Source organism: Brevundimonas sp. (genome assembly GCF_041648615.1).
Taxonomy (GTDB): Bacteria; Pseudomonadota; Alphaproteobacteria; order Caulobacterales; family Caulobacteraceae; genus Brevundimonas.
The window spans coordinates 1-52,313 of the sequence record NZ_JBAZOS010000014.1; the positions used below are offsets into that span (position 1 = coordinate 1).

Annotated in this window: 62 protein-coding genes, 1 tRNA gene and 1 pseudogene (1 of these 64 running past the window's edge); 38 read left to right on the forward strand and 26 right to left on the reverse strand. The window is 69.6% G+C overall.

Annotation, left to right across the window (positions count from 1 at the left end; genetic code table 11):
• Together WC555_RS07280 and WC555_RS07285 are read right to left on the reverse strand one after the other, a co-directional pair.
• Positions 1-276, reverse strand: a pseudogene (locus tag WC555_RS07280) (dihydroorotase); the annotation flags it as partial.
• A 45-nt stretch (positions 277-321) separates the two neighbouring features.
• Positions 322-1,281 (reverse strand): glycosyltransferase family 9 protein, encoded by a 960-nt coding sequence (locus WC555_RS07285; RefSeq protein WP_373252537.1) that lies wholly within the window; start codon positions 1,279-1,281, stop codon positions 322-324.
• 84 nt (positions 1,282-1,365) lie between these two features.
• Between WC555_RS07285 and WC555_RS07290 the strand changes: the two genes are divergently transcribed.
• Positions 1,366-2,154 carry a folate-binding protein YgfZ gene (locus tag WC555_RS07290; RefSeq protein WP_373252539.1) on the forward strand — a complete coding sequence of 263 codons (789 nt, stop codon included), beginning with the start codon at positions 1,366-1,368 and terminating at the stop codon, positions 2,152-2,154.
• A gap of 58 nt (positions 2,155-2,212) precedes the next feature.
• Here WC555_RS07290 and WC555_RS07295 read toward each other — a convergent pair whose 3' ends face one another.
• Positions 2,213-2,476, reverse strand: coding sequence for a hypothetical protein (locus WC555_RS07295; protein ID WP_373252541.1), 264 nt, complete (start codon positions 2,474-2,476; stop codon positions 2,213-2,215).
• A 130-nt stretch (positions 2,477-2,606) separates the two neighbouring features.
• On the opposite strand from WC555_RS07295, the gene WC555_RS07300 reads away from it, so the two are divergent.
• Complete coding sequence (locus tag WC555_RS07300) at positions 2,607-3,257, forward strand: cyclase family protein (protein ID WP_373252543.1); 651 nt, start codon at positions 2,607-2,609, stop codon at positions 3,255-3,257.
• Positions 3,258-3,269: 12 nt separating this feature from the next.
• Here WC555_RS07300 and WC555_RS07305 read toward each other — a convergent pair whose 3' ends face one another.
• A complete protein-coding gene (locus WC555_RS07305; protein ID WP_373252545.1) occupies positions 3,270-4,496 on the reverse strand; it encodes a patatin-like phospholipase family protein in 1,227 nt (408 codons plus the stop codon).
• Between the two features lie 93 nt (positions 4,497-4,589).
• Here WC555_RS07305 and WC555_RS07310 point away from each other — a divergent pair, with 93 nt between their 5' ends.
• Both WC555_RS07310 and WC555_RS07315 read left to right on the forward strand, forming a co-directional pair.
• Positions 4,590-5,177, forward strand: coding sequence for a DNA-3-methyladenine glycosylase I (locus WC555_RS07310; protein WP_373252547.1), 588 nt, complete (start codon positions 4,590-4,592; stop codon positions 5,175-5,177).
• Between the two features lie 23 nt (positions 5,178-5,200).
• Positions 5,201-5,848: a ribonuclease HII gene (locus WC555_RS07315; RefSeq protein ID WP_373252549.1), complete on the forward strand. Its 648-nt coding sequence runs from the start codon at positions 5,201-5,203 to the stop codon at positions 5,846-5,848.
• On the opposite strand, the gene WC555_RS07320 is transcribed toward WC555_RS07315, so the two are convergent.
• From WC555_RS07320 to pyk, 3 genes are all read right to left on the reverse strand, one after another.
• On the reverse strand, positions 5,845-6,093 hold the full coding sequence (locus tag WC555_RS07320) for a hypothetical protein (protein ID WP_373252551.1): 249 nt from the start codon (positions 6,091-6,093) through the stop codon (positions 5,845-5,847). The genes WC555_RS07315 and WC555_RS07320 overlap by 4 nt on opposite strands.
• Before the next feature lie 90 nt (positions 6,094-6,183).
• Complete coding sequence (locus tag WC555_RS07325; protein WP_373252553.1) at positions 6,184-7,224, reverse strand: DNA adenine methylase; 1,041 nt, start codon at positions 7,222-7,224, stop codon at positions 6,184-6,186.
• Positions 7,225-7,239: 15 nt separating this feature from the next.
• The gene (gene pyk / locus WC555_RS07330) at positions 7,240-8,679 is read right to left on the reverse strand and encodes a pyruvate kinase (protein WP_373252554.1); all 1,440 of its coding nucleotides are present in this window, start codon (positions 8,677-8,679) and stop codon (positions 7,240-7,242) included.
• A 168-nt stretch (positions 8,680-8,847) separates the two neighbouring features.
• Between pyk and WC555_RS07335 the strand changes: the two genes are divergently transcribed.
• On the forward strand, positions 8,848-9,030 hold the full coding sequence (locus WC555_RS07335) for a DUF3606 domain-containing protein (RefSeq protein WP_055828753.1): 183 nt from the start codon (positions 8,848-8,850) through the stop codon (positions 9,028-9,030).
• A gap of 3 nt (positions 9,031-9,033) precedes the next feature.
• On the opposite strand, the gene WC555_RS07340 is transcribed toward WC555_RS07335, so the two are convergent.
• The 5 genes from WC555_RS07340 to WC555_RS07360 all read right to left on the reverse strand — a co-directional run bounded on the left by WC555_RS07340 (position 9,034) and on the right by WC555_RS07360 (position 11,804).
• Positions 9,034-9,393, reverse strand: coding sequence for a DUF1428 domain-containing protein (locus WC555_RS07340; RefSeq protein ID WP_373252556.1), 360 nt, complete (start codon positions 9,391-9,393; stop codon positions 9,034-9,036).
• Between the two features lie 64 nt (positions 9,394-9,457).
• Positions 9,458-9,542: transfer RNA gene (locus WC555_RS07345), tRNA-Leu, on the reverse strand.
• Between the two features lie 51 nt (positions 9,543-9,593).
• Positions 9,594-9,908: a hypothetical protein gene (locus WC555_RS07350; protein WP_373252557.1), complete on the reverse strand. Its 315-nt coding sequence runs from the start codon at positions 9,906-9,908 to the stop codon at positions 9,594-9,596.
• A gap of 95 nt (positions 9,909-10,003) precedes the next feature.
• Positions 10,004-11,428, reverse strand: a complete 1,425-nt coding sequence (locus tag WC555_RS07355) for a M20/M25/M40 family metallo-hydrolase (RefSeq protein ID WP_373252559.1) — start codon at positions 11,426-11,428, stop codon at positions 10,004-10,006.
• 133 nt (positions 11,429-11,561) lie between these two features.
• The gene (locus WC555_RS07360; RefSeq protein ID WP_055828666.1) at positions 11,562-11,804 is read right to left on the reverse strand and encodes a DUF3297 family protein; all 243 of its coding nucleotides are present in this window, start codon (positions 11,802-11,804) and stop codon (positions 11,562-11,564) included.
• Positions 11,805-11,929: 125 nt separating this feature from the next.
• Between WC555_RS07360 and WC555_RS07365 the strand changes: the two genes are divergently transcribed.
• From WC555_RS07365 to WC555_RS07375, 3 genes are read left to right on the forward strand one after another with little or no spacing between them, the layout of a single operon-like run.
• Complete coding sequence (locus WC555_RS07365; protein WP_373252561.1) at positions 11,930-12,808, forward strand: serine aminopeptidase domain-containing protein; 879 nt, start codon at positions 11,930-11,932, stop codon at positions 12,806-12,808.
• A gap of 38 nt (positions 12,809-12,846) precedes the next feature.
• A complete protein-coding gene (locus WC555_RS07370) occupies positions 12,847-13,698 on the forward strand; it encodes an aldo/keto reductase (protein ID WP_373252563.1) in 852 nt (283 codons plus the stop codon).
• Positions 13,699-13,735: 37 nt separating this feature from the next.
• Positions 13,736-13,984, forward strand: coding sequence for a helix-turn-helix domain-containing protein (locus tag WC555_RS07375; protein ID WP_373252565.1), 249 nt, complete (start codon positions 13,736-13,738; stop codon positions 13,982-13,984).
• Here the strand turns inward: WC555_RS07375 and WC555_RS07380 are convergent.
• Both WC555_RS07380 and WC555_RS07385 read right to left on the reverse strand, forming a co-directional pair.
• Positions 13,981-14,373: a retropepsin-like aspartic protease gene (locus WC555_RS07380; RefSeq protein WP_373252642.1), complete on the reverse strand. Its 393-nt coding sequence runs from the start codon at positions 14,371-14,373 to the stop codon at positions 13,981-13,983. The genes WC555_RS07375 and WC555_RS07380 overlap by 4 nt on opposite strands.
• A gap of 37 nt (positions 14,374-14,410) precedes the next feature.
• A complete protein-coding gene (locus WC555_RS07385; RefSeq protein ID WP_373252566.1) occupies positions 14,411-14,674 on the reverse strand; it encodes a hypothetical protein in 264 nt (87 codons plus the stop codon).
• Positions 14,675-14,801: 127 nt separating this feature from the next.
• Between WC555_RS07385 and WC555_RS07390 the strand changes: the two genes are divergently transcribed.
• The 10 genes from WC555_RS07390 (at position 14,802) to WC555_RS07435 (ending at position 22,844) form a co-directional block, all read left to right on the forward strand.
• Complete coding sequence (locus WC555_RS07390; RefSeq protein ID WP_373252568.1) at positions 14,802-16,331, forward strand: UbiD family decarboxylase; 1,530 nt, start codon at positions 14,802-14,804, stop codon at positions 16,329-16,331.
• 106 nt (positions 16,332-16,437) lie between these two features.
• On the forward strand, positions 16,438-16,782 hold the full coding sequence (locus tag WC555_RS07395) for a hypothetical protein (RefSeq protein ID WP_373252570.1): 345 nt from the start codon (positions 16,438-16,440) through the stop codon (positions 16,780-16,782).
• 98 nt (positions 16,783-16,880) lie between these two features.
• Positions 16,881-17,516, forward strand: coding sequence for a hypothetical protein (locus tag WC555_RS07400; protein WP_373252571.1), 636 nt, complete (start codon positions 16,881-16,883; stop codon positions 17,514-17,516).
• A 155-nt stretch (positions 17,517-17,671) separates the two neighbouring features.
• A complete protein-coding gene (locus WC555_RS07405) occupies positions 17,672-19,453 on the forward strand; it encodes a M14 family metallopeptidase (protein WP_373252643.1) in 1,782 nt (593 codons plus the stop codon).
• A 3-nt stretch (positions 19,454-19,456) separates the two neighbouring features.
• The gene (locus WC555_RS07410) at positions 19,457-19,861 is read left to right on the forward strand and encodes an MAPEG family protein (protein WP_373252573.1); all 405 of its coding nucleotides are present in this window, start codon (positions 19,457-19,459) and stop codon (positions 19,859-19,861) included.
• Between the two features lie 49 nt (positions 19,862-19,910).
• On the forward strand, positions 19,911-21,263 hold the full coding sequence (locus WC555_RS07415; protein ID WP_373252575.1) for a TldD/PmbA family protein: 1,353 nt from the start codon (positions 19,911-19,913) through the stop codon (positions 21,261-21,263).
• On the forward strand, positions 21,260-22,075 hold the full coding sequence (locus tag WC555_RS07420; protein ID WP_373252577.1) for an inositol monophosphatase: 816 nt from the start codon (positions 21,260-21,262) through the stop codon (positions 22,073-22,075). Before WC555_RS07415 ends, WC555_RS07420 begins: the two co-directional genes overlap by 4 nt.
• A complete protein-coding gene (locus WC555_RS07425) occupies positions 22,075-22,323 on the forward strand; it encodes a DUF4170 domain-containing protein (RefSeq protein WP_373252579.1) in 249 nt (82 codons plus the stop codon). Before WC555_RS07420 ends, WC555_RS07425 begins: the two co-directional genes overlap by 1 nt.
• Before the next feature lie 69 nt (positions 22,324-22,392).
• Complete coding sequence (locus tag WC555_RS07430) at positions 22,393-22,620, forward strand: hypothetical protein (protein WP_373252580.1); 228 nt, start codon at positions 22,393-22,395, stop codon at positions 22,618-22,620.
• Positions 22,617-22,844, forward strand: coding sequence for a hypothetical protein (locus WC555_RS07435; RefSeq protein ID WP_373252582.1), 228 nt, complete (start codon positions 22,617-22,619; stop codon positions 22,842-22,844). The genes WC555_RS07430 and WC555_RS07435 overlap by 4 nt, the downstream gene beginning before the upstream one ends.
• 3 nt (positions 22,845-22,847) lie before the next feature.
• Here WC555_RS07435 and WC555_RS07440 read toward each other — a convergent pair whose 3' ends face one another.
• Positions 22,848-23,513, reverse strand: a complete 666-nt coding sequence (locus tag WC555_RS07440) for a tyrosine-protein phosphatase (protein ID WP_373252583.1) — start codon at positions 23,511-23,513, stop codon at positions 22,848-22,850.
• Between the two features lie 157 nt (positions 23,514-23,670).
• Between WC555_RS07440 and WC555_RS07445 the strand changes: the two genes are divergently transcribed.
• Genes WC555_RS07445 through lpxK form a run of 4 tightly spaced genes read left to right on the forward strand, consistent with a single transcriptional unit; the run spans position 23,671 to position 28,517 of the window.
• On the forward strand, positions 23,671-25,518 hold the full coding sequence (locus tag WC555_RS07445) for an ABC transporter ATP-binding protein (protein ID WP_373252584.1): 1,848 nt from the start codon (positions 23,671-23,673) through the stop codon (positions 25,516-25,518).
• Entirely contained in the window at positions 25,515-26,201 is a 687-nt protein-coding gene (locus WC555_RS07450) for a lysophospholipid acyltransferase family protein (protein WP_373252586.1), read from the forward strand. The genes WC555_RS07445 and WC555_RS07450 overlap by 4 nt, the downstream gene beginning before the upstream one ends.
• A gap of 1 nt (position 26,202) precedes the next feature.
• Positions 26,203-27,498 carry a 3-deoxy-D-manno-octulosonic acid transferase gene (locus WC555_RS07455; RefSeq protein WP_373252587.1) on the forward strand — a complete coding sequence of 432 codons (1,296 nt, stop codon included), beginning with the start codon at positions 26,203-26,205 and terminating at the stop codon, positions 27,496-27,498.
• Complete coding sequence (lpxK, locus tag WC555_RS07460) at positions 27,495-28,517, forward strand: tetraacyldisaccharide 4'-kinase (RefSeq protein WP_373252589.1); 1,023 nt, start codon at positions 27,495-27,497, stop codon at positions 28,515-28,517. The genes WC555_RS07455 and lpxK overlap by 4 nt, the downstream gene beginning before the upstream one ends.
• Here the strand turns inward: lpxK and WC555_RS07465 are convergent.
• Positions 28,502-29,809 (reverse strand): amidohydrolase family protein, encoded by a 1,308-nt coding sequence (locus WC555_RS07465; protein ID WP_373252644.1) that lies wholly within the window; start codon positions 29,807-29,809, stop codon positions 28,502-28,504. The genes lpxK and WC555_RS07465 overlap by 16 nt on opposite strands.
• A gap of 130 nt (positions 29,810-29,939) precedes the next feature.
• Here WC555_RS07465 and WC555_RS07470 point away from each other — a divergent pair, with 130 nt between their 5' ends.
• Complete coding sequence (locus tag WC555_RS07470; protein ID WP_373252591.1) at positions 29,940-30,653, forward strand: murein L,D-transpeptidase catalytic domain-containing protein; 714 nt, start codon at positions 29,940-29,942, stop codon at positions 30,651-30,653.
• A gap of 7 nt (positions 30,654-30,660) precedes the next feature.
• On the opposite strand, the gene WC555_RS07475 is transcribed toward WC555_RS07470, so the two are convergent.
• From WC555_RS07475 to WC555_RS07485, 3 genes are read right to left on the reverse strand one after another with little or no spacing between them, the layout of a single operon-like run.
• Positions 30,661-31,320: a hemolysin III family protein gene (locus WC555_RS07475; protein WP_373252593.1), complete on the reverse strand. Its 660-nt coding sequence runs from the start codon at positions 31,318-31,320 to the stop codon at positions 30,661-30,663.
• 4 nt (positions 31,321-31,324) lie between these two features.
• The gene (purD, locus tag WC555_RS07480; protein ID WP_373252595.1) at positions 31,325-32,608 is read right to left on the reverse strand and encodes a phosphoribosylamine--glycine ligase; all 1,284 of its coding nucleotides are present in this window, start codon (positions 32,606-32,608) and stop codon (positions 31,325-31,327) included.
• A gap of 48 nt (positions 32,609-32,656) precedes the next feature.
• Complete coding sequence (locus WC555_RS07485) at positions 32,657-32,818, reverse strand: hypothetical protein (RefSeq protein WP_373252596.1); 162 nt, start codon at positions 32,816-32,818, stop codon at positions 32,657-32,659.
• 64 nt (positions 32,819-32,882) lie between these two features.
• On the opposite strand from WC555_RS07485, the gene xseA reads away from it, so the two are divergent.
• From xseA to WC555_RS07510, 5 genes are all read left to right on the forward strand, one after another.
• The gene (gene xseA / locus WC555_RS07490) at positions 32,883-34,487 is read left to right on the forward strand and encodes an exodeoxyribonuclease VII large subunit (RefSeq protein ID WP_373252598.1); all 1,605 of its coding nucleotides are present in this window, start codon (positions 32,883-32,885) and stop codon (positions 34,485-34,487) included.
• Positions 34,488-34,537: 50 nt separating this feature from the next.
• Positions 34,538-34,735: a DUF2093 domain-containing protein gene (locus WC555_RS07495; RefSeq protein ID WP_373252600.1), complete on the forward strand. Its 198-nt coding sequence runs from the start codon at positions 34,538-34,540 to the stop codon at positions 34,733-34,735.
• On the forward strand, positions 34,732-35,583 hold the full coding sequence (locus WC555_RS07500; RefSeq protein WP_373252601.1) for a M23 family metallopeptidase: 852 nt from the start codon (positions 34,732-34,734) through the stop codon (positions 35,581-35,583). Before WC555_RS07495 ends, WC555_RS07500 begins: the two co-directional genes overlap by 4 nt.
• A 103-nt stretch (positions 35,584-35,686) precedes the next feature.
• On the forward strand, positions 35,687-36,202 hold the full coding sequence (locus tag WC555_RS07505) for a response regulator (protein ID WP_373252602.1): 516 nt from the start codon (positions 35,687-35,689) through the stop codon (positions 36,200-36,202).
• Positions 36,203-36,292: 90 nt separating this feature from the next.
• The gene (locus WC555_RS07510) at positions 36,293-36,805 is read left to right on the forward strand and encodes a response regulator (protein ID WP_373252603.1); all 513 of its coding nucleotides are present in this window, start codon (positions 36,293-36,295) and stop codon (positions 36,803-36,805) included.
• Here the strand turns inward: WC555_RS07510 and WC555_RS07515 are convergent.
• Positions 36,775-37,617, reverse strand: a complete 843-nt coding sequence (locus WC555_RS07515) for a lysophospholipid acyltransferase family protein (RefSeq protein ID WP_373252646.1) — start codon at positions 37,615-37,617, stop codon at positions 36,775-36,777. The two genes, WC555_RS07510 and WC555_RS07515, sit on opposite strands and share 31 nt — an antisense overlap.
• A 79-nt stretch (positions 37,618-37,696) precedes the next feature.
• Complete coding sequence (locus WC555_RS07520) at positions 37,697-38,467, reverse strand: SDR family NAD(P)-dependent oxidoreductase (RefSeq protein ID WP_373252604.1); 771 nt, start codon at positions 38,465-38,467, stop codon at positions 37,697-37,699.
• Positions 38,468-38,575: 108 nt separating this feature from the next.
• Here WC555_RS07520 and WC555_RS07525 point away from each other — a divergent pair, with 108 nt between their 5' ends.
• Together WC555_RS07525 and WC555_RS07530 are read left to right on the forward strand one after the other, a co-directional pair.
• The gene (locus WC555_RS07525) at positions 38,576-39,844 is read left to right on the forward strand and encodes an EAL domain-containing protein (protein WP_373252605.1); all 1,269 of its coding nucleotides are present in this window, start codon (positions 38,576-38,578) and stop codon (positions 39,842-39,844) included.
• 63 nt (positions 39,845-39,907) lie between these two features.
• Positions 39,908-40,180, forward strand: a complete 273-nt coding sequence (locus WC555_RS07530) for a PilZ domain-containing protein (protein WP_373252606.1) — start codon at positions 39,908-39,910, stop codon at positions 40,178-40,180.
• On the opposite strand, the gene WC555_RS07535 is transcribed toward WC555_RS07530, so the two are convergent.
• Positions 40,177-40,524: a glycine zipper domain-containing protein gene (locus tag WC555_RS07535; RefSeq protein WP_373252608.1), complete on the reverse strand. Its 348-nt coding sequence runs from the start codon at positions 40,522-40,524 to the stop codon at positions 40,177-40,179. The genes WC555_RS07530 and WC555_RS07535 overlap by 4 nt on opposite strands.
• 946 nt (positions 40,525-41,470) lie before the next feature.
• Here WC555_RS07535 and WC555_RS07540 point away from each other — a divergent pair.
• From WC555_RS07540 to WC555_RS07550, 3 genes are read left to right on the forward strand one after another with little or no spacing between them, the layout of a single operon-like run.
• A complete protein-coding gene (locus WC555_RS07540; protein ID WP_373252610.1) occupies positions 41,471-42,340 on the forward strand; it encodes a TIGR01459 family HAD-type hydrolase in 870 nt (289 codons plus the stop codon).
• 29 nt (positions 42,341-42,369) lie between these two features.
• Positions 42,370-42,831 (forward strand): MaoC family dehydratase, encoded by a 462-nt coding sequence (locus tag WC555_RS07545; protein ID WP_373252612.1) that lies wholly within the window; start codon positions 42,370-42,372, stop codon positions 42,829-42,831.
• Between the two features lies 1 nt (position 42,832).
• Complete coding sequence (locus WC555_RS07550) at positions 42,833-43,762, forward strand: bifunctional riboflavin kinase/FAD synthetase (RefSeq protein ID WP_373252614.1); 930 nt, start codon at positions 42,833-42,835, stop codon at positions 43,760-43,762.
• On the opposite strand, the gene WC555_RS07555 is transcribed toward WC555_RS07550, so the two are convergent.
• Complete coding sequence (locus tag WC555_RS07555; RefSeq protein ID WP_373252616.1) at positions 43,755-44,288, reverse strand: DUF3828 domain-containing protein; 534 nt, start codon at positions 44,286-44,288, stop codon at positions 43,755-43,757. The genes WC555_RS07550 and WC555_RS07555 overlap by 8 nt on opposite strands.
• 260 nt (positions 44,289-44,548) lie before the next feature.
• Between WC555_RS07555 and ileS the strand changes: the two genes are divergently transcribed.
• Positions 44,549-47,479, forward strand: a complete 2,931-nt coding sequence (gene ileS, locus WC555_RS07560; RefSeq protein ID WP_373252618.1) for an isoleucine--tRNA ligase — start codon at positions 44,549-44,551, stop codon at positions 47,477-47,479.
• A 244-nt stretch (positions 47,480-47,723) separates the two neighbouring features.
• On the opposite strand, the gene WC555_RS07565 is transcribed toward ileS, so the two are convergent.
• Positions 47,724-48,602 (reverse strand): MBL fold metallo-hydrolase, encoded by an 879-nt coding sequence (locus WC555_RS07565; RefSeq protein ID WP_373252620.1) that lies wholly within the window; start codon positions 48,600-48,602, stop codon positions 47,724-47,726.
• Positions 48,603-48,678: 76 nt separating this feature from the next.
• Here WC555_RS07565 and WC555_RS07570 point away from each other — a divergent pair, with 76 nt between their 5' ends.
• The 3 genes from WC555_RS07570 to WC555_RS07580 are packed head-to-tail and all read left to right on the forward strand — an operon-like array spanning position 48,679 to position 50,135.
• Positions 48,679-49,032 carry an ArsR/SmtB family transcription factor gene (locus WC555_RS07570; RefSeq protein ID WP_373252622.1) on the forward strand — a complete coding sequence of 118 codons (354 nt, stop codon included), beginning with the start codon at positions 48,679-48,681 and terminating at the stop codon, positions 49,030-49,032.
• 2 nt (positions 49,033-49,034) lie between these two features.
• The gene (locus tag WC555_RS07575) at positions 49,035-49,349 is read left to right on the forward strand and encodes a rhodanese-like domain-containing protein (RefSeq protein WP_373252624.1); all 315 of its coding nucleotides are present in this window, start codon (positions 49,035-49,037) and stop codon (positions 49,347-49,349) included.
• 9 nt (positions 49,350-49,358) lie between these two features.
• Positions 49,359-50,135 carry a sulfite exporter TauE/SafE family protein gene (locus WC555_RS07580; protein ID WP_373252626.1) on the forward strand — a complete coding sequence of 259 codons (777 nt, stop codon included), beginning with the start codon at positions 49,359-49,361 and terminating at the stop codon, positions 50,133-50,135.
• A 32-nt stretch (positions 50,136-50,167) separates the two neighbouring features.
• Here WC555_RS07580 and WC555_RS07585 read toward each other — a convergent pair whose 3' ends face one another.
• Together WC555_RS07585 and WC555_RS07590 are read right to left on the reverse strand one after the other, a co-directional pair.
• The gene (locus WC555_RS07585) at positions 50,168-50,869 is read right to left on the reverse strand and encodes a VIT family protein (protein WP_373252627.1); all 702 of its coding nucleotides are present in this window, start codon (positions 50,867-50,869) and stop codon (positions 50,168-50,170) included.
• A gap of 55 nt (positions 50,870-50,924) precedes the next feature.
• A complete protein-coding gene (locus WC555_RS07590; protein WP_373252629.1) occupies positions 50,925-51,470 on the reverse strand; it encodes a cytochrome b in 546 nt (181 codons plus the stop codon).
• Between the two features lie 454 nt (positions 51,471-51,924).
• Here WC555_RS07590 and ccoN point away from each other — a divergent pair, with 454 nt between their 5' ends.
• Positions 51,925-52,313, forward strand: partial view of a cytochrome-c oxidase, cbb3-type subunit I gene (gene ccoN / locus WC555_RS07595; protein ID WP_373252631.1) — the start only. It continues 1,270 nt past the right edge of the window; only the first 389 of its 1,659 coding nucleotides appear in the window; the start codon lies at positions 51,925-51,927; the stop codon falls past the right edge of the window.

A 52,313-nucleotide genomic window follows, 5' to 3' on the forward strand; every position in this document is an offset into this window, starting at 1 on the left:
GAACACAGCGGTGACCCCGCCGAGGGCGGCGGCGCGGCTGCCCGTCTCGAGGTCTTCCTTCCACTCCAGCCCGGGCTCGCGGAAATGGACCTGGGTGTCGATGACGCCGGGCAGGACGGTCAGGCCCGTCGCGTCGAAGGTCTCGCCCGCGCTGGCCTGCGACAGGTCGCCGACGAAGACGATCCGGCCGTCGGTCACGCCGACATCGGCCAGGCCGCGGCCCGCGTGGTTGGCCACTTCGCCGCCGCGGACGATCAGGTCATAGGTCTGGGTCATGGGCGTCCCTTAAACCCGCGCGCGTCGCTGATCCAGCGCCCCGATCTAGCGCGCTGCGCGTCCGGCCAGCAGCTTCGTCGCCGCCTTCAGCACCCGATCGGCGGGCAGATCGTTCATATGCTGGATGGCCTGGTTCAGGTTCGGGTCGATCTTGCGGTACTCGTCGACCGAGCGCGGACCCCGCACGGCGATCCCGCCCCAGGGACCATGCTCGGCCTCGTCCGACGGACCAAAGACGGCGACCACCGGCGCGCCGCTGGCCACGGCCAGATCGGTCCAGATCGTGTCCGCCCCCACATAGAGCGCCGACCGGCCGAGGGCGGCGACGGTCTCCAGCGGGCTCAGCCGCCCCTGCAGCTCGGTGACCCGGTTGCGCGGCAGCGACAGTCGCAGGACATGGGCGGCCTCACGGGCGTTGTCGTCGCCGACAACGATGACCCGCCCACCCTCCAGCGGACCGCCGTCGCCTACCAGGGCCACAGCGACCTTGGCGTAGCGTTCGGACGGCCAGACCTTGCCCATCCAGTCCGCGCCGGGACCGATGGCGAGGACCGCAACCGACTCAGCCGGGATCAGGGAGTCCGCCTTCGCCCGGGTCGCGTCCGACACGAACAGCTTCGGCGCCGGAACGTCTTCCAGCTGCAACACCCGCGCGGCCTGTTCGACCGCGTGGACGCCGACCTCCCATGCCCCGCGCACGGCCCGCTTCTGGCGCTTCAGCTTGCCCGACAGGGTGGTGCCGCGCATGTCGATCACCAGCCCCCAGCGCGTCTCGCGCACCTTGTTCCACAGACCCAGCCAGTCCAGCCGGCTGTCGCGCTCCAGCACGATCAGGCGATCGAGGCGCGGCGTGTCGGCGAACAGCGGCGCGCTCCTCGGCGAGCCGACCACGGTGAAGCTCGCCTGCGGCATGGCCTCGACCAGGTACGCGAGCACCCCGGACGACAGGATCGCGTCGCTCGCATCGGCCTCGGCGATGTACAGAATTGGGAACCGGCTCGCCATCGATCGACCGTATACGGATTCTCTCGCCGGATCAGACATGTCACAGGTGTGGTCCACAGGCGCGAGCGGCCCTATCTAGGCGTCATGGTTCCTCGCATCGCCCGCCTCGACAGCCGCGCCCTGATCCGTGTCTCCGGCCCGGACGCCCGCCCGTTCCTGCACAATTTGCTGACCCAGGACGTCGAAACCCTGGCGCCGGGACAACTGCGGTTCGGCGGCCTGCTGTCGCCCCCGGGTCGGCTGCTGTTCGACCTGTTCATCCTGGGCCTGGAGGACGGGGTCCTGCTGGACGTCGCCGCCGACCGGCGCGAGGCCCTGCTGCAGCGGCTGTCGATGTACCGGCTCCGGGCCCAGGTCGCGGTCGAACGCGACGACGGCAAGGTCTTCGCGGCGTGGGACGGCGAGGCTGACGGCTTCGTTCCCGACCCGCGCACCCCCGCGCTCGGAGGACGACGCTACGGCGACGGCGTCGACACCAACGCGACCGAGGACGACTGGCAGGCCCACCGTCTGACCCTGGGCGTGCCCGATCCCGCGGCGGACGCCCTGTCGGACAAGACGTATCCGATCGAGGCGGATTTCGACCTGCTGAACGGCATCGATTTCCAGAAGGGCTGTTTCGTCGGTCAGGAGACCACGTCGCGCATGAAGCGGCGCGGGGTCATCAGGAACCGCATGCTGCCGATCACCTTTGACGGTCCCGCTCTGGCGTTCGGCGCCGAGCTGCTGAACGGCGACCTTCGGGCGGGCGAGGTGCTGAGCGGACGCGACGGGGCGGCCATGGCGCTGGTGCGGCTGGACCGGATCGACGGCGATCTGACGGTCGACGGACGTCAGGTTACGGTGCAGCGGCCCGACTGGGCCGGTCTCTAGCACCGGAAACGAAAACGCGCCCGAAGCGGACTCCGGGCGCGTCTCCTCAGCGGAAGAACTATTTTTCGGCGGGCGTTTCGATCGCAGCGTCGACGTTTTCGGCCGCTTGATTGGTGGCGGCGGCGGTGTTCGCGGCGGCTTCATTCGTCGCGGCGGCGGCGTTGTCGGCGGCGGCTTCGGCGTTGGCGGCGGTGTCGTCAGCGGCCGAGGCGACGGTGGCGCCGGCCGAGTCGGCGGTGGCGGCGGCGTTGTCTTCGGTCCGTTCCGAGCAGGCCGTCAGGGCGAGGGCGGCCGCGGCGGCGGCGAACAGGGCGATACGCATGGGGGTAATCTCCTTGGAGGGGGGATCCTGTTTGTTGGACCTTCACCCGGACTTGTCCAGTCCCGGCCGCCATCCTTTGACGCCGCGCCGGGGGACAACCATCATCCCCTTGCTGAAACCGGGACACGCCATGCCGCTGATCGACCTGAGCCACACCATCGAAGACGGCATGGTCACCTACAAGGGCCTGCCCGCGCCGCTGATCTGCGACCACCTGAGCCGCGAGGCGTCGCGCGCGGGCTACGAGACCGGGACGGAATTCCAGATCGGCCGCATCGACATGGTCGGCAACACCGGCACCTATCTGGACACGCCCTTCCACCGTTACGCCGACGGCGAGGACCTCAACGACGTGGGCCTCGACCGCGTCGCCGCCCTGCCCGGCCTTGTCGTCCGCGTCCCGGACCTGCAGGCGATCGACGCCGACCGGTTCGCCGGCCTCGACGTGCGCGGCAAGGCGGTGCTGGTCCACACCGGCTGGGCCCGCCACTGGCGCACCGACGCCTATTTCGAGGACCACCCCTTCCTGACCGGAGCGGCCGCCGCCTTCCTCGTCGAGGCCGGCGCGGCCCTGGTGGGCGTCGACTCCCACAACATCGATGACACCCGAACCCGCGCGCGGCCGGTTCACACCCGGCTGCTCGGCGCCGGCATTCCGATCTGCGAGCATATGCGCGGGCTGGAGCTTCTGCCCGACGCCGGCTTCCGCTTCACCGCCGCCCCGCCGAAGGTGAAGGGGTTCGGGACCTTTCCGGTCAGGGCGTTCGCGGAGGTCGCGTGACCCGGCCGCGCACTATTCCCCGGGCGTAACCGGCGGAGATTCCGCTGGCGTCGCCGGCGGATCGAGCTCGACCGGCGCGGCGGTCGGCTCCGGCACGGGCCCTTCCAGCTTCGTCCACGCCGCGCCGGCGGCCGCGGCGTTCCGTCCGCGCTCGAACAGTTCGGACATCGATGCGGGGTCGAAGTCGAGGCTCGACGCCTCAATCCCTTCGGGAATGGCCGCGACATGCAGGCTCATGCCGTTGCGCTCGGCGAAGGCCAGATTGACCGCCAGGCTGGTGCGCAGGTTCGCCTTGCTCATCGTGTCATAGGCGCGGGCCAGAATGGCCGGCAGGGTCCCGCGCGTGATCACCTCGGTGCGGGCGATCTGGCCGTTGATCAGGACATAGAGGGCGGTGCCCTCCGGGGCCTGCGTCGGCGTGGTCACCGTCAGCAGGCTTTCGGGGATGCCGAGGAAGGGCGTGATCACGCCGCCGTCGACGTGCATCTCCTCGACCAGCCGCCCCTGGCCGTCGACGCCCGGGATCATGACGGGAGGAAAGACGCCGGGAATGCTGGCCGAGGCCAGCAGGACCTCGCGGAAAAGCGTCACGGCCTGGTCCCCGCCCTGTTTCGCCAGCACGCCCATGTCCCAGATCACCGTCTCCTGCGCGTCCAGATTGGTCGTCACGATCAGCAGCCGCCGGCCCTTGTCGTGCTCGATGGCGATCTGGCGCAGCAGCTCCGGGGTGACATAGGCCTCGACCAGATCCTTCAGCACGCCGGAGTCGAACAGGCCGGGCGCGGCCAGGGCGGCGAAGCTGCGCCAGCCCAGCAGCCCGCCGGTGCGGCCCTCGGCATAGGCGCCGTGCAGTTCGTCGTCCCATTCGGGGCCCAGAAAGGCGAAGGGCGCCGCCAGGGCGCCGGTGCTGACGCCGGTGACCACGCTGAACTCGGGCCGGGCGCCGCTCTCCGTCCAGCCGACCAGCACCCCGGCGCCATAGGCGCCATTGGCGCCGCCGCCGGACAGGGCGAGGATGGACCGGCCCTCGGACGCGGCCCACAGCCGGGCGCCGATCTCTTCCGCCAGGGCCTCGACCCGGACGACGTCGCCGGCCCGGATGCGGGGGTCGTCGGTCGGGCGCCATGTCTGTGTGGTCAGCCGGATGACGCCATCGGCCGGCCGGTCGATCGTGCCGCACCCGGCCAGCCAAAGCGACGCCAGAGCGGCGGCGAAGATCACGGCGGGTCTGCGGCTCATGGAGGGGTCGCCCGTTGGAGGTCGGCTGTCTGATAGCATGGATCGACGGAGCTCGCGCCTTCACGGGACCGTCGAAGGCGCTACCCTGACCTCATGGCCGACTCACTCCACCGCTGCGCCTGGTGCGGGACCGATCCCCTCTACGTCGCCTATCATGACGAGGAATGGGGCGTGCCCGAGTACGACGCCCGGGCGCTGTGGGAGAAGCTGGTGCTGGACGGGTTCCAGGCCGGGCTGGCGTGGATCACCATCCTGCGGAAGCGCGAGGGCATGCGCGACGCCTTCGACGGCTTCGACCCGGAGACGATCGCGGCCTGGGGCGAGGCGGACGTCGAGCGGCTGCTGGGCGACGCCCGCATCATCCGCTCGCGGGCCAAGATCAACAGCGCCGTCAAGGGCGCGCGGATCTGGCTGGAGATGCGCGACAATGGCGAGGACTTCAGCGAATGGCTGTGGTCGTTCGTCGGCGGCGCGCCGATCCAGAACAGCTGGCCCGACGGCGACGCCCGGCCCGTGGCCACGCCGGAATCGGAAGCCCTGTCGAAGGCGCTGAAAAAGCGCGGCTTCACCTTCGTCGGCCCCGTGATCGTCTACGCCTTCATGCAGGCCGTCGGCATGGTCAACGATCACGGCGCCGAATGCTTCCGTCATCGGCAGGTTCGTGCGATGGCCCGGTCGTGAAGACACCGTTGAAAACTCCGGCAATGGCGAAGCTCAAGAGGGCTGTCGGGGTCGCGCGCGCGTTTCCGACGCTGGGGCTGGAGCTGGTGCTGATCCAGTCCAGCGGCGGACCGGTGTGCGGCGTCGACGAAGCGGGACGGGGTCCGTGGGCCGGGCCGGTCTCGGCCGGGGCGGTGATCCTGAACCCCGACGACCTGCCCGATGGCATCGACGACTCCAAGGCCCTGACCCACGCCCGCCGCGAAATGCTGGAGATCGAGATCAAGGCCCGCGCCGTCGCCTGGGGCGTCGGCTTCGCCTCGGTCGAGGAGATCGCCGAGCTGAACATCCTCCACGCCACCGGCCTGGCCATGTGCCGCGCCATCGAGGCCCTGTCGGTGCAGCCGGCCGCGGCGCTCGTCGACGGCAACTACCGGTTCAAACTGCCGTGCGACGTGCAGACGGTCGTCGGCGGGGACGGCCTGTCGCTGTCGATCGCGGCCGCGTCCATCCTCGCCAAGACGGCGCGGGACCGGCTGATGGTGGAGCTGGACGCGGAATACCCCGGCTACGGCTTCGCCGGCCACAAGGGCTACAACGCCCCGGTTCATTCCGCCGCCCTGAAAGAGCTGGGCCCCTGCCCGGCCCATCGGCGCGGCTGGGCTCCGATCCGGGCCTTGCTCGAGATCTAGACCTGAAGCGCGCCGCCCAGAAGCGCGCCGAGAAGGGCGGCCGCCACGCCGCCGGCGGTGATGGTCAGCCAGGCTGGAAGGTGACCGACCGGCCCGGACCGGACCACCTCCTGTTCCGATCCCACGTCGTTGGCGACCCGTGCGTCAAACCGCGTCGCCGACGGCGCGCGCCAGGCGACGGTTTCGAAGGCGTCGGCGGCTCGACCATAGGCGCGAACGCCTTCAAGGCGATGGATGGAGGTCATGGGCGTCATTTCCATTCCCGCTAAACGACAATGTCAAACCTGCGTTCCGCGACGCACTCGTCCCCCGACGGTGGCGAAAGAGAGCCCGCCTCACGCCGCGTCGGCCAGGCTGACCGGACGCTCGCTGACCACGAACAGATATTCCACGTTCCTCAGCCGGCCCACCGCCCCGACCTTCTCGCCCCTGGGATTGTGGATGCCGATGCGGGCGCCGACGTAGCGCGGCCGGGCGATCTCGATCACCTGCACCTCGCCCCGGCCCGACAGCATGCCGACCAGCTGATCCCGACCCAGATAGCCCTCGTCATTGAACGAGACGATCAGGTTCGGCGCCTTCAGCCCCTCGATCACCGCCCGCAGCGCCGGCGCGATGCCGGGCTTGCTGTTGAAGGCGCTCTTGCGGGTGCGGACATCGACCCGCTTGTTGGCGATCCCGTAGGTCTCGGGCCGGTCCCACAGGATCAGGCTCTCCCAGCAGTGGTAGTTGCCGAGGTAGGAATGCTGGTTGTACGGCGGGTCCAGATAGACCAGATCGGCCTCGACCTGCGGGGCCAGTTCCACCGCGTCCGCATGCGTCGCCTTGCACGGCCCGGCCGCCACCCCCGGCAGGACGTCGGGCATCCGCAGCTCCAGCGGCTTCAGCGCCCGCGCCGCCCATTGTTTCATATAGGCCATCTGCAGACCCGCCGTGGAATCGACCCGGTCGGCCGCCTCCATCAGGCTGACCAGGGCGATGGCCTCAAGCTCGGGGTCCAGGGCCATGGCCGCGATCCGGTCGCGCATGGCGTCGATGACGGCTCCGTTCGACGGCGTGAAATAGCGGGCGTCCTCGCAGAAGGCCTTGGTGAACCAGCCCGCTTCCGGCGTCACGGTCCGCAGCTCGGCCAGCACGGCCTCCGCCTTCTCCAGCCAGCACTCCCGGTCCGCCTGGACATAGGCGGTGGCGAGGGTGTGGGCATAGGCGTTGTGATCGTTCGACCAGACCCGGAAGCCTTCACGCTTCAGGGCGTGCCCCACGCGGGCGCTGCCCGAAAACAGGTCGCACACCGTACCCCCGTCCGGCAGGCCGGCGCGAACCGCGGTCGCGATCTGCGTCAGCAACGCCCGCTTGGAGCCGATGTATTTGATCATGCCGACCCTTGAGGATCAGGCGCGCGTCTTGCCGCCCTTGGCCGGAGCATGGGCCAGTCGCAACAGATTCGCAGCCCCCGGCGCGCCGAACGGCGTTCCGGCCAGGATCAGGATGCGCTGGCCGGGTTCCGCCATCTCGTATTCGACCGCGCTGTTGACCGCGTCCTCGGTGACGTCCTCCAGCGACGTCGGCTCCTTGCCCAGCCGCGTCTCCAGCCCCCAGACCAGGGCCAGCCGCCGCGCCGTGTCCGGATTGGGCGTCAGCGCCAGCACGGGCTGCAGCGGCCGTTCGCGCGCCATCCGCCGCGCCGTCCCGCCCAGGGTGGTGAAGACCACGATACAGGCCGTCGACTGGGCCTCGGCCGCCTTGCGCGCCGCGGCCACCAGGGCGTCGGCGTCGATGTCGTCCATGCCGGCGTGTTCGGCGTCCATCAGGCTGGGCCACATCGGATCGCGCTCGACCCGTTCGATGATCCGGCTCATCACCCCGACCGATTCCAGCGGATAGTCGCCCGAGGCGGTCTCGGCCGACAGCATCAGGGCGTCGGCGCCCTCATAGGCGGCGTTGGCCACGTCCGAGGCCTCGGCCCGCGTCGGCGCCGGGGACGAGGTCATCGACTCCAGCATCTGGGTGGCGACGATCACCGGCACGCCGCGCTGGCGGGCGGCGCGGATGATCTGCTTCTGGGCCACCGGCACCTCTTCGGGATCCAGCTCGACGCCCAGGTCGCCGCGGGCCACCATCACGCCGTCGCAGTAGTCGAGGATGCTTTCCAGCTCGAGCAGGGCCTGCGGCTTCTCGATCTTGGCCAGGCAGGCGGCGCGGCCCTTCACGATCTGCTTCAGCTCGGCCATGTCCTCGGCCTTCTGCACGAAGCTGAGCGCCACCCAGTCGACGCCGATACGCAGGGCGAAGGCCAGGTCCTCGCGGTCCTTGGGCGTCAGGGCCGAGACCGGCACCACCGCCTCGGGCACCGCCACGCCCTTGCGGTCGGACAGTTTCGAGCCGCTCTCGACGGTGACGTCGGCCCAGTCGTCGGTCCGCTCATTGACCCGCAACCGCACCCGCCCGTCGTCGAGCAACAGCAGCATGCCGGTGCGCAGGGCCCTGAAGATTTCAGGATGCGGCATCTGCACCCGAGTCTCGTCGCCCGGCGTGGCGTCGAGGTCGAAGCGCATCCTGTGGCCCGGCTTGACGTCGATCTCGACATTGGCGAACCGGCCCAGTCGCAGCTTGGGCCCCTGCAGGTCGGCCAGCACGCCCAAGGGCCGCTTCAGCGCCAGTTCCGCCCCGCGCACCGCCTTCAGCGCCGCCGCATGATCCTCATGCGAGCCGTGGCTGAAGTTCAGACGGAAGACGTCGACCCCGGCCTGGGCCAGGGCCTTGACCATGCCGGGCGCCCGGCTGGCGGGTCCCAGGGTCGCGACGATGCGGGCGCGCCGGGCTCTTTTCATCGAATATCCATAGGGCCTGAGGGGCGATTGCTCCTTGTGCCCATGAAACCGCGCCGGGTTAAGGGCGGTTCTTTGCGAGAAACACGAAGTTATGCCGATTCCGCATAACTCCGGCGGTCGCGTACAGTCGTGTTTCGCGCTACCTCACGCGCAGCAACGGAGCGGACCATGGCCGGCCTGAAGGACAAGCGCGGTTTCATCGACAAGGACCGGCTGGACCTGTCCGAACGTCAGGCCGTCGAACACTGGATGAAGCGCTGGGGCGTGACCCGCGAACAGCTGACCGCCGCCCATCGCAAGGCCGGTCGCAACGTCAAGGACATCGCCGCCGAGCTGGGCAAGAAGCGCTAGACCTCAGCCTTCGAGCAGGACCGCGAACCCGCCGTAGATCATGCGTTTTCCGTCGAACGGCACGGGGGACTCCTCCATCATCCTCGCCATGCGCGGGTCGTCCATCATCTTCTTCTGACCGGCGTCCCGGGTGGCCTTGTCCGGCCATTCGACCCACGAGAAGACGACGACCTCGTCGCCTTCCGCCTTCACCGCCCCCTTGAAATCCGTAACCTTGCCGTCGGGCACGTCGTCGCCCCAGCATTCGACCACCCGGGTCGCCCCGAACTCCTTGAACAGGACCAGGGTCTGCTCGGCCATCGCCTTGTAGGCGGCCTTCCTGCCGGCCGGGACCGGGACCACGAAACCATCGATATAGCTCATGACGCGTCTCCTCTGTCGGAGACAGAACACGCGCACCCCCGCATGGTGTCAAACACCGTGACCGTGGTGCGAGCGGCGGGGGTCGAACCCGCATGACCGAAGTCGCGGGATTTTAAGTCCCGTGCGTCTACCAGTTTCGCCACGCTCGCGGGCTGCGGCGTGATCTAGCAGCGCCCGCCGGCTTCGGCCATGCGGCCGGATCAGGTTCCGACGCTCACCGACGCCGCCGCGCCGATCAGCACGACCCAGGCAATGCATCCCAGCAGGCCGATCGACGAGCAGACAACGCCCGCGATCGCCACGCCGCGGCCTGAACCGGCGGGCCTCCTCATCGCGACAAGACCCAGAATCAGACCAAGCGGAGCCAGGATCCAGGCGATCAGCCCGAAGAACGGAATCCACACCACGCAGATGGCGAAGACGCCGAGGACCAGCGACGAAACCGCCATCGCCGTATCCTGGGGCGCGACCTGCACATAGACGTTGGTCGCCCCGGTTGCGGGATCGATCCTCACATTCGGATCAGTCATTCAAGCCTCCAGCCTGCCGGTTCGGCACGCTCCACTTTGACGTGAAACGGCCGGCGGTCAAGTTGTGGCGGCCCGCCCCGTTAGTGCCCGTCTGACGCCGGCCGCATCGCCCGGAAGTCCACGTCCGAATCCGCGATCAGCCAGACCAGAGCGGCCCAGGCGGCGACGTTCTGGCTCATCTGCTCCGGATCGATCTTGTCGAGCGTATCGTCCGCCGTGTGGTGCAGGTCGAAATAGCGGCTGCCGTCCTGGTTCAGACCAAAGACCGGCACCCCGGCCTCGGCCAGGGGCCCGATGTCGGCCCCGCCGTGCAGTTCCGGCTGGGCCGAGGGCAGCACGCCGATCGGATACAGCACCCGCGCCGCGGCCTTGGCGAAATCGCTGGTCTGGGCGCCCGGCGGCAGGCCGAGGGCATAGACCCGGTCGGCGCCGAAATCGCTTTCACCGGCGATGATATGCTTTTCGACCGCCGCGCCGATCCCGCGCAGATAGGCGCCGCCGCCGTTGCCGGTGTCGGTCGGCTGAGCCACCTCCTCCGAGCCGTACAGCACGACCCGGACGGTCCGCGCCGGACGACGGCCGCTGTCCCGGATGGCCCTGGCCGCCGCCAGGGTGATGGCGCCGCCCGCGCCGTCGTCGATGGCGCCGGTGCCGAGGTCCCAGCTGTCCATGTGCGAGCCCAGCACGATGACCTCGTCCGGACGCGAGCGTCCGGGGATGTCGCCGATGACGTTCCGGGACACGGTCTCATAGGTCCGGGCGGTCGAGGAGAGGCGCAGCCGGACCATCTGGCCCATGGCGATCAGGCGCGACACCTGGTTGGCGTCGGGCGCGCTGAGCGCGAAGCCCGGCAGGGGCACGCGACCCTCGACATAGCGGGTCGTGCCGGTGTGCGGCATGCGGTGCTCGTCCGAACCCACCGAGCGCATGATGAAGGCGACCGCGCCCTTGGCCGCGGCGGCGGCGGGTCCGGCGCCCCGGATGCGCGTCAGCGGGCCATAGCCCGAGCCGTCCTGCATCCGCACCATCTGGCCCGCGTCGACATAGGCGATCCTGCCCGCCAGCGACCCGGCCGGGGCGGCGTTCAGGGCCTCGAGGCTGTCGAAGCGCACCACCTCGGCCTCGACGACGCCGTTGGTGCCGGGGGAATGACCCAGCGCCGCCACGACCAGACGCTGGGGATGGTCGCCGACGATCGAGGCGCTCTCTTCGCCGCGCTCCCATCCGACCAGCGGGAATTCCTCGATGCGCACGTTCTGGAAGCCCTGGGCCCGCATGTAGTCGGCCGCCCAGGCGGCGGCGTCCTGCTCGGACTTCGATCCCGCCGGCCGCGGCCCGAACCGGGTCGTCAGCTGGGTCACATAGTCGAGCGCGATGTTCTCGTTCAGCGCCGAGTCGCGGATCGCCTCGGCCCGCTGGATGGTGGCGGCGTCCTGCGCGAAGGCAGGCGCGGCGAGGGTCAGCGCCAGCGCGGTGGCGGCGAGAAGGCGGACGGACATGCGCATGACGGCTCCGGGACTCAGACGGGGAGCCGGAACCTGGACCGCGCGATGGAAAGGGACAAGCCGGCCGAGCCAGAGTTTTCACGCTGCTGCCATAAGGCGTGGGCCGAAAGGGCCCTCATGGCCGCCAGAAAGGCTACTCGCCCTTGATGTACGGTTCCACCGGGCCCTGCAGCTTGACGGTCAGGGCCTTGCCGCGGCGGTCGACGCGGTTGCCGACGGCCAGACGAACCCAGCCTTCGGAGACGCAGTATTCCTCGACATTGGTCTTGTCCTCGCCCTTGAAGCGGACGCCGATCCCCTTCTGCAGCAGCTCGCCGTCGTGGAAGGGGCTGTCGGGATCGACGGACAGGCGGTCGGGAAGGGCGGCGTCAGTCATCAGGATCGCTCGAAAGGCGGAACAGTGGCGACGGCCTTTAGCCGACGGCGAGGGCCCTGTCCAAGGGACCTTGACCTGACCCCGCGTCAACCGTCTAGGTTCGTTGCGAATAGCTACGGACTCACATGAGCGACCTCGTCATCCGCGACTTCATCGCCCCGGCCGCCGACGGCTATCCATTGTCGATGCGCCTGGTCTCGGCGCCCGATCCGACCGTCGCCGTCATGGTCAGTTCGGGGACAGGCTTCCCCAAGGGCTTCTACGACCGGTTCGCCCGGCGCCTGGCCGGCCGCGGCGCGGCCGTGCTGACCTATGATTTCCGCGGCATCGCCGGGTCGCGGCCCGACGACCTGGCCGCCATGGCGATGGACTATCCCGACTGGGGCCGGCTCGACATGCCCGCCGCCCTCGACGCGCTGGCCGAGGCCGCGCCCGGCCTGCCGGTCGTCCATGTCGGTCACAGCGTCGGCGGCCATTTCCTCGGTTTCATGCCCAACCAGCACCGTATCGCGCGCCACGCCTTCGTCTCGGTCGGCAGCGGCTTCTGGGGCCGCCACCACCGGTCCTACAATCCGCTGGAGCTGACCTTCTGGCTGCTCTACGGCCCGTGGAGCCTGATGCGGCACGGCTACATCAAGGGCGGCGGCCTGTGGGCGGGGACCGACCTGCCGCGCGGCGTCTACACCACCTGGCGGCGCTGGTGCCTGAAGGAGCCCTATTTTCGCGATGAGCTGAAGGACCGGCTGCGGCCGCACCATTTCGACGCCGTGACCGCCCCGATCCGCTCATGGATCTTCACCGACGACCCGATCGCGACCCCGGTCACCGCCCCCATTCTTCTGGCCGTCTATCCGAACGCTTCCGGCGAGGTCATCGTCCGCCGGCCGTCCGATTACGGCGCGCCGCGCATCGGTCACGAAGGCGCCTTCCGGAAGGGGATGGAGAGCCTGTGGGACGAGATGTTCGACTGGCTGGTTGAACCCGACGCCGCGCGACCTAGTTAGACGGCGTCCCCCGCCCGCTTCCGGGCCCGGAGCCTTCCATGACCAACCAGCCCGTGATCACCGTCGACGGCCACGCCATCCCACTGCTGGGCTTCGGCACCTGGAACCTGACGCCCGAAGACGCCCGGCGCATGGTCGCCGAGGCCCTGCGCATCGGCTATCGCCACCTCGACACGGCCTGGATCTATCACAATGAGGCGGCGGTCGGAGAGGGCATCCGCGACGCCGTCGAGGCCGGCCACGTCTCCCGCGACGACATCTGGCTGACCACCAAGATCTGGGTGGCGCATTTCGACCGCGAGGGGCTGCTGAAGCAGGCGAAGGAATCCGCCGCCAACCTCGGCTTCACGCCCGACCTGCTGTTGCTGCACTGGCCGAAGGCGGAGCCGTCGTTCGCCGAAACCCTCGGCGCCCTGAACGAGGCGAAGGATCAGGGTCTGACCCGGGCCATCGGCCTGTCCAACTTCCCCTCGGCCGAGTTCCGCCAGGCGCAGGCCCTGTCGAAGGCCAGACTGATCACCAACCAGGTCGAATATCACCCCTATCTGAAGCTTTCGAAGCTCAAGGCCGTCGCGAAGGAACTGGGTTCCTCCATCACCGCCTGGTCGCCGCTGGCCCAGGGCAAGATCGCCGACGACGCCACCCTGATCGAGATCGGCAAGGCCCACGGCAAGTCGCCCGGCCAGGTCACCCTGCGCTGGCTGATCCAGCAGGACATCATCGCCATCCCGCGCACGACCAAGGTCAGCCGGGCGGAAGAGAGCTTCGACATCTTCGACTTCCAGCTCTCGTCCGAAGAGGTCGACCGCATCCACGCCCTCGCCCGTCCCGACGGCCGTCTGGGCGACTGGATTGATCCCGCGTTCAAATGGGATGAAGAATGGGCCTGAAGCGCCGCGAACAGTCGGCGCGCCAAGGGAGCGAACCATGGGCTCGGTGCTGGGGTTTCCCGGCGTCGATCCGCTTGACGCGGCGGTCGGCGCAAGACTGAAGCGGTGGCGCCAGACGCGCGGCATGGCCATTGAGGACGTGGCCGCCGCCCTGCACATGCCGGTCGAGGAGGCCCGCCGCGCCGAGGCCGGCCGCGCCCATCTGACCACCGCCCAGATCGGCGCCGCGACCAGCGCCCTGCACCTGCCGCTGTGGGCGCTCGTCTCGGACACGCGAGCCTATTAGTCGGTAGAGAGCTCGACCCCGCCAGAGGCGCCGTCATAGGTCAGACGATACTGGCGCAGGAATGTGCGACCGAGAATGAGCCGATGCCACTGACCACCTTGGTGCAGTTTCACACCTGTGAAGGGCTGAAACAGCAACCGGTCAAGCGAGGGCACGTAAACCCGCGCCGTATAGACGACCGCGCAATGGCGACCAACGACGCCGCTGATCTCACCCTCGTCCGTTATCGGCAGCCCCAACCGCTTGGCCAGTTCGTCGTCGATGCAATCACCGCCTGCGCCGGTGTCGATCAAGGCTCGAATGCGTTTCTCCGCCAGATCCGGCAGACCGCCCGCGACGCCCCGTGATTTCGTCCCGATATCGACCCATACAGTTGGCCCGAGCTCCACCAGCAAGTCCGCCGGCGAAAGCCCATTGGCGCCGGCTCTAAACCCGGCCTGAGACGACGGCATGCGAGGGCGTGAAGATCATGCCGCCTGAAAGGCTCACGGTCGCCGGCGCGCCGACTTGCCGAATGAGATACGGCCCTTCGTCAAAGCGCTCCAGGGCATCCGCGGCGGCGGCCTGAAAATCTGTATAGGCGTTGATATACGCCCCATCGTGAAAAACGACCCAAGCGCGTGGATGGCTGGCTTCAAGCTGCGCCCGCATTCGTTCGAAGGCGGCGATATCCTTGCCGAGAACGCTCATGCGACCCGTCGAGCCTGAAGACCTGGGTGGTCGGGATGATCTGAGGATGCCTGAGTCGTGACTGGAAGGCCAATACGCCGGCTCGCTCCTCGTGACAGCAGCGCCCCGCCCGCCTAAGCCTCCCTGCATGGCATACAAATCCCTGCGCGACTTCATGGCCATGCTCGAGGCCGAGGGCGAACTGGTTCGCGTCGCCGAGCCCGTCTCCACCCATCTGGAGATGACCGAGATCCAGACCCGGCTGCTGCGCAACGGCGGCCCGGCGGTGCTGTTCGAGAAGCCGGTCATGCCCGACGGCTCGATCAGCCCCATCCCCTGCCTCGCCAATCTGTTCGGCACGGTGAAGCGGGTCGCCATGGGCGTGACCATGGACAAGAAGGCCCGCACCACCGCCGCCGAGTTGCGCGAGGTCGGCGAACTCCTGGCCTTCCTGCGCAACCCGACGCCGCCGCGCGGCCTGTCGGACGCCATGGAGATGCTGCCGCTGGCGCAGACGGTCATGTCCATGCGGCCCAAGATCGTGAAAACGGCCCCGGTCCAGCAGGTGGTGCTCAAGGGCGACCAGATCGACCTGACCGCCCTGCCCGTCCAGGGCTGCTGGCCCGGCGAGCCCGCCCCGCTGATCACCTGGGGCCTCGTCGTGACCAAGGGGCCGTCGGACGACCGCGAGGACGACTTCAACCTCGGCATCTACCGCATGCAGGTGCTCGGCAAGGACAGGGCCATCATGCGCTGGCTGGCCCATCGCGGCGGAGCCCAGCACTACGCCCGGCACAAGAAGGCCGGCAAGAAGGGGCCCCTGCCCTGCGCCGTCGTGCTCGGCGCCGATCCGGGCACCATTCTGGCGGCGGTGACGCCCGTCCCTGACACCCTGTCGGAATACCAGTTCGCCGGCCTGCTGCGCGGCGCCAAGGCCGAGCTGGTCCCCTGCAAGACCGTGCCGCTGATGGTCCCCGCCAACGCCGAGATCGTGCTGGAGGGCCACGTCCTGTTCGACGAGCACGCGCCCGAAGGCCCCTACGGCGACCACACCGGCTATTACAACTCGGTCGAGACCTTCCCCGTCTTCCAGGTCACGGCCGTCACCATGCGCCGCGATCCCATCTATCTGACCACCTTCACCGGCCGTCCGCCGGACGAGCCCTCGGTGCTGGGCGAGGCGCTGAACGAGGTCTTCATCCCCCTGCTGCGAGCCCAGTTCCCCGAGATCACCGACTTCTGGCTGCCGCCCGAGGGTTGCAGCTACCGCATCGCGGTGGTCTCGATGAAGAAGGCCTACCCCGGCCACGCCAAGCGGGTGATGCTGGGCGTCTGGAGCTATCTGCGCCAGTTCATGTACACCAAGTGGGTCATCGTCGTGGACGACGACATCGACGCCCGCGACTGGAAACAGGTCATGTGGGCCATCTCCACCAAGATGGACCCGGCGCGCGACATCACCGTCATCGAGAACACCCCGATCGACTACCTCGACTTCGCTTCGCCCGAGAGCGGCCTCGGCTCCAAGATCGGCCTCGACGCCACCGACAAATGGCCGCCCGAGACGAAGCGCGAATGGGGCGAGGAGATTCGCATGGACGCCGGGGTCGTCGATCGGGTTTCGGAGATGTGGAGCAAACTGGGGCTGCCGGGGGACGGCGCGCCGATCTGGAAATAGCGGGGATCGCGTTTCCTGGCCGATTGTGTCCAAATAACGCTTTCCAGGTGACGAAACGGTAATCTAACGTGCGGGTTCGGCCTTACCTCCCGATGGAACCGTCCCGATGAAATCTGCTCTCGTTCTCGCTGCCGCCGTCGTCCTGGCCATGCCTGTCGTGTCAGTCCCCACCGTCTCCGACGCCCAGGTGCTCACCGGCCGCGGCCGGGCCACCCCTGCGCGCCGCGCCCGCCCGGCTCCGCCGCGGCTGACCGAAGCCGAGGAAGATCGCCTGTGGGACGCCCAGACCGAGCTGGGGACCCTCGACGGACAGATCGCGGCGCTTCAGGCCGCCGTCCAGACCCAGGGCGCCGCGTCCGCCGAGCAACAGGCGCAGCTGAACGCCCACGCCGCCCGGCGCACGGAGCTTCAGACCGTCATCACCCGGCTGGAAGCCAAGCGCGACCGCTAAATTTCGCGGGTCCATCGGTATAGAGCCGCCGGACGCCTGGCGGTTCGCACGTCGCCGCCTGTCCAGGGTGATCACTGGAATCGCGACCGGGGGGCCGCATGAGCGCGTTCGAGTTCTTCTTCAGCTTCTACGGTCTCCTGCTCGGCCTTTCGGTGGCCGAGTTGGTCGGCGGGTTCGCGCGCATCCTGCATCGGCGCCGGGCCGTGCGTTTCGGCTGGCTGACGCCGCTCCTGGCCGTGTTCGTCGCCGTCGATATCGTTACGTTCTGGAACCAGGCGTGGGTGCTGTTCCGCTTCGCCCCCTTCAACATGGCCCTGCTGGTGGTGGGTCTGGCCGTCGCCGCCGTCTTCTACGTGGCGGCCAGCGTGACCTTCCCCGGGCGCGACACGGCTGAGACCTCCACCAATCTGGACGATCACTTCTGGGCCCATCGCCGCACCGTCTTCCTGTGCGTTCTGATCGCGAACCTGATCATCATGGCGGTGTTCTTCGCCAACGCCGGTCTCCGGGGCGAGATGGTCCGGTCGATGCTGTCGCCCGTCTTCTGGATCGGCCTGGTCCTGTTCATCGGAGGGACCGCGGTCGCCGCCTTCGCCCGGTCGCGAAGGATCGTGGTCGCGGCCCTGATCGTGCTGGTCGCCTATCACGGCTTCAACGTGGCCCGTTCGGCCAATGTCCTGATCCAGTCCGGCGGCTGGTCGTTCACCCCGCCCGCGGCCGCCGACCCGACCTGATCGAAGGGCGCCATTCGCACGCGTGCTCTGGCGCCGCCGGACGAAGCCTTTAGAACCATGCCTGTCCGCCGCCGCCTCACGGAGCCCGCATGACCCGTCTCCAGATCCTGGGCTCCGGCTGCGCCGCGGCCGCATTCCTGTTCGCGAGTTCCGCCATGTCCCAGATCACGAGCCCCACCGTCCCCAACGCCGCGCCGTGGGACCAGCCCTTCCTGCCGTCCGCGCCGGAATGGGACGGCGCCTCGAAGGGCCTGCTGCGTTCGGCTTCCGACCCCTGGGCCACGGCCTTCGAGACCGACCCCGACCACGACTTCAGCCCGACCTATGCCGACACCCGCGCCTGGTTCGACCGGCTGGACGCGGCCTCTGACCTGATCCGCATCGAACAGTTCGGCGTCTCGCCCGAGGGCCGGCCGATCTACGCCGTCATCGCCTCGAAGGACGGCGCCGCCTTCGACCCGTCCAAGCCCGTCCTGCTGGCCCAGGCCGGCATCCACCCGGGCGAGATCGACGGCAAGGACGCGGGCATGATGCTGCTCCGCGACATGGCCTTCAACGGCAAGGACGAGCTGCTCGACCGGGTCAATCTGATCCTGATCCCCATCCTGTCGGTCGATGGTCATGAGCGGGCCTCGGCCTACAGCCGCCCCAACCAGCGCGGGCCCCGCATCCAGGGCTGGCGCAACACGGCGACCAACCAGAACCTCAACCGCGACTATCTCAAGCTCGACCAGCCCGAGATGCGGGCGGTGCGCGGCCTGATACTGAAATACAAACCCGACCTCTACATCGACATCCACGTCACCGACGGCATGGATTACCAGTACGACGTCACCTGGGGCTTCAACGGCGAGAACGGGGCGTATTCGCGGTCCCCCGCCACCTCCCGCTGGCTCAACGACGTGTTCAAACCGGCGATCAACGCCGGTCTCGAGGCCCAGGGTCACATCCCCGGCGAACTGGTCTTCGGGGTCGACGACAGCAATCCGCGCGCGGGCCTGTCGGACGGCGGACTGGGCGAACGCTTCTCCAACGGCTGGGGAACCGCGGCCCATGTGCCGACCATCCTGATCGAGAACCACAGCCTCAAGCCCTTCGAGCAGCGCGTGCTGGGGACCTATGTCTTCCTCGAGGACGCCCTGCGCCTGCTGGCTCGCGACGGCCGCGACCTGCGCGCCGCCATCGCCGCCGACAGCGCCCTGCGCCCGGCCGCCATCCCGGCGAACTTCCAGGCCGAAACGACCCCGGCCTACACCCGCAGCTTCAAGGGCATCCGCTACGAGACCTGGGACAGCCCCGCCTCGGGCCGGCGGGAAATCCGCTGGCTGGGCCAGGCCGATCCCGAGCCCTGGCCCATGCCCTTCTTCGGCTCGAAGCCGACCCTGACCCTGGCGCGGCCCGAGGCCTACTGGGTGCCGTCCTACCGCACGGACATCATCGAACGCCTGCGCATCCACGGCGTGACGATGGAAACCCTCGACGCGCCCCGCACCGTTTCGGTCGAGATGCTCAGCCTCGACGATCCCAAGGTCGCCACGCGCCACAACGAGGGCCATCTGCAGGTCTCCGTCACCGCCGTGACGCCCCGTCGGCGCGACTGGACCTGGCCCGCCGGCTCGGTCCGCGTGCCGACGGACCAGCCGCTGGGCGACGTCGTCGTCCTGCTGCTGGAGCCGCAGTCGAACGAGAGCTTCTTCGCCTGGGGCCTGTTCCCCGAGGTGCTCAGCCGCGTCGAATATATCGAGGGCTACGCCATCGCCCCGCTGGCCGAGGCCATGATGGCCGCCGACCCGGCCCTGAAGGCGGCGTTCGAGGCGAAACTCGCCGCGGAGCCCGAGTTCGCCGCTGACGGCGACGCGCGTTTGCAGTGGTTCTACGAGCGAACTCCGTTCTATGATGACCGCTACCGGCTGTATCCGGTCGGCCGCGAGACCTGAATCATGACACTGACTGGAATGACTCCGATCCAGTCCGCCGCTCTCTGGAGCGGTTTGCTGATCCTTCTCCTGGTCATCCTGTCTGTCCGCGTGGTCCTGGCGCGCCGGACGCACCGGGTGCTGCTGGGCGACGGCGGCGTCTCCCAGGTCACCGTGGCGACCCGTGTGTTCGGAAACGCGGCGGAATATGTTCCCGTGGGCGTCGGCGCCCTGGCCTTGCTGGCCATGCTGGGCCTGCCGGCCATGGCGGTGCATGCCGTCGGCGGCGTCCTGCTCGCCGGGCGTCTGGCGCACGCCGTCGGCCTGAGCGACAGAAGGCCGACGATCGCCCGGGTCGCCGGCATGGTCCTGACCTACTTCGCCCTGATCACCGCGAGCGGCATGCTGGTGGTCCACGCCTTCGTCTGAACTTGCACAGCGCGGTTGCGGCGGCGCCTCCGCCCGGCCATATCGGGGCATGCCTGACCCTACTGCGTCCGCCTCTCCCGACATCCTGCCCGAACTGGTCGCCGCCGCCCTGAGGGCCGGCGCCGACGCCGCCGAGGCCGTCTCCGCCGAGCGCGCCTCCCTGTCGATCGGCGTCCGCAACGGCGCCCTCGAAGAGGTCGAGCGCGAGGAAAGCCGCGACCTGGGCCTGCGCGTCTTCATCGGCGCCCGCCAGGCGACCGTCTCCGCCTCCGACCTGTCCGAGGCGACCCGCGCCCGGCTGGTCGAGCGCGCCGTGGCCATGGCCCGCCTCGCCCCGGAAGACCCCTGGGCCGGCCTCGCCCCGCAGGACCGGCTGGCCCGCGGTCCTCTTCCCGACCTCGACCTGTACGACCCGGCCGAGCGCAGCGCCGCGGAACTGGAAGCCGTCGCCGCGGAAGCCGAGGCCGCCGCCCTCGCCGTGCCCGGCGTGGCCAAATCCGAGGGCGGACACGCCTCGGCCTCGTCCAGCCGCTGGCGGCTGGTGACCTCGCACGGCTTCGACGGGGCCTATCACGGCTCGGCCTTTTCGCTGGGCGTCGGGGTCATCGCCGAAAAGGACGGCGCCATGGAGCGCGGCGGCGAGCATCGCGCGACCCGGCATCTCTCCGACCTGCCGGACGCCGGGACGATCGGCGCCGAGGCCGGCCGCCGCGCCGTCGCTCGCACCGGTCCACGCAAGATCGCCTCCACCACGGCCGCGGTGATCTTCGAGAATCGCGTCGCCGGCCAGGTCCTGTCGCCCCTGCTGGGCGCGATCTCGGGCCCGTCGGTCGCGCGCGGAACATCCTTCCTCAAGGATCGGATGGGCCAGCCGGTCCTGCCGGCGGGCGCCAATCTGATCGACGACCCCTTCCGCCCGCGCGGCCTCGGCTCGACCCCCTTCGACGACGAGGGCGTCGCCGTCACCCGTCAGGCCATCGTCGACGACGGCGTCCTGACCACCTGGCTGCTGAACAGCGCCGCCGCCCGGCAGCTGGGTCTGGCCTCAACCGGCCACGCCTCGCGCGGCCTCGCCGGCCCGCCCGGCGTCTCGACCCACAACCTGCATCTGGAGCCGGGCGAGACGGATCTTGCCGGCCTGATGGGCGAGGCCGGAACCGGCCTGCTGGTCACCTCCATGTTCGGCCCGTCGCTGAACGCCCACACCGGCGACTGGTCCGCCGGCGTCTCGGGCTTCTGGTTCGAGAACGGCCAGATCGCCTGGCCCGTCAGCGAGGTCACCGTCGCCGGCAAGCTGCTGGACCTCTACGCCCGCATGCGACGCGGTTCGGACCTGGAGTTCCGCAACTCCTTCAACAGCCCGTCCCTGCTGTTCGACGGCGTCGCCATCGCCGGCAAATGACCGACCTCGCGACCGACCTGGCCCTGATCCGCGACGCGGCCCTCGCCGCCGGCGAACTGGCGCTGGCCGAGCGCGAGGCGGGGCTGAAGATCTGGTCCAAGTCAGGCGGCTCGCCCGTCACCTCGGCCGACATGGCCGTCGACGCCCTGCTTAAGGACGCCCTGCTCTCCGCCCGTCCGGACCATGGCTGGCTGTCGGAAGAAACCCCCGACAGCGATGCGCGCCTCTCGCAGCCCCGCCTGTTCGTGGCCGATCCCATTGACGGCACGGTCGCCTATATGAAGGGCAAGCCGTGGTGGTGCATTCCCATCGCCATCGTCGAGGACGGCCAGCCCGTCGCCGCCGTCATCCACGCCCCCGCCCTGGGCGAGACCTTCACCGCCATGCGCGGCGGCGGCGCGTTTCTGAACGGCCGGCCGATCACCGCTTCCGACACCACCGATCTCGATGACGCCTCGGTTCTCGCCGACGCCCGGCTGATGGAGGGGCCGCACTGGCCCGAGCCCTGGCCCGTCATGCGCTATGAGAAGCGCAACGCCATCGCCTACCGCATGGCCCTGGTCGCCGCCGGGGCCTTCGACGCCGCCATCGCCCTGACCGCCAAATGGGACTGGGACGTCTGCGCCGGAGCCCTGATCGTCGAGGAGGCGGGCGGCCGCGTCAGCGACCATCACGGCGGACCGTGGCGCTTCAACCAGCGCGATCCGCGTCAGAACAGCCTGATCTGCAGCGCCCCGGCGCTTCACCCGTTGATCGTGCGCCGCACAGCGCCTATTCCGCTCGCGCCCCGCCAGAACGACCGGACCCTCTGATGACCACCGCAACCGACGCCCCCCAGCTGCTGCATCTCGTGATCGGCGGAGAGCTGCGCCACCTCGACGCCCCGGTGTTCCGCGACCTGTCCAAGGTCGAATTCGTCGGCGCCTTTCCCAACTATGAGGAAGCGCGCAAGGCGTGGAAGGCCCGGGCCCAGGCCACGGTCGACAACGCCCACATGCGGTATTTCATCCTGCACGCCCACCGGATGATCGACCCGCGCGGCGACGATCACGCGCACTGAGGGGGAACTCCCCCTCGGTCCGGGACGCTTTCAGGCGTATATCGCCAAGCCTGAAAGCGGAGAGATCCCATGACTCCCACCCTTATCGTCCTGATCCTCGCGGCGCTCGGCGTCGCCATTGTCGTCTGGGCCACCCGCCGCAAGCCGGACACCACGCAAACCGGCCCGCGGGAAGGCGACACGGCCTGGAACGACCCCATCACCCCCGGCGAGCCGGCCCGCCCGACGACGCGGCCTGACACCTTCGCGACCGAAACGCCCCCGGCCCGCGACCTGCCCCGCGATCCGCAGCCATGACCCTGTTCGGACGCACCCTCGACGGGACCGAGATCGCCTCCCTGGTGTCGCTGCTGCTGGTTCTGGTCCTCTGGATCGGCGCCTGGCGCGGCGAACGCGACTGGACCCGCTGGTTCCGGACTTGGGAGGCTGACCGCAAGGCGCGACGCGACGCCGAGCGGGCCGCTGAAAACGGCGGCGACGGCCCCGCGGCGCCCGGCGCGCCGCGCGGTCCGTGGAGCTGAACCCTATTCCCGCTTCAGCAGCTTCTCGGTCAGCACCGTGCCCCACCAGCCGGCCTTGAACTCGGCCCGGATCGCCTTCGGGTCGTAGGCGTCGCTGTCGACCCAGTCGATGAAGCTGACCCCCGTCGGCTCGACCTCTTTCAGGTATTTCTCCAGCGTATAGTCCAGCACCCCGGTCAGGCCTTCGCGGTGGTGCAGGTATTTCTTCGACAGCTGGTCGATGGCCACGCTGATCGGTTCGCCCAGATGGAAGTGGCGATAGAAGACCGCCATCATCCCGGCCCGGTCGGCCCCCGACTTGCAGTGGATCAGCACCGGATATTCGATCGTTCGGAACAACTCCCGGGCCCGGTGCACCCGGTCCTTCTGCGGCGGATCGCGCGAGTCCAGCGGCGCGTCGATCAGGGTCAGGCCCAGCCGCTCGCACGCCGCCTTCTCCAGCGCATAGTAGGCCTCGTCCCGCGCCCCGCGCAGGTTGATGACGGTCTTGATCCCCTGTGACTTCCAGTAAGCCAGCTGCCGCGGCGACGGCTGGTTGGTCCGCACCAGATCCGGCCCCAGCCAATGGGCGTTCATGAACCACCGCCTGAGGAAGGCGTGATCCTTCCAGACATAGTCCCACCGCGCCTTGAACCGGCCGGCGGGGGTGGTGAGATCGTAGCGGGACATGGGGAGGAGATAGCCTCGGCCGCGTCACGACGCCACTCTCGGAAAAGCAGGACAATTCATGCGAGACATCCTCGACACCGGGTCCGACACAACCGCGACATCCGTGACAAGGCGGACACCGCTTGACTTCCCCCCCGCGCCGTCCGACCTCGGACCGATGACGACGCCCGCGCCCGCCGCCGACGAGAAGGAGCCCCTTCGCCCCCTGCTGGCGCGGATCTGGCGCGACTACCTCTCGCATCACAAGGCGCCCCTGTTCCTGTCGATGCTGTGCGCCGCCGTGGCCGGCGGCCTGTCCGCGGCCACGCTGAAGTTGCTCGAACCCGCCATCAACGGCCTGTTCCTCCAGACCGACACGCCGATCAAGCTGTGGGGCCTGATCGACATCCCGCCCGGACAGGCCCTGGTCTACATCCCCGCCGCCATCGTCCTGGTCGCCATCGTCTGGACCGCCGCCTCCCTGGGACAGGCCGCTCTCGTCAACCGGCTCGGCCACGGCATCGTCGGCGACATCCAGGTGCGGCTGTTCGGGGCCATGATCCGCGCCGACCTGTCCCGGCTGCGCAGCCAGCACAGCGGCAGCTTCGTCTCCTCGGTCCTGTTCGACGCCAATCTGGTGCGCGAGGCCTTCACCAACGGCGTCGTCAACTACACCCAGCACAGCCTGACCCTGGTCTTCGTCATCGCCGCCATGGCCTTCATCGACTGGCAGCTGACCGCCATCGTCCTGCTGGGCGTGCCCCTGATCACCCTGATCCTGCGCCGCTTCTCGAAGCGCACGCGCAAGGCCACCACCGGGGCGATGAAGGAGACCGAGAACCTCTCCACCGCCCTGATGGAAAACCTCGACGGCGTCCGCCTGATCAAGATCGAGAACCGCGAGGCGGCCGAGCAAGCCCGTGTCGGCGAGGTCGTCTCGCGCCGTCAGCGCCACGTCATCAAATCCGCCGACAGCCGCGCCTTCGCCGGCCCCTTCAGCAATCTCGTGGCCATGATCGTGGTCGCCGCCGTCATGGCCTACGCCGGCTGGCGGGCGCGGGACGGAGCCATGAGCGTGGGCGCCTTCGCCGCCTTCATCGGCCTGCTGATGGCCGCGGGCCAGTCGCTGCGCCAGGTGACCAATCTCCAGACCGTCATGACCGAGGGCCTGACCGCCGCCCGCCGCCTGTTCGCCGCCCTCGACATCCAGCCCGAGATCCGCGAGACGCCGGACGCCGCGCCGTTCGAACACGGCCCGACCACCGTCGCCTTCGACCATGTGTCCTTCGCCTATGGCCCGGCGTCCGACGGAACGGCGCCGACCCTGTCGGACGTCAGCCTGACCGTCGCCCCCGGCGAGACCGTCGCCCTCGTCGGCCCCTCGGGCGGCGGCAAGAGCACGATCCTGAGCCTGCTGCCCCGCTTCTATGACGTGACCGGCGGGGCCGTGACCCTGAACGGCCGCGACATCCGCGAGCTGAAGCTGCACGACCTGCGCGCCGCCATCGCCCTGGTGACGCAGGAGCCCTTCCTGTTCGACGACACCGTCGCCGCCAACATCGCCTACGGCCGCCCCGGCGCCACGGCTGAAGACATCGTCGCCGCCGCCCAGGCCGCCGCCGCCCATGACTTCATCACCGCCCTGCCCGAAGGCTACGCCACCCGCGCCGGCGAGGCCGGCCTGCGCCTGTCCGGCGGCCAGCGCCAGCGCATCGCCATCGCCCGCGCCTTCCTCAAGGACGCGCCCATCCTCCTGCTGGACGAGGCCACCAGCGCCCTCGACACCGAGAGCGAGGCCCTCGTCCAGGCCGCCCTCGAACGCCTGATGCGGGGCCGCGCCACCCTGATGATCGCCCACCGCCTGTCGACCGTCCGCAACGCCGACCGCATCCATGTGATCCAGGCCGGCCGGGTGGTCGAAACCGGCTCCCACGCCGCGCTGGTCCGCAAGGGCGGCCTGTATTCGCGGCTGGCGAAGCAGCAATCGCTGGACGGCGACCCGGTCACGGTCGCGACCGTGTCATGAGGCCCCTCCGCAACCCCGTCATCCAGGCCATCCTCGCCTGGACCCTGGCCCAGTGGATGCGCTTCTGCTTCGCCACCATCCGCTGGACGCATCACAACCAGACCATCGCCGAAAAGGTCTGGGCCGACGGCGGCGGCGTGCTGTGCGCCTTCTGGCATTCGCGCATCGGCCTCAGCCCCGCCTGCTGGCCGCTGGACCGGGCCCAGCCGGCCAAGGCCCTGATCTCGCTGAGCCCCGACGGACAGTTCATCGCCAAGGCGGTGGCCCTTCAGGGCATTCCGGCCGTGCGCGGTTCGTCCGCCAACAAGGACAAGGCCGACCGCGCCAAGGGCGGCTCCCAGGCCCTGCGCGACGGCCTGCGCCAGCTCAAGGTCGGCGCCCTGGCCATCACCCCCGACGGCCCGCGCGGCCCGATGCGCGAGATGGCCGAGGGCCTGCCCCTGCTGGCCCGGCTGTCAAAGGCGCCGGTGCTGTTCATCGGCATGTCCTGCAACCCGGCGATCCGGCTGAACAGCTGGGACCGCGCCATCCTGCCCCTGCCGTTCGGACGCGGCGCCATCGTCTGGGACGTCGACCGCTATCCCGAGGGCGCCGAACTGGCCGACGTCGCCCGCGCCTGGACCGAACGGCTGACCGCCGTCGAAGCCGCCGCCGACGCCCACGTCGGTCTGGAGCGGGTGTGACGTGAGCCCGGCCCTGATCGTCTACCGTCTGCTGACCCGGATGCTTGAGCCCCTCGCCCCGCGCCTGCTCGACGCCCGCGTCAAACAAGGCAAGGAGGACGCCGCCCGCGTCGATGAACGCCTTGGCCTGACGTCGATCGCCCGGCCCGCCGGCGACCTCGTGTGGCTGCACGGCGTCAGCGTCGGCGAGACCCTGTCCCTGCTGCCCGTGGTCGACCGCCTGCGGCAGGCGCGGCCCGACCTGACCGTGCTGGTCACCTCGGCCACCCTGACCTCGGCCAGCCTGCTGGCGCGCCGCCTGCCGCCCGGCGTCATCCACCAGTTCGCCCCGGTCGACGGCCCCGCCGCCGTCGCCGCCTTCCTCGACCACTGGCGGCCGTCCGTAGCCCTCTTCGTCGAGAGCGAGCTGTGGCCCAACCTGATCCTCGCGGCCCGCAAGCGCGGCGTCAGACTGGTCCTCGCCAGCGCCCGCATCACCGAAAAGACCGTCGAGGGCTGGCGCCGCTTCCCCGGCGCCGCGCGGGAGGTCCTCTCGGCCTTCGACCGCATCCTGCCGCAGGACGAAACCTCCGCCGCCCGGCTCGAGAGCCTCGGCGCCCGCATCGACGGCCATGTGAACCTCAAGCTCTCGGGCGAGGCCCCGCCGCACGATCCCGCCGCCTTCACCCGCCTCAGCGCCGCCATCGGCGACCGGCCCGTGGTCGTCGCCGCCAGCACCCATGACGGCGAGGAGATCGCCCTCGTCCGCGCCCTCGACAAGCTGACCGACCGTCTGTGCCTGATCCTGGTCCCGCGCCACCCCGGGCGCAGCGCCGCCATCGCCGCCGCCCTGACCCGCGACGGCTATCGCTTCGCCCTCCGCTCCGAGGGACGCGAGCCGGACCGCGACACCGACCTGTATCTCGCCGACACCCTCGGCGAGATGGGCCTGTTCCTGCGGCTGGCCGATGTCGTGGTCATGGGCGGCTCCTTCTCCGCCGCGCTGCAGAAGCCCCCGGTCGGCGGCCATAATCCGCTTGAGCCCGCCCGCCTCGGCAAGCCCGCCGTCACCGGCCCCGACATGACCAACTGGGCCGCCGTCGCCGAGGCCCTCGTCGCCGCCGGCGGCCTGACCGTCGTCCAGGCCCCCTGGGACCTGCCCGCCGTCATCGGCCCCCTGCTGGCCGACGACGCCGAGGCCAAACGCATCGGCGAACGCGGCCGCCGCGCCGCCGCCGAGGCCGGCTCGGGCCTCGACCGGCTGTGGGACAGGGTGGAGCCTCTGCTGCCCCGCGCCGCGCCGCGAGGCCGCCGATGAAACTGAACACCCCCCGCTGGTGGTATGTCCGCGAGCCGCGCCACGCCTCGGTGCTGCGCTTCCTGCTCAAGCCCCTGTCCTGGATCTGGGCCGCGGCCACCGCCCGCCGCATCGCCCGCGCCACGCCGGTCGATCCGGGCGTGGCGGTGATCTCGGTCGGCAATCTGACCGTCGGCGGCTCGGGCAAGACCCCGGTGACCCGCGAGGCCATCCGCCTGCTGCACGAGGCCGGCGTCGACGCCCACGCCCTGTCGCGCGGCTATGGCGGGCGCCTGCGCGAGCCGACCCGGGTCGATCCGGCCAAACACACCGCGGCCGACGTCGGCGACGAGCCCCTGATGCTGGCCCTCGGCGGCCCCGCCTGGATCGCCCGCGACCGGGTCGCCGGGGCCCTCGCCGCCGCCGAAGCCGGCGCCCAGGCCCTGGTGCTGGACGACGCCCACCAGAATCCGGCCCTCAGCAAGACGCTCAGCCTCGTGGTCGTCGACGGCGAGACGCGGGGCGAGGAATGGCCCTTCGGCGACGGCTCGGTCTTCCCCTCGGGTCCGATGCGCGAGCGACTGAGACACGGCCTGGCCCGCGCCGACGCCGTGGTCGTCCTGCTGCCGGCCGACGCCCCGCACGCCGATCCCGAACTGCTCGAGGCCTTCGGCGGCCTGCCGGTCCATATCGCCCGGCTCATGCCCGCGGGGCCGCCGCCGAGGGGGCCGATCCTCGGCTTCGCCGGCATCGCCAAGCCGTGGAAGGTCGAGCGCGCCCTCGACGCCGCCGGCGCCGAACTGGTCGACTTCGCCCCCTTCCCCGACCACGCCGCCTTCCGCGAGGGCGACCTGGCCTTCCTCGCCGACCGCGCCTCCCACTTCAAAGCCCGGCTGGTCACCACCGAAAAGGACTGGTTCCGCCTGCCGCCCGAATGGCGCGGCCGGGTGCTGTCGTGGCCGGTCAAGGCGACGTTCGAGGACGAGGCCGCCTTCCAGCGGCTGTTGCTGGGCGCCGTGCGGACCTATTCGGCCCGGTAGACGATCCCGCCCCGCATCACGAACCGCACCCGCTCCAGCTCGGTGACGTCGCTCAACGGGTCGCCGGTCACGGCGATCAGATCCGCCGGCATCCCCGCCGCGATGCGCCCCGCCTCGTTCGAGATCTTCAGGTGCGCCGCCGCCCCGACCGTGGCCGCCTGCACCGCCTCCAGCGGCGTCATCCCGGCGCGCACCAGCAGGGCGAACTCCTGGGCGTTGTCGCCGTGAGCGGAAACGCCCGAATCGGTGCCGAACGCGATCCGCACCCCGCCCTCATGCGCCCGCCGCGCCATGTCCAGCATCTTCGGCCCGGCCTCCAGCGCCTTGGCGGTCTGGTTCGGGGTGAAGAAATTGTTCGGTCCCGAGGCGATACGCGCCACGAAATCCCCGGCCAGCAGGGTCGGCACCAGATACACCCCGTCGCGCCGCATCAGCCGGATCGACTCATCGTCCAGCCATGTGCCGTGCTCGATCGAATCGCCGCCGGCCCGCAGGAAGCTGTTGATCCCGTCCGCGCCATGGGCGTGGGCCGTGACCTGCCGCCCCATCCGGTGCGCCGCGCCGACGATGGCCGCCAGTTCCTCGTCCGAGAACTGCTGGCCCAGCCCCGCCGCCGTGTTCGACAGCACCCCGCCGGTCGCCGTGATCTTGATGATGTCGGCCCCGGCCCGCACCTGCAGCCGCACCGCCCGCATGCAGTCGTCCGGACCCGAGCAGATGCTCTCGTCCGACAGCAGGTGCATGACGTCTTCGCGATAGCCGTTGATGTCGCCATGACCGCCATGGATCGACACGGCCGAACCCGCCGCGATGATCCGCGGTCCGGGCACGTCGCCGCGCCGCACGGCGTCGCGCAGGGCGAAGATGGATTCATTGGTCGCGCCCAGATCCGCGACCGTGGTGAAGCCGGCCAGCAGGGTCCGCCGGGCGTAGCGCGCGCCGACCATGGCCTGTTCGGAATTGGACTGGGTCACCGTCTCCAGCCGCCCGTTCGGGTTCTGTTCGCCGGTCAGATGGACGTGGCTGTCGATCAGTCCGGGCAGCACGAAAGAGTCGCGCAAATCGACGATCCGGCCCTCGCCGACGAAGCCGTCGCGCACTTCGACGACCTGGTTCCCGCTGATCACGAGAGTTTTATCGCGCTGCACAACGCCGGTCGCCGGATCGGCCAGAAGCCGGCCGATCTGCACGAACGTCGTTCCCTCCGAGGGCGAAAGCGGCGCGATAGCGGGCGTTTGCGCCGCAACACTGGTGGCCAACAAGGCAGCCGCGGCCGCCAGCAACGATGTGATCGACTTCACGAAACCCTCCCGAAACAGACTTCTACCTTAGACCTCGGAGCGGTTTCGCCAAGGCGCAGGTTGATCCTTCCGTTACGAACTGAAACAACCTGTCACTTCCGAAATATGCGAGGGGCGTCGCATGCGGCTGGCGAGACGTGGATTCATTCTGGGCGGCGCCGCCCTTCTGTCGGGCTGCGCCACGGCGTCGGCCGCCACCCGGACGGCGGAGTTCCGCCCGCTGCCGGGCCTGGCCCGGACCCCGGTTCCGACCGTCGTCATCTCGCAGGCGCCCGAGACCATCACGGCCCAGCTGAACACCACCCGTCCGCTCGATCCGCGCGGCCAGGTCCGCAAGGAGCTGATGGACCGGGCCCTCGCCGCCCTGGACATCCACAAGGACAGGATCACCCAACGCGACCGGATGTATCTGGTCGACTTCCAGAAATTCTCGGGCGACGAGCGTCTGTACGAGGTCGATCTGCACGGCGGCGTCGTCACCCTGATGCGCACCAGCCACGGCCGCGGCTCCGACCCGACCCACACCGGCTTCGCCCGCGACTTCGGCAACACCCCCGACAGCTACATGTCCTCGGTCGGGGCCTTCGCCACCGCCGGCGCCAGCCACGGCGCCCAGCAAGGGCCGAACGTCCTGCTCGACGGGCTGGAGTACACCAACAACATGGCCCGCGAGCGCGCCATCATCATCCACGGCGCCGACTACGCCGACCCGGCCTTCCTGGCCCGCGAAGGCAAGCTCGGCCGCTCGTACGGCTGCTTCTCGGTGGCCCACGCCGATCTGCCGCGCCTGCGCGAGCGCATGGGCGAAGGCCGGCTTCTGTTCGCCTGGGCCTGAGACCGGTCTATTTCAGCACGGCCAGCAGCACGGCCACCCAGTGCACGGCGGCGGCCACCACGACGTGGCCGTGCCAGATGGCGCGCCGGAAACGCATGGCCTTGTTGGCGTAGAAGATCACGCCGACGGAATAGAGCACGCCTCCGACCGCCATCAGGATCAACGGGGCCAGCCCCAGGCTCTGCATGATCGGCTGGACGGCGATCACCATCAGCCAGCCGAGCGCCAGATAGACGACGATCCAGAACCCCTTGCCCAGCCCCGGCAGAAACAGCTTGGCCAGGGCGGCGAAGATGGCCGTCGCCCACACCGCCGACGTCATCCCCCAGGCCCAGGCCCCTGTCAGGTGCTGGGTCGTGAACGGCGTGTAGGACCCGGCGATCATCAGGAATATGCCGGCGTGGTCGAACCGCCGCAGCAGCGGCTGGAACCGCGGCGCGGCGAAATTATACGCCGTGGACAACCCCAGCATGGTCAGCAGGCCGACGGCGTAGATCGCCGCCGCCGTCAGCCGCCCGATGTGGCCGTAACCGATCGCCAGCCCCAGCAGCATCCCGCCGCCGACCAGGGCCAGCGCCAGTCCGGTCAGGTGGACGATCAGGTCGGCGAGCCGCTCCTTGCCGTCGCGATAATGGCTCGGCGGCTCGGGCGGCAGGACGTCCGGCATGCGGTCAGCTCCCACCGTCCCGTTCCAGCGCGCGCCAGCCGATGTCGGTGCGGTGGAAACCGCCCGGCCAGTCGATCTTCTTCACCGCCGCATAGGCCCGCGCGCGCGCCTCGGCGATGTCCTTGCCGCGCGCGCAGACGTTCAGCACCCGGCCGCCCGCGGCCGCCAGTTGCCGGTCCGCCCGCCGCCGGGTGCCGGCGTGGAAGACCTGCACATGCGGGCCGAAATCCTGCTCGGCCCCGCGGATGATCGATCCCTCCAGCGGACTGTCGGGATAGCCCGACGCCGCCAGCACCACGCAGACCACCGTCTCGTCGCGGAAGGCGGGCATCGGAGCCCGGGTCAGATCGCCCCGCGCGCAGGCCAGCAGCAGGGGCACGATGTCCCCGTCCAGCCGCATCATCAGCACCTGGCATTCCGGATCGCCGAACCGGGCGTTGAACTCAACCACCTTGGGGCCTTCGTCTGTGGCCATCAGCCCGGCGTACAGCACGCCCCGATAGGGCATGCCTTCCGCCGCCATCGCCGCCACCACCGGCTGGACGATCAGCCGGTCCGCGGCCTCGACCAGTTCCGGCGTGAACACCGGCGCCGGCGAATAGCTGCCCATGCCGCCCGTATTGGGGCCCAGGTCGCCGTCATAGGCCCGCTTGTGGTCCTGCGCCCCGCCCAGCAGGACGGCGCGGCTTCCGTCGCAGACCGCGAACAGCGAGCCTTCCTCGCCGGCCATGAACTCCTCGATCACCACCCGCGCGCCGGCGGCGCCGAACCGGCCGCCCAGCATCCGCTCGATCTCGGCCTCGGCCTCGCGCTTGTCGGGGCTGATCGCCACCCCCTTGCCGGCGGCCAGGCCGTCGGCCTTGATCACATAGGGCGGCTTGAACACCGACAGGGCCTGCCGCGCCTCGTGCAGCCGCTCATAGACGCCGTAGCCGGCGGTCGGAATCTCGTGCCGCTCCATGAAGGCCTTGGAGAAGGCCTTGGAGGTTTCCAGCTGCGCCGCCTTCGCCGTCGGTCCGAAACAGGGAATGCCCGCCGCCGCCAGCCGGTCGGCCAGTCCGGCCTCCAGCGCCGTCTCCGGCCCGACGACGACCAGATCGGCCTTCATCTCGCGCGCCAGGGCCGTCAGCCCCTCGGCGTCCGTGACCTTCAGCGGCGCCAGCTCGCCCAGCTTTTCCATGCCCGGATTACCGGGCGCGATGATCAGACGCCGCAGCAGCGGCGACTGGGCGATCTTCCACGCCAGGGCGTGCTCTCGCCCGCCCGATCCGACCAGCAGGATATTCATGCGCGGGCAATGACCGCACGCGCGAAGGCGGTCAAGTCGCGGATCGCATCAGACAAATACAGCAGAGATCACATAGACCGCGAGGCCGAGCAGGATGATCCCGCCGATGACCAGCCACAGACTGGTCGACGCCCCGTCGCTGCGCCGTCCCATCTCGCTTTCGCGCGGGTCCTTGTCGATAGGATCGGTGTCGCGGGGATCGGCGGCCATGGCTCGCCAACGGTTACTCGCATCCGCCGTTCCCGCAAGCCCCGACTGTCGCTAGTCTGCCCCGATGAGCGACGACTCCTACGTCTTCGAGGGCCCGGCCGACGAACCGCCGCCCCTGCGGGACAACAATCCGCCCCAGACGGTCTCGGAACTGTCGTTCGCCCTCAAGCGCACGCTCGAGGACCGGTTCGGCCATGTCCGGCTGCGCGGCGAGATCTCCAAGGTCAATCATCACGCCTCGGGCCACGTCTATCTGACCCTCAAGGACGACAAGGCCGCCATCGACGGGGTCATCTGGAAGGGCTCGGTCCGCGGCCTCGGCGTCCGGCCCGAGTCCGGACTGGAAGTCATCGTCACCGGCAAGATCACCAGCTATCCCGCCCGCTCCTCCTACCAGATCGTCATCGAGACCATGGAGGCCGCCGGCGCCGGCGCCCTTCTGGCCCAGCTGGAACGGCTCAAGGCCAAGCTGGCGGGCGAGGGTCTGTTCGAACCGGGCCGCAAGAAACCCATACCGACCTTCCCCGCCGTCGTCGGCGTCATCACCAGCCCGACCGGGGCGGTGATCCGCGACATCCTGCACCGCATCGCCGAGCGCTGGCCCTGCCGCGTCATCGTCTGGCCCGTGGTCGTCCAGGGCGACGCCGCCTGCGGCCAGGTCTCCAACGCCATCCGCGGCTTCGACGCCCTGAAGCCGGGCGGCCCCATCCCCCGGCCCGACATCCTCATCGTCGCCCGCGGCGGCGGCTCGGTCGAGGACCTGTGGTGCTTCAACGACGAGGGCCTGGCCCGCACCGTCGCCGCCGCCGCCATCCCGATCATCTCGGCCGTCGGGCACGAGACCGACACCACCCTGATCGACTTCGTCTCGGACCGCCGCGCGCCCACGCCCACCGGCGCGGCCGAGATCGCCACCCCGGTGCTGGCCGACCTGCGCTACGCCGTCGCCGACCTCGACCGCCGCCTCGCCCGCGCCGGCGGCCGCATCCTCGAGGACCGCCGCACCCGCCTGCGCGCGGCCGCCCGCGGCCTGCCCGCCCGACCCGAGGACGTCCTCGCCTTGCCGCAGCAGCGGCTCGACCACGCCGGGAGCCGGCTGGCCTCGGGCCTGACCCGGAACCTCGTCCTGCATGAGCGCGCCCTCGTCGGCGTCACGGGCCGCCTCTCCCCCGCCCTGCTCGACCGCGCCATGGAGCGCCGCCGGGACCGGCTGGAGTCGGTGTCCGCCCGCCTCGGCTCCGGACTGACCGCCAATGTGAAGGCGCACGAACACCGCCTCCTGCGCGCCCTCTCCCGCTTGTCGCCCGAGCCCCTCCATCGCCGGCTGGACCAGCGCGCCGCCCGGCTGGAGTCGGTCGGGACCCGCCTCGTCGCCCTGCCCAGACGGCTCGAACGGGACGAGGCCCGCCTCGCCGCCCTCGCCCGCGCCCTGGCCGGTCTCAATCCGAAAACCCCCAAGCCCGGCTTCGCCCGGGTCGAGAGCGAGGACGGCGTCATGATCGCCGCCGCGGCCGCCCTGCAGGACGGTCAGGCCGTGCGGCTGGTCTTCGCCGACGGTTCGAGAGGCGCGCGCATCGAGGGTGAAGACCCCGCGCCGCCCGCCCGCGCCCGGTCTTCGCCGGCTCCGAAGCCCAGGACGCCGCCTCCGGGCCAGGGCGACCTTTTCTGAGGGAAAATCCGTGGCGCGGTCTCCGGCGTCACGCTAGCGTGGGGATCATGGTGAAAACTCCTTCCGGCACGGCCACCCTTCACTACGGCGACGGCGAATTCGCCGTGCTCAAGCCCGGACGCACCGTGACCTGCGCCGTCAGCGGCAAGCCCATTCCGCTCGAAACCCTGCGCTACTGGTCGGTCAGCAAACAGCAAGCCTATGCGGGCCCGAACGAAGCCTTCCAGAGCCTGGTCCAGCGTCCGTGATCCTGCCGCGCCGCCATCTCCTGATCGGCGGCGGCGCCCTGGCGGCCGCCGGACTGGCGCCGCGGGCCGCGGGGGCCCAGGCGCCGGCGGACCTCGTCCTGACGGGCCGGTTCGTCCAGGGCGGCCACGCCATCGGCCGGACCTGGCCCCGGGCCCTGATCTTCGTCGACGGCGAATCCCTGACGGCCGCCTCGGCGGACGGCGCCTTCATCGTCGGCTTCGACCGGGACGCGGCCTCCAGCGTTCAGATCGAGGCGCGATCCGGCGCCCGGTCCGCGACGCGGACCCTGACCATCGCGCCCGGCCAGTTCACCTCGACCCGCATCGACGGCCTGCCCCCCGCCACCATCGAGCCGGGCGACCCCGCGCTTCTGGCCCGCATCCAGCGCGAGGTCGCCCTCAAGACCGAGGGTTTCGCCAGCCGGACCGACGCCGACCATTTCAGCGAGGGCTTCATCTGGCCGCTCGAACGCTTCCGCGTCACCAGCCGCTGGGGCAGCCAGCGCGTCCTGAACGGCACGCCCGCCCGGCCGCACTACGGCATCGATCTCGCCGCGCCCCAGGGCGCCCTGATCCGCGCGCCCGCCGCCGGCCGGGTGACCCTGGCCAAACCCGATCTTCATTTCGAGGGCGGCCTGGTCCTGATCGACCACGGCCAGGGCCTGATCACCGCCTGTCTGCACCAGTCGCGGCTCGACGTTCGCGCGGGGCAGGCCATCCGACGCGGCGACCCGATCGGTCGGGTCGGCATGACCGGCCGGGCGACCGGTCCGCACCTGTGCTGGCGAATGAAATGGCGCGATCGAAACCTCGACCCGTCACTCATGGTTGAAACCGGACAATCGTAACCGCTTACGACCGGGGTGATCGCTGATCGGTGATAGACGCGGGCCGAATCGGCTCGTAGAGCGTCGTTATGCCCGGTCAAGCCGGGCCGTAGCGAATTGATCCATGGCCTCCCTCGGCGCCCTTAAAATCCTTCTCATCGACGACAACGCCCACATGCGGGCCATCACCTCGGCGGTGCTGCAGTCCGCCGGCATCCGTGAGGTGCGCGAGGCGGCCGACGGCAGCGCCGCCCTGACGATCCTGCGCGACTACATGCCGGATCTGGTGATCGTCGACTTCAACATGTTCCCGCTGGACGGGGTGGAGTTCACGCGGCTGGTCCGCAACAGCCCCGACAGCGCCAACCCCTATCTGCCCATCATCATGATGACCGGCCATTCCGAGAAGAGCCGCGTCTATGAGGCCCGCGACGCCGGGGTGACCGAATTCGTGGTCAAGCCGATCACGGCCAAGGCCATCCTCGACCGCATCCAGTCGGTGATCTTCCATCCCCGTCCGTTCGTGAAGACCGACGGCTATTTCGGCCCCGACCGCCGCCGGACCCAGTCGCCGAACTACAGGGGCGCGATGCGCCGCGCCTCGGATCAGTCGCGGGCGCCGAATTCCAGCGCCGCCTGACCGCCTTCGGGGGCCGACCACACACGAACCCTTAAGCTCGTCCGGCTTAAGGTGACGCTCGAACCTGGTTCGAGAATTCCGGACGCACCGATGTCGACGCTTAAACATCTCCAGGTCCTGCTGGTCGACGACAATCCTCACATGCGCGCCATCACCGCATCGGTGCTGCGCTCCATCGGCGTGGGCGGCATATGGGAGGCGTCGGACGGCGCCAAAGCCATGGAGAGCCTTCGCGAGCACGCGATCGACGTCGCCTTTGTCGACCTTGAAATGCAGCCGCTCGGCGGACTGGAATTCACGCGCGCCGTCCGCACCAGTCCGGACAGCGCCAATCCCTACCTGCCCATCATCATGATGACCGGCCATACCGAGGAACATCGCGTCATCGAGGCCCGGGACATCGGCGTGACGGAATTCCTCGCCAAGCCGATCACCGCCAGAACCCTGATCGACCGCCTCAATTCGGTGATCGTCAAGGCCCGTCCCTTTATCAAGACCGAGGGCTTCTTCGGCCCGGACCGGCGGCGGGTGGGCGACGGCTCCTACAAGGGCGCGCCCCGCCGGGCCCGGGATCAGTCGGACGACGACGCCAACGCCGCATAGACCCGGTCGGGCCACCGCTTGTGGACCCAGAACCAGTCGACGGGGCTCTCGCGCACCCGGTCTTCGATAAAGCGGGTGATCGCCTGCACCCCGCGGGCGATGTCGGCCGACCGGTCGCCGGTCTTCCGCAGTTCGATCGGCTCATAGACCGTCAGCCGGAACCGCACCCCCGGCAGCCGCACCACCGACATCGGCTGCAGCACCGTCCCGAAGCGCAGCGCCAGCCGGCTGGGCCCCGGCGCCGCGTTCACGGGCTGGCCGAAGAAGGTCACCTCGGGCCCCTCCGAAAACTTCTGGTCATTCATCAGGGCCACGGACTCGCCGCGCGCCATGCCCGCCAGCAGCTCCCGCGCCCCGTCCCCGCCCTTGGGCGCGAACAGCCTGACGCCGTAGCGCGCGCGCGCGGCGATGATCTGGGCATCGACGTAAGGGTTGTTGGCCGCGCGATAGGTGATCTGGCACGGCACGCCCGAGCCCGTGATCGTCGCCGCCAGCGTCTCGATATTGGCGAAATGCCCGCCGACGAAGACCACCGGCCTGCCGCTGTCCCGAATGGCGTGCAGCCGCTCCTGTCCGACCACCTCGATGCGGTTCTGCTTGACCAGAAGGTCCATCACCGCCGTCTCGGCGAAGGCCCGGCCGGTCTGCTCCCACTGCGCCAGCGCCAGGGCTTCGCGCTCGTCCTCCGGCATGTCGGGGAAGGCGATGCGCAGGTTCCGCATCACCGTGCGCTGGGTCCCTGTCTTCGGCCCCAGGGTCCGCAGGGCCCAGCCGCCGAACGCCGAGGCCCGCTCCACCCCCAGCAGCCGCATCAGCCCGACGAAGCTCGCGAACCCGGCCGCCTCCAGCCGCCAGATCAGGTCCTGACGCAGGCTTGCAGGCTTGCCGCCTTCACCACGCAATGGTGATCCCGCCGTCCACAACCAGGGTCTGGCCGGTCATATAGGCCGAGGCCGGCGCCGCCAGATAGACCGCCGCCCCCGCGATCTCGTCCGGCTGGCCGATGCGCTTCAGCGGGGCGGGGTCCGTGACCTGCTTCAGCAGCTCGGGGTTCTCCCACAGGTATTTGGCGAAGTCGGTCTGCACCAGGCCCGGGGCGATGGTGTTGCAGCGCACGTTGGACGGCCCCCACTCGACCGCCAGATTGCGCGCCAGCTGCATGTCCGCCGCCTTGGAGATGTTGTAGGCGCCGATCAGGGCGTTGCCCCGCAGGCCCCCGATCGACGAGACGATGATCACCGACCCGTCCCTCCGCTCCAGCATCTGCGGCGCGACCATCTGGATCAGCCAATGGTTGGACACGACGTTGTTCTGCAGAATCTTGCCGAACTGGTCGTCGCTGATCCCCGCCATCGGCCCCGCATAGGGATTGGTCGCAGCGTTGCAGACCAGGATGTCGATCTTGCCGAAGGCGGCGTTGGTCTCGTCGACGAGCCGTTGCAGATCCTCTTTCGAGGCGATGTTGGCGGGAACGACCATGGCCCGGCCGTCGCCGTGCTTCGCATTGATCGCGTCGGCGACTTCCTGGCACGGGCCGGCCTTGCGCGAACTGATCACCACCCGGGCGCCGTGCTCGGCCATCCGCTCGGCGATGGCTTTGCCGATCCCCTTTGACGAGCCGGTGATGACTGCGACCTTGCCGGTCAGATCGAACAATTCCATCGTTAACCTCGAAGAAGTGGGGAGAATCCGTGCGACGCCCTAGGCGATCCGTACTGTTACCCCGATACTCGGGCGATTCCATCCGGGAAGACGGACGATCCGTTTCCAATGCGCGCACTCACCCAGGGCTTCCTGTTCTTCACCTACCTGTTCCTGGCCATGACGGCCGGGGCCTTCCTGTGGAGCGCCAATCTCGGCGCCGGCGCGGGCGTGGCCGCGGGCTTCGGCGTGCTGGGCCTGTTTCTGGCCGCCCATACCCTGATCACGGCCAAGGCCGACAAGGCCGCCCTCAGGACGGAGATCGACCAGGTCCGCGAGGCCCACCGCCTGCTGGCCGACGCCATGGACTCGACCCAGGGCGCCCTCACCGAACTGGCCCAGGCCATTGAGTCGGGCGCCGTCACCTCCAACGAGGCCCTGTCCGGCGAAGTCCGCATGCTGGAGACGCTGATCTCGCAGATGAGCGAGTCGCTGGACCACCGCATGGCCCAGCCGACGCCCGCCAGCGCCTTCGAGGCCCGCCACCGCGACCAGGCCAATGTCCTGCTCCAGACCATCCACGAGGCCCTGGCCGAGAACCGCGTCGACCTCTACCTCCAGCCGGTCGTCTCCCTGCCCCAGCGCCGGACCATCTTCTACGAAAGCTTCACCCGCCTGCGCGCCGCCGACGACCGGGTGATGATGCCGGCCGAATACCTCTCGGTCGCCGAGGGCGAGGGCCTGGTCCCCGCCATCGACAATCTGCTGCTGTTCCGCTGCGCCCAGATCGTCCGCCGCCTGGCGCGTCAGGACCGCAAGGTCGGCGTCTTCTGCAACGTCGCCCTGTCGTCCCTCGGCGACGAGACCTTCTTCCCCCAGTTCCTCGATTTCCTCAGCGAGAACCGCGACCTCAACCAGGCCCTGATCTTCGAGCTGGGACAGGCCACCTTCGACGCCCGCGGCGCGGCCGAGGCCCGCAACATGGCCAAGCTGGCCGATCTCGGCTTCCGCTTCTCGATCGACAAGGTCCAGACGCTGGACCTGGACTTCGCCGACCTCCAGCGCTCCGACGTCAAGTTTATGAAGGTCGCGGCCGACCTGCTGATCGAACAGCTGCTGGACATGGACGGCGCCTCGGCCCTGCCCAGTCTGCGCGACATCTCCGCCGCGGACTTCGCCGGCCTGACGCGCCGCTACGGCATCGAGCTGATCGCCGAGAAATGCGAGACCGAGCGCCAGATCGTCGACATCCTCGAGCTCGACATCTCCATGGGCCAGGGCCATCTGTTCGGCGAGCCCCGCGCCATCAAGGAAGCCGTGCTGGCGGAAACCGATCCCCCGGCCGACTTCATCCGCTCGACCCTGCGCAGCGCCGACCACCGCCGACGGTTCGGCTAGGGCCTCCGCGCCCGGAAAACTCTTAACCCCTGGCGTGCCCGATCACGGTAAACTCGCCGGGCCATGGCAGCCTCCGCCGATCTCCCCCCCGACGCCCGTCGCCTGCCGCGCCCCCGCGTGGCCATGAAAGGCCAGTTGCTGCACGGCATTCACCGGGAAGCGGCCGATGTCGTGATCCGCAATCTCACCGAAGGCGGCGCCAAGGTGCGTCTGACGTCCACCGTCAACGCCGCGACCGGGGACCGGCTCGTTCTGCGTCTGCCCACCGGCGATCGCCCGTGCGCGGTGGCCTGGAAATCCGGCGACGAGATCGGCCTGCGCTTCGATCCTGCCTAGCGATAGTAGCCGTAATCACCGGGCCGCGGCACGCGCGTATAGCCGTACCGGCCGTCGCGGTTGTAGCCGCCGAAGCCATAGCCGCAGGGATCGTCCCGCTCCGACAGCTGGTTGCCCAGCAGGCCGCCGGCCAGGGCGCCGATGGCCGCCCCGCGCTCCCGGTCGCCTTCGCCCGCGATCGCCGCCCCGACCGCCGCGCCCAGCGCCGCGCCGGACGCGGTCACATACTGCCGGTTCCGCTCATAGTCGCGCTGGCAGGCCGAAGCGTAGTTGTCCGTCGTCGCGCAGCCCGTCAGCGTCAGCCCGCAGACGGCCACCGCCGCCAGTTTGATCATCCCGTGCATTCCATCACTCCTTGCAGCCCGTTGATCCAACTCCGGAAGGACGCGGTGTGTTCCGGGCCGCGCCCATCCCGCCCCCCGTCCGTGCATCCCCGCGACCCGAAGGGCGGCGCGTAGCAGCCAAGGCGGGGACCCGGTTTGAGCGACAGCGAGGCTGGTTGAACGAACCGGCGCTCGGTCAGACACCGGCGGTGCGGCCAAAGCCTGGGTCCCCGCCTTCGCGGGGATGCACGGTGAGTTCCGGTGCGAGACGTTCGCCGTGAAACAGACGATCTCGCCCCGTTAAACAGCTGATATCGATACACTCTCCGGCCCGACTAGCGTCATTTGCCCGCCATAGCTGGAGCGGCCCTTATCCTTCTCCCCATCCCGTCGGTGGGGAGGGCGTCGGATCCACGCTTCTCGATGGCGGCGGGCTGTGGTCGAGCGATGAAGCCCGGGGGACGCAGACCTCGGGGGTCCTTGAGGACGTCGATGGATGGCGTCTTCCTGCTCGCCGCGCGCCTCCTGTGTGGGACCTCTCGGGCTACAGGCCTGCACGTCCTCCCCCGTCCGGGACCGCGAGGAACCGTCCGGGAGTCGGCAAGGCCCGAACAGGGCCGGCGGCCGGCGGGCGCGTGGAAAACGACGACGCGGGGCGGCTGTCTCGTCGAAACGGTAAAACTGCAAACGCACCGGGCGAGCCCGGTCGCCCCGCGCCCTCCCCGAACTTTTCGGCGAATACGCCGAAGAGCGATGACGCACGTCCTTGGCGCAGCGACCGGGTGGGGGCGGCTCGGCGATCCAGACACCGGCGCCCGCCTCGCCCGGCCCCTCCCACCCTGTCGTCGCTGGCGCGCCGACATCCCGCCCTCGAGCGGGAGGAAGAATGAGTCACCCCTACCCCTTAAGCCCTAACCCCTGACCCCCGCCCTTCACCCCTCCCCTCCGACAGGCTATCTCCCGCCCCATGACCCTCCCCCACGCCCTGAACGGCCTGTCCGACATCGCCGCGGACTACGACATCCTGCTCTGCGACGTCTGGGGCGTGATCCACAACGGGCGCGAAAGCTGGCCAGCCGCCTGCGAGGCCCTGACCCGCTTCAACGACGGCCACGGCCACGTCGTCCTGATTTCCAACTCCCCGCGTCCCTCGTCCGACGTGGTCGCCCAGCTCGACGGCCTCGGCGTGCCGCGCGACAGCTGGCGCGCCTTCGTCACCTCGGGCGACGCCACCCGCATGGAGCTGGCCAAACGCGCGCCCGGGCCGGCCTGGATCATCGGTCCCGACCGCGACTGGCCCCTCTATGACGGCCTCGGCCTGAAGCCGGCCGGCGGCGCCGAGGACGCGGCCTTCATCTCGGTCACCGGCATGATCGACGACGAGACCGAGACCCCCGACGACTATCGCGACCGCCTGACCGCCGGCGCCGCGCGCGACCTGGAGCTGATCTGCGCCAACCCGGACCGCGTGGTCCAGCGCGGCGACAAGCTGATCTGGTGCGGCGGTTCGCTGGCCGATCTGTACGAAAGCCTCGGCGGCCGCGTCACCATGGCCGGCAAGCCCTTCGGCCCCATCTACGATCTGGCCCTGCACGAAGCCGCCGATCTGCTCGGCAAGCCCGTCGACCGCTCGCGCGTCCTGTGCATCGGCGACGGCGTCGTCACCGACGTTCTCGGGGCCAACAAACAGGCGCTGGACTGCCTGTTCATCGCCCAGGGCATCCACGGCGACGCCGCCCGCGGCCCGGACGGCCGCCTCGATCCGGCCCGCGCCGCCGACCTGCTGAAAGCTGAAACAACCTACGCCCGACACGCCATGCTCGATCTGACGTGGTGAGCGGGTGCAAATCGCGCTAAGGCCGGATCATGGCTGAACTTGTCACGCAACACCCCTCCGGCGGCTACATCCTGGAGGAGCTTCAGGTCGGCATGACCGCCGAGAAGATCATCCCGGTCACCGAACAGCGCATCCAGCAGTTCGCAGAGGCCTCGGACGACTTCAACCCGGTGCACATGGACGAGGCCTTCGCCTCGAAGACGGCCTATCGCGGCCGCATCGCCCACGGCCTGCTGTCGGCCTCGTTCGGCTCGGCCGTGGTCGGCACCATCCTGCCCGGCGCCGGGGCCATCTACATCTCCCAGACCCTGCAGTTCCACGCCCCGGTCCGCATCGGCGACGACGTCGTGGTCCGCATCAGCGTCGTCTCGGTCGATCCGGAAAGCGCCCGGGTCGAGCTGGATTGCGAAGGCTTCGTCGCCGGCAAGCTGATCATGGCCGGCGTCGCCACGGTCCGCGTGCCCCGCCGCCGGCGCCCCGCGAAAGACTGACTTGGTCGCGATCGTCACCGACTGGCGCGGCCTGCCCGACGGGCTGAAGGGCGCCGCCGTCGCCATCGGCGCCTTCGACGGCGTCCATCGCGGCCACCAGGCCGTGATCGCCAGCGCCCGCGAGGCGTCGCGACGGATCGGCGCTCCCCTCGGCGTGGTCAGCTTCGACCCCCATCCGCGCCGCTGGTTCCAGCCCGACGCCGCCCCCTTTCGCCTGATGACCCCCGACCAGATGGCCCGCGCCATGGAGCCGCTGGGCGTCGACCGCCTCTACCTCCTGCGCTTCGACGCCGAGATGGCCGGCATGTCGGACGAGGCCTTCGCCCGCGACGTCCTTTCGGCCGGTCTCGGCATTCGTCACGCCGGCGTCGGTTTCGATTTCACCTACGGCAAGGGCCGCACGGGCTCGCCCGAGGCCCTGCGTCGCCACGGCGAAACCCTCGGCTTCACCGTCAGCGTCACCGAACGCATCGACGATCCCGACGGGCTGAAACTGTCATCCTCCGCCGTTCGCGAAGCCCTGAAAGCCGGCGACATGGCCCGCGCCAACGCCATCCTCGGCCGCCCCTTCGCCATCCAGGGCGAGGTCGTCCACGGCGACAAGCGCGGCCGAACCATCGGCGTCCCCACGGCCAACGTCCGCATGGGCGACTACATGCGCCCCGCCTACGGCATCTATGCGACGCGCACCCGCCTTCCGGACGGCCGCGTCATCGACGGCGTCGCCAATCTCGGCGTTCGTCCCATGTACGAACTGCCCGAACCCCTGCTCGAGGTCTGGCTGTTCGATTTCGACGAGGACCTCTACGGCCGGACGGTCGAGACCGAGCTGGTCGCCTTCCTGCGCGGCGAAATGACCTTCGACGGCCTCGACGCCCTCAAGGTCCAGATCGACGCCGACGCAGCCGCCGCGCGGGCCGCCCTCAGCTGATGGCGGCCATCAGCTGCTCGGTCAGAGGCTTTTCACCGGGCACGAGGACGTCGCTGACCTTCCACATCGCCCCCTCCTTCACCAGCTTCAGCGTCTGCCGCTTCGTCTCGCCCATATTGGTGAACACCACCGCCGCCTCGGCCGCCTGCGGCCCTGATTGAGTCACCGTCACCGAATCCAGGGTGAAGTCGCCGCTGTCCTGACAGGCGCAGATCGGGTCGTAATTCAGCGTCGGAACCTCGCCCGCCGCCTTGGCGAAATCCGCGCCGATCATGGCGTTCAGCATCCGGTCGTAGATCGGATCCCGCCCCGGCGCCGGCGCCTCGCCCATCCCGGCCCCGGGCGTAGCGTGCACGGCGTACAGGGCCCGGACGAATTCCTCGGGCCCGACCTTCGCGGCCTCATAGACGGCGGGCCGCCCGGGCGGCAGGGCGGCGGGCGCATCGGCCGGCTCGGGCGCGGCCCCTTCCGGCGAACAGCCGGCGAGACCGGCGAACACGGCGGTGGCGATCAGGACATGACGCATCGGACCCTCCCAGGACGCCCGACTATCCCGCCGCCATCCCCGCCTGGCAATCCCGACTGGCGTCCGGCCCTCGCCGTCTGCTAGACCGTGTCCACCATGACCGTCCGCGTGTTTCGCCCGATTTCGATTAGCCGCCCGGCGTAGCGCCGCAGGGCCGAAAGGCCTCGTGCACGCCGGGATCGACACGCGCCGAACCAGCCTTCCCGGCGATGGCGCATCGAAAACTACGCGAACGATCACAAACGACGAGACGAGACTTCATGGCCCCCGAGTCCGACAAGCCCAGCGACACGCCCTCCACCGCCCGCGATTATCGCGAGACGGTCTTCCTGCCCGAGACGCCCTTCCCCATGCGCGGCGGCCTGCCGCAGAAGGAACCGGCGATCATCGCGCAATGGGGCGACCTCTATTCGGCCCTGCGCAAACAGCGTCAGGCCGAGGGCGCGCCCCTCTACGTCCTGCATGACGGCCCGCCCTACGCCAACGGCGACATCCACATCGGCCACGCCCTGAACAAGACGCTGAAGGACTTCGTCGTCCGCAGCCGCTTCCTGCTCGGAAACGACGTCGACTACGTCCCCGGCTGGGACTGCCACGGCCTGCCGATCGAATGGAAGATCGAGGAACGCTATCGCGCCCAGGGCAAGCGCAAGGACGAGATCTCCAGGGCCGAGTTCCGTCAGGCCTGCCGCGAATACGCCACGGGCTGGATCGACGTGCAGCGCGACCAGTTCAAACGGCTGGGCGTCCTCGGCGACTGGGACCACCGCTACGCCACCATGGACTTCACCACCGAAGCCGCCATCGTCGCTGAATTCCACAAGTTCAAGAACTCGGGCCAGCTGTACCGCGGCTCCAAGCCCGTCATGTGGTCGCCGGTCGAGCGCACCGCCTTGGCCGACGCCGAGATCGAATACCACGACCACGTCAGCCCGACCGTCTGGGTCAAATTCCCGGTCACCGGCGCGACCGACGATCATCCCGACGACCTGCTGGCCTTCCGCCACGCCAATCCGTCGGTCGTGATCTGGACCACCACGCCATGGACCATCCCGGCCAACCGCGCCATCAGCTACGGCCCCGAGATCGCCTATGGCCTCTATGAGGTCACGGCCATGGAGACCGGACTCGAGTTCGAGCCCTGGGCCAAGCCGGGCGACCGGCTGATCGTCGCCGACAAACTGGCCGGGGACGTCTTCAAGGCTGCCAAGATCGCGACCTGGACCCGCGTCGACGGCCTGAACCCCTCGGGCCTCGAATGCGCCCATCCGCTGGCGGCGCTCGCTCCCGGCTACGGCTTCTCCGTGCCCCTGCTGGCCGGCGACCACGTCACCGACGACGCGGGCACGGGCTTCGTCCACACCGCCCCCGGCCACGGCGCCGACGACTTCGAGGTCTGGAAGGCCCACGGCCACCACGAGGTGCCCGACACCGTCGACCCCGACAGCGCCTACTACGACCACGTCCCCCTGTTCGCCGGCCTCAAGGTGCTGGAGACCGAGGGCAAGAAGACCGGCAAGTTCGGCCCCGCCAACGGCGCGGTGATGGATAAACTGATCGAGGCCGGAAACCTGCTGGCCCGCGGCCGGATGGAGCATTCCTATCCCCACAGCTGGCGCTCCAAGGCCCCGATCATCTTCCGCAATACGCCCCAGTGGTTCATCCGCATGGACACGCCGCTGGAGGATGACGGAACCCTGCGCGAGCGGGCGCTCGAGGCGATCGACAAGACCGATTTCCACCCCGAGGCCGGCCGCAACCGCATCCGCTCCATGGTCGAGAGCCGGCCCGACTGGCTGATCAGCCGCCAGCGCGCCTGGGGCACGCCGCTCGCCATGTTCGTCGACAAACAGACCGGCCAGCCCCTGATCGACGCCGACGTTGACGCCCGCATCACCGCCGCGGTGGCCGAGGGCGGCGCCGACGCCTGGTTCACCCGCCCCGACGCCGACTTCCTCGGCGCCTACGACCCTGCCCGGTTCGAGAAGATCGAGGACATCCTCGACGTCTGGTTCGACTCCGGCTGCACCCACGCCTTCACGCTCGAGACGCGCGACCCGACGCACGGCTACACCGGCGACCGCCCGTCGCACTGGCCGGCCGACCTCTATCTCGAAGGCTCGGACCAGCACCGCGGCTGGTTCCAGTCCAACCTGCTGGAAGGCGCCGGCACCCGCGGCCGCGCCCCCTATGACGCCGTCCTGACCCACGGCTTCACCCAGGACGAGAACGGGGAGAAGATGTCCAAGTCGCGGGGCAACACCACCGATCCCGCGACCATCATCAAGGAATCCGGCGCCGACATCCTGCGCCTGTGGGTTTCGCTGGTGGACTATGCCGAGGACCAGCGGATCGGGAAGCAGATCCTGCAGACCACGGTCGACGCCTACCGCAAGCTGCGCAACACCGTCCGCTATCTGCTCGGCGCCCTGGTGGGCTTCGACGAGGAGGAGCGCCTGCCGCTGGACCAGATGCCGCCGCTGGAGAAATTCATCCTGCATCGCCTGTGGGAACTCGATGGCGACGTGCGCAAGGCCTACGCCGAATACCGCTTCCAGGACGTGGTGCGGCCGGTTCTGGAATTCTGCTCCAACGACCTTTCGGCCCTCTATTTCGACATCCGCAAGGACAGCCTCTACTGCGACCGGTCCGACGCGATCCGCCGCCGCGCCGCCCGCACGGTCATGGACGCCGTCTTCCTGCGCCTGACCGCCTGGCTGGCCCCGCTGACGCCCTTCACCATGGAGGAAGCCTGGGGGACGCGCTTCCCTGACGCCGGCTCCAACTGCGCCCGGGTGATCCCTGAGACGCCGGATAAGTGGCGGAACACCGGCGAGGCCGAACGCTGGGCCGGCGTGCAGACGGTGCTCGAGATCGTCAACGAGTCGCTTGAAGCCGCCCGCCGCGAGAAGATCATCGGCGGGGCGCTGGACGCCTGGCCCGTGGTCACGGGCCCCGCCGACATATTCGCGCCGTTCGAAGGCCTGGACGCGGCCGAGGTGTTCCGCACCTCGGGCGCGGAGCTTGTCCCCGGCGGAGACGCGGTGACGGTCGATGTGCGTCTGGCCGACCATCCCAAATGCGCCCGCTCGTGGCGGCGCGTGCCGGATGTCGGCTCCGATCCCGCCTATCCGGAACTCAGCGCCCGCGACGCGGACGCCGTGCGCTGGTGGGATTCCCGGAACGCGTAGGACGGATCGAAAATCGGCGGAGCCCCGGACCGGTGGAACTCGCCTGCGTCCGGAAATGACGCAGGCGCATGTTTCCCTGACCGAACCCGCCGGGTCCGGTCTTTGACAATCGAATGCAGGGGAGGACGCCTCCACCAACCCGCTTGTCCGGACGATCCGGACGGTGTTTTCCGCCGTCCGCGCCGGTCCGCGCCATGAGGTGCCCGGGCGCGGGCCCCGCCCGGTGTTGTCGCTGACAGCCCCGCTATCGGCCGGTCTGGCGTTCTTTCACGGGGATCATCAGATAGCGGACGCCGTTGGCCTCTGCCGGGGGGAAGCGGCCGGCGCGTATGTTGACCTGGATCGAGGGCAGCAGAAGCTTCGGCGCGGACAGGGTGGCGTCACGCGTGGTGCGCATCGCCACGAAGTCGTCCTCGCTGACGCCGTCGCGAATGTGGATGCTGTCGCGGCGCTGGTCGGCGACGGTGGTTTCCCAGGCGTAGTGGTCGCGACCGGGGGCCTTGTAGTCGTGGCACATGAACAGCCGCGTCTCCGACGGCAGATCCAGCAGCCTGCGGATCGACTGGTACAGTTGCCGGGCGTCGCCGCCGGGGAAGTCGGCGCGGGCCGTGCCGTAGTCCGGCATGAACAGGGTGTCGCCGACGAACACGACGTCGCCGATCCTGTAGCTGACGTCCGCGGGCGTATGGCCCGGCGTGTGCAGCACCTCCACCTCCAGCCCGCCCAGGGTCAAGCGGTCGCCGTCGCTGAAGAGCCGGTCGAAATCGCCGCCTTCGACATCGAGGTCGTTGGCGTTGAAGACCGGCCGGAAGATGCGTTGCACATCCTTGACGTGCTCGCCGATGCCGATCCGGGCGCCCGTCCTCGCCTTGATGAACGGCGCGCCGCTGAGGTGGTCGGCGTGGACATGGGTCTCCAGCGTCCAGATCACGGTCAGGCCCAGCCGCCGGGCTTCGTCCAGAATGGCGGCCGCCGAGCGGGTGTCGACCTCGCCCGAGGCCGGATCGTAGTCGAGGACCGGGTCGATGATGGCGGCTTCGCGCGTGACGGGGTCGTGGACGAGATAGCTGACGGTTTTGCTCGGCTCGTCGAAAAAGGCGCGGATTTCAGGGCGGGTGGGCATTGCAGGGCTCCCTGTGCATTCGTTGTTGACACATATATTAGCTCTTCCTAAATTAGGCAACTCTAATGGATTAGCCATGACGCAGCCCGCCGCCCCGACGATCGAAGCCCTCGCCCCGAAAGCGGCCGAGGCGTCGCGTCTGCTGCGCACACTCGCCAACGAGCACCGGCTGTTGATCCTCTGCCACCTGTCGGGGCGGCCGGAGATGCCGGTCGGCGCCCTGGTGGCCGAGGTCGGCCTCAGCCAGTCCGCGCTGTCGCAGCACCTCGCCCGCCTGCGGGCCGAGGGCCTGGTCGCCTTCCGCCGCGACTCCCAGACCCTGTACTACCGGATCGCCGACGCGGCCGTGCTGCGCGTCCTCGACGCCCTGAGCGACATCTACTGCCCCCAACTGGCGGGCGCCGCCCGCCGCCAAAACCAAGGAGACTGATCATGAGCGCCAGACCCGTCACCCCGGAAGACGCCGCCCGCCTCGTCGCGGAAGGCGCCCTGCTGGTCGATATCCGTGAGCCGGGAGAATGCGCCCTGGTGATCGCCGGCGCCCATCCCGCCCCGCTGTCGACCGGCGCGGCGGGGATCGCCGCCCGGCCCGGCCAGCCGGTCATCTTCCACTGCCGCAGCGGCCGGCGCACCCAGATGAACGCCCGCGCTCTCGCGGGCGCCGTGGCCACCGACGACGTCTACCTCCTCGAGGGCGGAATCGACGGCTGGCAGGCCGCGGGCCTGCCCGTCCAGCGCCGGCTCTAGGCGGACGCAATGGATCCGCTTCAGTCCGTCCTGGCCCTGGGCTCCGGCTCGGTCGTCGGCTTCACCCTCGGCCTCGTCGGGGGCGGTGGTTCCGTTCTCGCCGTGCCCTTGCTGGTGTACCTTGTCGGTATCTCCAATCCCCACGCGGCGATCGGCACCAGCGCGGTCGCCGTGGCCGCCAACGCCTTGCTCAACCTGGTCAACCATGGCCGGGCCGGCGCCGTGAAGTGGCGCTGCGCCGCCGTCTTCACGGTCGCCGGGGTGCTCGGCGCCTTCGTGGGGGCCTGGTTCGGACGGCAGGTCGACGGTGAAAAGCTGCTCGCCATGTTCGCCGTGCTGATGATCGTCGTGGGCGGGCTGATGCTGCGAAACCGCAAGGGCGAGGGTCTGCCCCACGTCCGGCTGGACCGTGACAACTTCCCCAGGCTCGTCGGCTTCGGCGTTGGGGCGGGTCTGCTGTCAGGGTTTTTCGGCATCGGGGGGGGCTTCCTGATCGTGCCCGGCCTGATCGCGGCGACCGGCATGCCGATCCTGAACGCCATGGCATCGTCCCTGCTGGCGGTCACCGGGTTCGGTGTCACCACGGCGACCAGCTACGCCTTCGCGGGTCTGGTGAACTGGAGCATCGCCGGCCTGTTCGTGGTCGGCGGTCTCGGCGGCGGGCTGCTCGGCTCAAGGGCCGCGCGCCGGCTCGGCCAGCGCCGCGGCGCGCTGAACATCCTGTTCGCCGGCCTGATCTTCGTGGTCGCGATCTATATGCTCGTCCGAACCGCCGGCGCCTTCTGACGCCGCCTGCGGACTGCCAAGGAAGCGGACGCCTAGACCACCGTTCCGAACAGACGGCCGATGCCCGCGGTCGCGGCCATGGCGATCACGCCCCAGAACGCGACCCGCAGGACCGAACGGCCCAGGTTGGCGCCGCCCGCCAGGGCGCCCAGGGCGCCCAGTCCCATCAGCGCCGCCAGGGCCGTCACGCCGACCCAGATGATCAGGCCGGACAGCGGCGCCACGATCACCAGCAGCAGGGGCGGAAGGGCGCCGAGGGCGAAGGTCAGTGCGGACGTCAGCGCCGCCTGAACCGGTCGCGCCGTGGTGATCTCCGAGATGCCGAGCTCGTCCCGCGCATGAGCGCCGAGCGCGTCCTTCTCCATCAACTGTATGGCCACCTGCCGCGACAGATCCGGGTCGACGCCGCGCGCCGCATAGATCCCGGCCAGTTCGGCCACCTCCGCTTCGTGGTCCCCGGCCAGCTCGGCCGTCTCGCGGGCCAGGTCAGCCTTTTCGGTATCCGATTGGGAGCTGACGGAGACATATTCCCCCGCCGCCATCGACATCGCCCCCGCGACCAGGCCGGCGACGCCGGCGATCAGAATGCCGCTGCGCGTCGCATCGGCCGCCGCGACGCCGATGATCAGGCTGGCGGTCGACACCAGCCCGTCGTTGGCGCCCAGAACCGCAGCCCGAAGCCAGCCGATGCGGGAGACCAGATGGCGCTCGGGATGTAATGCAAGACGACTCATGGGACGGCTCCAGACCAGTGGCGCAGACTACGCCCGCGGGACGCGATCGTCGCCATCAGGGGAGACCCGGCGCCATGCGGCGCAGGGTCGGGTCCCTGAGCACATAGTGGTGGAAGAGGGCCGCGGCGGCGTGGAAGCCGATCAGCCAGTAGCCGACGGCGCCGACCGTCGTGTGCAGATTCTCGATCCGCCCGGCGAACACTTCATCGGGCGCCGCCAGCGGAGGAAGGGTGAGGCCGAAGAAGGGAACGGCCTTGTCTTCAGCACTTAGCAGCAACCAGCCCATGACGGGCATTGCGACCATCAGGATATAGAGGGCGACGTGCACGACGGTCGCCAGCACGCCTGACCAGGTGCGGGGAGCGGGTCCCCGCGGCGACAGGGCCCTGGCGGCCAATCGGATCCAGACCAGGACGAAAACCGAAAGCCCAAGCATGAAATGCCACGTCTTCAGTCCCTCGCGGACGTCACTGCCGCGTGGATAGAATTCCCGGAGCTCGATACAGGCGTAGACGGCCGCCAGAAGCGCCAGCATCAGCCAGTGCATCACGATCGAGAACCGGGAGAATGGCGGAGCGGGGCGGTCGGTCGGGAGGGCCATCGGGTGCTCCGGGGGTGAAGGAGATCAGGTTGCACAGGGAGATGAAAGCCGGTGACTGCGCCAGGGCGCTGGGGCGAAACCGCCTTACGAGGCAGCCACACGGGGACGATAGGGACGCAGCAGCGACAGACCCGCGCTGACCGCGAACAACCCCGCGCCGAGGCAGGCCAACGCGCCGATGCACGTCAGACAGTGTTCTGCGTTCGAACCGCATACATTGGCCGCCGCCATCATATGGTCGAAGGCCGCGACGCTCAGGGCCGCAGATAACGCTCCGAGAGAGCACCCGAGGGCCAACAGCCCGCTCCCCAGGAATTTGCGTTCAGACTGGTCAGTGATTGGCATAGGTCCTCCGCCCGGCAGCCGAGCAGACATTTCGCGACGCCGCATTGCGCTAGATCAAAGCGGCCTATCCCGCAGTGCGGCAAAGCCCCTTCAAGCCGAGGGGACCCGAATGCCGAATCGACCACAGGAAGACGAACTCATTGGCGGCTTCGTCCCGCTGTTTGTGACCCTCGGGGCGTTCACCGTCCTCGCCTTCCTGGCGACCGCCTTCACGGACGACGCGGCGTTCCGGTTTCACGGATACATTCTGCTGGCCGCAGGTATCGTGGCGCTCTCGGCCCTGACCCTTGGGGTCACCAACGGTCGCTTCCGGGCTGATCCCTCCCGCTACTCGGATGGCGTGATCCGCGCCGGGGTCATCGCCACCATGTTCTGGGGCGTCGTCGGCATGACAGTCGGCGTTCTGATCGCCTCGCAGCTGTCGTGGCCGAACATCTTCTACTTCCCGGACCACGGCTGGCTCAACTTCGGCCGCCTGCGTCCCCTGCACACCTCGGG

Excerpts from the sequence above, each read along its gene's own strand:
- WC555_RS07510 (WP_373252603.1), top strand. The coding sequence starts at position 36,293 with ATGTCGACGCTTAAACATCTCCAGGTCCTGCTGGTCGACGACAATCCT.
- purD (WP_373252595.1), bottom strand. The coding sequence starts at position 32,608 with ATGAATATCCTGCTGGTCGGATCGGGCGGGCGAGAGCACGCCCTGGCG.
- WC555_RS07525 (WP_373252605.1), top strand. The coding sequence starts at position 38,576 with ATGCGCGCACTCACCCAGGGCTTCCTGTTCTTCACCTACCTGTTCCTG.
- WC555_RS07340 (WP_373252556.1), bottom strand. The coding sequence starts at position 9,393 with ATGAGCTATATCGATGGTTTCGTGGTCCCGGTCCCGGCCGGCAGGAAG.
- WC555_RS07540 (WP_373252610.1), top strand. The coding sequence starts at position 41,471 with ATGACCCTCCCCCACGCCCTGAACGGCCTGTCCGACATCGCCGCGGAC.
- WC555_RS07545 (WP_373252612.1), top strand. The coding sequence starts at position 42,370 with ATGGCTGAACTTGTCACGCAACACCCCTCCGGCGGCTACATCCTGGAG.
- WC555_RS07580 (WP_373252626.1), top strand. The coding sequence starts at position 49,359 with ATGGATCCGCTTCAGTCCGTCCTGGCCCTGGGCTCCGGCTCGGTCGTC.
- WC555_RS07370 (WP_373252563.1), top strand. The coding sequence starts at position 12,847 with ATGACCAACCAGCCCGTGATCACCGTCGACGGCCACGCCATCCCACTG.
- WC555_RS07470 (WP_373252591.1), top strand. The coding sequence starts at position 29,940 with ATGCGGCTGGCGAGACGTGGATTCATTCTGGGCGGCGCCGCCCTTCTG.
- WC555_RS07430 (WP_373252580.1), top strand. The coding sequence starts at position 22,393 with ATGACTCCCACCCTTATCGTCCTGATCCTCGCGGCGCTCGGCGTCGCC.
- WC555_RS07355 (WP_373252559.1), bottom strand. The coding sequence starts at position 11,428 with ATGCGCATGTCCGTCCGCCTTCTCGCCGCCACCGCGCTGGCGCTGACC.
- WC555_RS07285 (WP_373252537.1), bottom strand. The coding sequence starts at position 1,281 with ATGGCGAGCCGGTTCCCAATTCTGTACATCGCCGAGGCCGATGCGAGC.
- WC555_RS07590 (WP_373252629.1), bottom strand. The coding sequence starts at position 51,470 with ATGGCCCTCCCGACCGACCGCCCCGCTCCGCCATTCTCCCGGTTCTCG.
- WC555_RS07295 (WP_373252541.1), bottom strand. The coding sequence starts at position 2,476 with ATGCGTATCGCCCTGTTCGCCGCCGCCGCGGCCGCCCTCGCCCTGACG.
- WC555_RS07530 (WP_373252606.1), top strand. The coding sequence starts at position 39,908 with ATGGCAGCCTCCGCCGATCTCCCCCCCGACGCCCGTCGCCTGCCGCGC.
- WC555_RS07520 (WP_373252604.1), bottom strand. The coding sequence starts at position 38,467 with ATGGAATTGTTCGATCTGACCGGCAAGGTCGCAGTCATCACCGGCTCG.
- WC555_RS07405 (WP_373252643.1), top strand. The coding sequence starts at position 17,672 with ATGTCCCAGATCACGAGCCCCACCGTCCCCAACGCCGCGCCGTGGGAC.
- WC555_RS07335 (WP_055828753.1), top strand. The coding sequence starts at position 8,848 with ATGGCCGGCCTGAAGGACAAGCGCGGTTTCATCGACAAGGACCGGCTG.
- WC555_RS07475 (WP_373252593.1), bottom strand. The coding sequence starts at position 31,320 with ATGCCGGACGTCCTGCCGCCCGAGCCGCCGAGCCATTATCGCGACGGC.
- WC555_RS07515 (WP_373252646.1), bottom strand. The coding sequence starts at position 37,617 with ATGCGGCTGCTGGGGGTGGAGCGGGCCTCGGCGTTCGGCGGCTGGGCC.
- WC555_RS07445 (WP_373252584.1), top strand. The coding sequence starts at position 23,671 with ATGACGACGCCCGCGCCCGCCGCCGACGAGAAGGAGCCCCTTCGCCCC.
- WC555_RS07320 (WP_373252551.1), bottom strand. The coding sequence starts at position 6,093 with ATGACCTCCATCCATCGCCTTGAAGGCGTTCGCGCCTATGGTCGAGCC.
- xseA (WP_373252598.1), top strand. The coding sequence starts at position 32,883 with ATGAGCGACGACTCCTACGTCTTCGAGGGCCCGGCCGACGAACCGCCG.
- WC555_RS07485 (WP_373252596.1), bottom strand. The coding sequence starts at position 32,818 with ATGGCCGCCGATCCCCGCGACACCGATCCTATCGACAAGGACCCGCGC.
- WC555_RS07420 (WP_373252577.1), top strand. The coding sequence starts at position 21,260 with ATGACCGACCTCGCGACCGACCTGGCCCTGATCCGCGACGCGGCCCTC.
- WC555_RS07575 (WP_373252624.1), top strand. The coding sequence starts at position 49,035 with ATGAGCGCCAGACCCGTCACCCCGGAAGACGCCGCCCGCCTCGTCGCG.
- WC555_RS07375 (WP_373252565.1), top strand. The coding sequence starts at position 13,736 with ATGGGCTCGGTGCTGGGGTTTCCCGGCGTCGATCCGCTTGACGCGGCG.
- WC555_RS07535 (WP_373252608.1), bottom strand. The coding sequence starts at position 40,524 with ATGCACGGGATGATCAAACTGGCGGCGGTGGCCGTCTGCGGGCTGACG.
- WC555_RS07435 (WP_373252582.1), top strand. The coding sequence starts at position 22,617 with ATGACCCTGTTCGGACGCACCCTCGACGGGACCGAGATCGCCTCCCTG.
- WC555_RS07415 (WP_373252575.1), top strand. The coding sequence starts at position 19,911 with ATGCCTGACCCTACTGCGTCCGCCTCTCCCGACATCCTGCCCGAACTG.
- WC555_RS07385 (WP_373252566.1), bottom strand. The coding sequence starts at position 14,674 with ATGAGCGTTCTCGGCAAGGATATCGCCGCCTTCGAACGAATGCGGGCG.
- WC555_RS07410 (WP_373252573.1), top strand. The coding sequence starts at position 19,457 with ATGACACTGACTGGAATGACTCCGATCCAGTCCGCCGCTCTCTGGAGC.
- lpxK (WP_373252589.1), top strand. The coding sequence starts at position 27,495 with ATGAAACTGAACACCCCCCGCTGGTGGTATGTCCGCGAGCCGCGCCAC.
- WC555_RS07325 (WP_373252553.1), bottom strand. The coding sequence starts at position 7,224 with ATGATCAAATACATCGGCTCCAAGCGGGCGTTGCTGACGCAGATCGCG.
- WC555_RS07400 (WP_373252571.1), top strand. The coding sequence starts at position 16,881 with ATGAGCGCGTTCGAGTTCTTCTTCAGCTTCTACGGTCTCCTGCTCGGC.
- WC555_RS07570 (WP_373252622.1), top strand. The coding sequence starts at position 48,679 with ATGACGCAGCCCGCCGCCCCGACGATCGAAGCCCTCGCCCCGAAAGCG.
- ileS (WP_373252618.1), top strand. The coding sequence starts at position 44,549 with ATGGCCCCCGAGTCCGACAAGCCCAGCGACACGCCCTCCACCGCCCGC.
- WC555_RS07305 (WP_373252545.1), bottom strand. The coding sequence starts at position 4,496 with ATGAGCCGCAGACCCGCCGTGATCTTCGCCGCCGCTCTGGCGTCGCTT.
- WC555_RS07585 (WP_373252627.1), bottom strand. The coding sequence starts at position 50,869 with ATGAGTCGTCTTGCATTACATCCCGAGCGCCATCTGGTCTCCCGCATC.
- WC555_RS07505 (WP_373252602.1), top strand. The coding sequence starts at position 35,687 with ATGGCCTCCCTCGGCGCCCTTAAAATCCTTCTCATCGACGACAACGCC.
- WC555_RS07425 (WP_373252579.1), top strand. The coding sequence starts at position 22,075 with ATGACCACCGCAACCGACGCCCCCCAGCTGCTGCATCTCGTGATCGGC.
- WC555_RS07450 (WP_373252586.1), top strand. The coding sequence starts at position 25,515 with ATGAGGCCCCTCCGCAACCCCGTCATCCAGGCCATCCTCGCCTGGACC.
- WC555_RS07395 (WP_373252570.1), top strand. The coding sequence starts at position 16,438 with ATGAAATCTGCTCTCGTTCTCGCTGCCGCCGTCGTCCTGGCCATGCCT.
- WC555_RS07360 (WP_055828666.1), bottom strand. The coding sequence starts at position 11,804 with ATGACTGACGCCGCCCTTCCCGACCGCCTGTCCGTCGATCCCGACAGC.
- pyk (WP_373252554.1), bottom strand. The coding sequence starts at position 8,679 with ATGAAAAGAGCCCGGCGCGCCCGCATCGTCGCGACCCTGGGACCCGCC.
- WC555_RS07440 (WP_373252583.1), bottom strand. The coding sequence starts at position 23,513 with ATGTCCCGCTACGATCTCACCACCCCCGCCGGCCGGTTCAAGGCGCGG.
- WC555_RS07555 (WP_373252616.1), bottom strand. The coding sequence starts at position 44,288 with ATGCGTCATGTCCTGATCGCCACCGCCGTGTTCGCCGGTCTCGCCGGC.
- WC555_RS07390 (WP_373252568.1), top strand. The coding sequence starts at position 14,802 with ATGGCATACAAATCCCTGCGCGACTTCATGGCCATGCTCGAGGCCGAG.
- WC555_RS07300 (WP_373252543.1), top strand. The coding sequence starts at position 2,607 with ATGCCGCTGATCGACCTGAGCCACACCATCGAAGACGGCATGGTCACC.
- WC555_RS07565 (WP_373252620.1), bottom strand. The coding sequence starts at position 48,602 with ATGCCCACCCGCCCTGAAATCCGCGCCTTTTTCGACGAGCCGAGCAAA.
- WC555_RS07310 (WP_373252547.1), top strand. The coding sequence starts at position 4,590 with ATGGCCGACTCACTCCACCGCTGCGCCTGGTGCGGGACCGATCCCCTC.
- WC555_RS07290 (WP_373252539.1), top strand. The coding sequence starts at position 1,366 with ATGGTTCCTCGCATCGCCCGCCTCGACAGCCGCGCCCTGATCCGTGTC.
- WC555_RS07365 (WP_373252561.1), top strand. The coding sequence starts at position 11,930 with ATGAGCGACCTCGTCATCCGCGACTTCATCGCCCCGGCCGCCGACGGC.
- WC555_RS07315 (WP_373252549.1), top strand. The coding sequence starts at position 5,201 with ATGGCGAAGCTCAAGAGGGCTGTCGGGGTCGCGCGCGCGTTTCCGACG.